Annotated in this window: 45 protein-coding genes and 1 pseudogene (1 of these 46 only partly in view); 17 read left to right on the forward strand and 29 right to left on the reverse strand. The window is 62.8% G+C overall.

What is annotated here, in order from left to right; all coding sequences use genetic code 11:
- The first annotated feature begins 229 nt into the window (after nt 1-229).
- The 7 genes from NCR40_RS02975 (at nt 230) to NCR40_RS03005 (ending at nt 12,563) form a co-directional block, all read left to right on the forward strand.
- Nucleotides 230-1,972: an autotransporter assembly complex protein TamA gene (locus NCR40_RS02975; RefSeq protein WP_502800965.1), complete on the forward strand. Its 1,743-nt coding sequence runs from the start codon at nt 230-232 to the stop codon at nt 1,970-1,972.
- Nucleotides 1,973-1,987: 15 nt separating this feature from the next.
- On the forward strand, nt 1,988-6,175 hold the full coding sequence (locus NCR40_RS02980) for a translocation/assembly module TamB domain-containing protein (protein WP_250508668.1): 4,188 nt from the start codon (nt 1,988-1,990) through the stop codon (nt 6,173-6,175).
- Nucleotides 6,176-6,530: 355 nt separating this feature from the next.
- Nucleotides 6,531-7,079, forward strand: coding sequence for a fimbrial protein (locus NCR40_RS02985; RefSeq protein WP_250508669.1), 549 nt, complete (start codon nt 6,531-6,533; stop codon nt 7,077-7,079).
- A gap of 98 nt (nt 7,080-7,177) precedes the next feature.
- Nucleotides 7,178-7,921 (forward strand): fimbrial biogenesis chaperone, encoded by a 744-nt coding sequence (locus NCR40_RS02990; RefSeq protein WP_250463562.1) that lies wholly within the window; start codon nt 7,178-7,180, stop codon nt 7,919-7,921.
- Nucleotides 7,922-8,137: 216 nt separating this feature from the next.
- Nucleotides 8,138-10,843, forward strand: coding sequence for a fimbria/pilus outer membrane usher protein (locus NCR40_RS02995; RefSeq protein ID WP_250508670.1), 2,706 nt, complete (start codon nt 8,138-8,140; stop codon nt 10,841-10,843).
- A gap of 73 nt (nt 10,844-10,916) precedes the next feature.
- Nucleotides 10,917-11,453, forward strand: coding sequence for a fimbrial protein (locus NCR40_RS03000; RefSeq protein WP_250508671.1), 537 nt, complete (start codon nt 10,917-10,919; stop codon nt 11,451-11,453).
- Nucleotides 11,454-11,492: 39 nt separating this feature from the next.
- Nucleotides 11,493-12,563: a fimbrial protein gene (locus tag NCR40_RS03005; RefSeq protein WP_250508672.1), complete on the forward strand. Its 1,071-nt coding sequence runs from the start codon at nt 11,493-11,495 to the stop codon at nt 12,561-12,563.
- Nucleotides 12,564-12,665: 102 nt separating this feature from the next.
- Here the strand turns inward: NCR40_RS03005 and metG are convergent, their stop codons facing one another.
- Both metG and NCR40_RS03015 read right to left on the reverse strand, forming a co-directional pair.
- Nucleotides 12,666-14,822: a methionine--tRNA ligase gene (gene metG, locus NCR40_RS03010; RefSeq protein ID WP_250463575.1), complete on the reverse strand. Its 2,157-nt coding sequence runs from the start codon at nt 14,820-14,822 to the stop codon at nt 12,666-12,668.
- A gap of 335 nt (nt 14,823-15,157) precedes the next feature.
- Nucleotides 15,158-15,814: a YiaD family glycine zipper/OmpA-like lipoprotein gene (locus NCR40_RS03015; protein WP_244827286.1), complete on the reverse strand. Its 657-nt coding sequence runs from the start codon at nt 15,812-15,814 to the stop codon at nt 15,158-15,160.
- A gap of 267 nt (nt 15,815-16,081) precedes the next feature.
- On the opposite strand from NCR40_RS03015, the gene apbC reads away from it, so the two are divergent.
- The 4 genes from apbC (at nt 16,082) to NCR40_RS03035 (ending at nt 20,984) form a co-directional block, all read left to right on the forward strand.
- Nucleotides 16,082-17,170 carry an iron-sulfur cluster carrier protein ApbC gene (gene apbC / locus NCR40_RS03020; protein ID WP_244827287.1) on the forward strand — a complete coding sequence of 363 codons (1,089 nt, stop codon included), beginning with the start codon at nt 16,082-16,084 and terminating at the stop codon, nt 17,168-17,170.
- 121 nt (nt 17,171-17,291) lie between these two features.
- On the forward strand, nt 17,292-17,831 hold the full coding sequence (locus tag NCR40_RS03025; protein WP_250491930.1) for a superoxide dismutase family protein: 540 nt from the start codon (nt 17,292-17,294) through the stop codon (nt 17,829-17,831).
- A 192-nt stretch (nt 17,832-18,023) separates the two neighbouring features.
- Entirely contained in the window at nt 18,024-18,593 is a 570-nt protein-coding gene (gene dcd / locus NCR40_RS03030; RefSeq protein ID WP_086972352.1) for a dCTP deaminase, read from the forward strand.
- Between the two features lie 105 nt (nt 18,594-18,698).
- Nucleotides 18,699-20,984, forward strand: a complete 2,286-nt coding sequence (locus tag NCR40_RS03035) for an arginine/lysine/ornithine decarboxylase (protein ID WP_244827289.1) — start codon at nt 18,699-18,701, stop codon at nt 20,982-20,984.
- A gap of 28 nt (nt 20,985-21,012) precedes the next feature.
- Here NCR40_RS03035 and NCR40_RS03040 read toward each other — a convergent pair whose 3' ends face one another.
- From NCR40_RS03040 to NCR40_RS03070, 7 genes are all read right to left on the reverse strand, one after another.
- Nucleotides 21,013-21,987, reverse strand: a complete 975-nt coding sequence (locus tag NCR40_RS03040) for a Csu type fimbrial protein (protein ID WP_244827290.1) — start codon at nt 21,985-21,987, stop codon at nt 21,013-21,015.
- Between the two features lies 1 nt (nt 21,988).
- Nucleotides 21,989-24,409, reverse strand: a complete 2,421-nt coding sequence (locus tag NCR40_RS03045) for a fimbria/pilus outer membrane usher protein (RefSeq protein WP_250508673.1) — start codon at nt 24,407-24,409, stop codon at nt 21,989-21,991.
- A gap of 36 nt (nt 24,410-24,445) precedes the next feature.
- A complete protein-coding gene (locus NCR40_RS03050; RefSeq protein ID WP_250508674.1) occupies nt 24,446-25,171 on the reverse strand; it encodes a fimbrial biogenesis chaperone in 726 nt (241 codons plus the stop codon).
- 91 nt (nt 25,172-25,262) lie between these two features.
- Complete coding sequence (locus NCR40_RS03055) at nt 25,263-25,769, reverse strand: Csu type fimbrial protein (RefSeq protein WP_250508675.1); 507 nt, start codon at nt 25,767-25,769, stop codon at nt 25,263-25,265.
- 257 nt (nt 25,770-26,026) lie between these two features.
- Nucleotides 26,027-26,533, reverse strand: coding sequence for a Csu type fimbrial protein (locus tag NCR40_RS03060; protein WP_244827295.1), 507 nt, complete (start codon nt 26,531-26,533; stop codon nt 26,027-26,029).
- A 264-nt stretch (nt 26,534-26,797) separates the two neighbouring features.
- Nucleotides 26,798-27,403, reverse strand: coding sequence for a glutathione transferase GstA (gstA, locus tag NCR40_RS03065; protein ID WP_250508676.1), 606 nt, complete (start codon nt 27,401-27,403; stop codon nt 26,798-26,800).
- An 82-nt stretch (nt 27,404-27,485) separates the two neighbouring features.
- A complete protein-coding gene (locus NCR40_RS03070) occupies nt 27,486-28,415 on the reverse strand; it encodes a bestrophin family protein (protein ID WP_250508677.1) in 930 nt (309 codons plus the stop codon).
- Between the two features lie 594 nt (nt 28,416-29,009).
- Here NCR40_RS03070 and NCR40_RS03075 point away from each other — a divergent pair.
- Nucleotides 29,010-30,485, forward strand: coding sequence for a lytic polysaccharide monooxygenase (locus NCR40_RS03075; RefSeq protein ID WP_250508678.1), 1,476 nt, complete (start codon nt 29,010-29,012; stop codon nt 30,483-30,485).
- Nucleotides 30,486-30,555: 70 nt separating this feature from the next.
- Here NCR40_RS03075 and NCR40_RS03080 read toward each other — a convergent pair whose 3' ends face one another.
- Nucleotides 30,556-31,416, reverse strand: coding sequence for a 2OG-Fe(II) oxygenase (locus NCR40_RS03080; RefSeq protein WP_250508679.1), 861 nt, complete (start codon nt 31,414-31,416; stop codon nt 30,556-30,558).
- Between the two features lie 384 nt (nt 31,417-31,800).
- Between NCR40_RS03080 and NCR40_RS03085 the strand changes: the two genes are divergently transcribed.
- The gene (locus tag NCR40_RS03085; RefSeq protein WP_250508680.1) at nt 31,801-32,574 is read left to right on the forward strand and encodes a lytic transglycosylase domain-containing protein; all 774 of its coding nucleotides are present in this window, start codon (nt 31,801-31,803) and stop codon (nt 32,572-32,574) included.
- 97 nt (nt 32,575-32,671) lie between these two features.
- Here NCR40_RS03085 and NCR40_RS03090 read toward each other — a convergent pair whose 3' ends face one another.
- The 18 genes and pseudogenes from NCR40_RS03090 to NCR40_RS03165 form a co-directional block, all read right to left on the reverse strand.
- Complete coding sequence (locus NCR40_RS03090; RefSeq protein ID WP_502800962.1) at nt 32,672-34,744, reverse strand: glycoside hydrolase family 19 protein; 2,073 nt, start codon at nt 34,742-34,744, stop codon at nt 32,672-32,674.
- An 18-nt stretch (nt 34,745-34,762) separates the two neighbouring features.
- Nucleotides 34,763-35,299 carry a type II secretion system protein gene (locus NCR40_RS03095; RefSeq protein WP_250463611.1) on the reverse strand — a complete coding sequence of 179 codons (537 nt, stop codon included), beginning with the start codon at nt 35,297-35,299 and terminating at the stop codon, nt 34,763-34,765.
- Nucleotides 35,274-35,651 (reverse strand): type II secretion system protein, encoded by a 378-nt coding sequence (locus NCR40_RS03100; RefSeq protein ID WP_244827303.1) that lies wholly within the window; start codon nt 35,649-35,651, stop codon nt 35,274-35,276. Before NCR40_RS03100 ends, NCR40_RS03095 begins: the two co-directional genes overlap by 26 nt.
- Before the next feature lie 5 nt (nt 35,652-35,656).
- Nucleotides 35,657-36,124, reverse strand: a complete 468-nt coding sequence (locus NCR40_RS03105) for a type II secretion system protein (RefSeq protein WP_244827304.1) — start codon at nt 36,122-36,124, stop codon at nt 35,657-35,659.
- Between the two features lie 22 nt (nt 36,125-36,146).
- Nucleotides 36,147-38,075, reverse strand: coding sequence for a secretin GspD/PilQ domain-containing protein (locus tag NCR40_RS03110; protein ID WP_250508682.1), 1,929 nt, complete (start codon nt 38,073-38,075; stop codon nt 36,147-36,149).
- Nucleotides 38,072-38,614, reverse strand: a complete 543-nt coding sequence (locus tag NCR40_RS03115) for a hypothetical protein (RefSeq protein WP_250463615.1) — start codon at nt 38,612-38,614, stop codon at nt 38,072-38,074. Before NCR40_RS03115 ends, NCR40_RS03110 begins: the two co-directional genes overlap by 4 nt.
- A gap of 11 nt (nt 38,615-38,625) precedes the next feature.
- Nucleotides 38,626-39,147, reverse strand: coding sequence for a hypothetical protein (locus tag NCR40_RS03120; protein ID WP_244827307.1), 522 nt, complete (start codon nt 39,145-39,147; stop codon nt 38,626-38,628).
- Nucleotides 39,144-39,725 carry a hypothetical protein gene (locus NCR40_RS03125; protein WP_244827308.1) on the reverse strand — a complete coding sequence of 194 codons (582 nt, stop codon included), beginning with the start codon at nt 39,723-39,725 and terminating at the stop codon, nt 39,144-39,146. The genes NCR40_RS03120 and NCR40_RS03125 overlap by 4 nt, the downstream gene beginning before the upstream one ends.
- Nucleotides 39,722-40,543 (reverse strand): hypothetical protein, encoded by an 822-nt coding sequence (locus tag NCR40_RS03130; RefSeq protein WP_250508683.1) that lies wholly within the window; start codon nt 40,541-40,543, stop codon nt 39,722-39,724. Before NCR40_RS03130 ends, NCR40_RS03125 begins: the two co-directional genes overlap by 4 nt.
- Nucleotides 40,544-40,555: 12 nt before the next feature.
- Nucleotides 40,556-42,220 carry a GspE/PulE family protein gene (locus NCR40_RS03135; protein WP_250508684.1) on the reverse strand — a complete coding sequence of 555 codons (1,665 nt, stop codon included), beginning with the start codon at nt 42,218-42,220 and terminating at the stop codon, nt 40,556-40,558.
- Between the two features lie 3 nt (nt 42,221-42,223).
- On the reverse strand, nt 42,224-43,408 hold the full coding sequence (locus NCR40_RS03140; RefSeq protein ID WP_250508685.1) for a type II secretion system F family protein: 1,185 nt from the start codon (nt 43,406-43,408) through the stop codon (nt 42,224-42,226).
- Nucleotides 43,409-43,425: 17 nt separating this feature from the next.
- A complete protein-coding gene (gspG, locus tag NCR40_RS03145) occupies nt 43,426-43,911 on the reverse strand; it encodes a type II secretion system major pseudopilin GspG (RefSeq protein WP_250508686.1) in 486 nt (161 codons plus the stop codon).
- 73 nt (nt 43,912-43,984) lie between these two features.
- Nucleotides 43,985-45,373: a glycoside hydrolase family 18 protein gene (locus NCR40_RS31260; RefSeq protein ID WP_350029288.1), complete on the reverse strand. Its 1,389-nt coding sequence runs from the start codon at nt 45,371-45,373 to the stop codon at nt 43,985-43,987.
- Nucleotides 45,300-45,569: a hypothetical protein gene (locus tag NCR40_RS31265; protein WP_284507683.1), complete on the reverse strand. Its 270-nt coding sequence runs from the start codon at nt 45,567-45,569 to the stop codon at nt 45,300-45,302. The genes NCR40_RS31260 and NCR40_RS31265 overlap by 74 nt, the downstream gene beginning before the upstream one ends.
- 26 nt (nt 45,570-45,595) lie before the next feature.
- Nucleotides 45,596-46,084 (reverse strand): annotated as a pseudogene (locus NCR40_RS31430) (carbohydrate-binding protein); the annotation flags it as partial.
- A 560-nt stretch (nt 46,085-46,644) separates the two neighbouring features.
- The gene (locus NCR40_RS03155; protein WP_250463634.1) at nt 46,645-47,067 is read right to left on the reverse strand and encodes a hypothetical protein; all 423 of its coding nucleotides are present in this window, start codon (nt 47,065-47,067) and stop codon (nt 46,645-46,647) included.
- 185 nt (nt 47,068-47,252) lie between these two features.
- Nucleotides 47,253-48,659 (reverse strand): argininosuccinate lyase, encoded by a 1,407-nt coding sequence (gene argH / locus NCR40_RS03160; RefSeq protein ID WP_244827315.1) that lies wholly within the window; start codon nt 48,657-48,659, stop codon nt 47,253-47,255.
- 86 nt (nt 48,660-48,745) lie between these two features.
- On the reverse strand, nt 48,746-49,558 hold the full coding sequence (locus NCR40_RS03165) for a helix-turn-helix transcriptional regulator (RefSeq protein ID WP_250508688.1): 813 nt from the start codon (nt 49,556-49,558) through the stop codon (nt 48,746-48,748).
- Between the two features lie 134 nt (nt 49,559-49,692).
- On the opposite strand from NCR40_RS03165, the gene NCR40_RS03170 reads away from it, so the two are divergent.
- Entirely contained in the window at nt 49,693-50,457 is a 765-nt protein-coding gene (locus NCR40_RS03170) for a class I SAM-dependent methyltransferase (RefSeq protein ID WP_250463642.1), read from the forward strand.
- Between the two features lie 104 nt (nt 50,458-50,561).
- Here the strand turns inward: NCR40_RS03170 and ppc are convergent, their stop codons facing one another.
- A complete protein-coding gene (gene ppc, locus NCR40_RS03175; RefSeq protein ID WP_250508689.1) occupies nt 50,562-53,642 on the reverse strand; it encodes a phosphoenolpyruvate carboxylase in 3,081 nt (1,026 codons plus the stop codon).
- A 272-nt stretch (nt 53,643-53,914) separates the two neighbouring features.
- Here ppc and hemC point away from each other — a divergent pair, with 272 nt between their 5' ends.
- The 3 genes in view from hemC to NCR40_RS03190 are tightly spaced (each overlapping or abutting the next) and all read left to right on the forward strand, a layout consistent with a single transcriptional unit that may run on beyond the window.
- On the forward strand, nt 53,915-54,961 hold the full coding sequence (gene hemC / locus NCR40_RS03180) for a hydroxymethylbilane synthase (protein ID WP_250508690.1): 1,047 nt from the start codon (nt 53,915-53,917) through the stop codon (nt 54,959-54,961).
- On the forward strand, nt 54,961-57,030 hold the full coding sequence (gene hemDX / locus NCR40_RS03185) for a fused uroporphyrinogen-III synthase HemD/membrane protein HemX (protein ID WP_250508691.1): 2,070 nt from the start codon (nt 54,961-54,963) through the stop codon (nt 57,028-57,030). Before hemC ends, hemDX begins: the two co-directional genes overlap by 1 nt.
- Nucleotides 57,030-57,671: the 5' portion of a heme biosynthesis protein HemY gene (locus NCR40_RS03190; protein ID WP_244827980.1), read on the forward strand. 552 nt of this gene lie beyond the right edge of the window; the window shows 642 of its 1,194 coding nt (coding positions 1-642); the start codon lies at nt 57,030-57,032; the stop codon falls past the right edge of the window. Before hemDX ends, NCR40_RS03190 begins: the two co-directional genes overlap by 1 nt.

The following is a 57,671-nucleotide window of genomic DNA, read 5'->3' on the forward strand; positions in this document are numbered from 1 at the left end:
CCGCCGTTGCACATCCGTGCTCGGTTCCCATGCGAAGCTGTGGTGAAATAGCGCCTGCGCGCCGTGACCGGCTCATCGCATTGCAGCCGCGCGTTCGAGGTTCATCTTTCAATCTCATTCATCCAGATGCCGGAGGTCACGTTTGGCGGGGCGTTCGTTTGATCCGCTGCGCGCGTTGCGCGCCTGTCCGCCGAAACGGCCGCACATGGCGATGTCCACGTCGCCCGGAATGAAGCGCTTGCCGGCTGCACTGCGCAGCTTCCTGGCATGTGCGCTCCTGGCGGCCGCTTGGCCTGCGTTCGCCAAGTACGACATCGACATCGACGCGCCGCGCAGCGTCAAGAAGTTGCTGAAGGACCATCTCGATCTGTCGCGCTTCGCCAAGCGCGACGACGTCAGCGACGACCAGTTCCAGTTCCTCGTCACCGCCGCGCCGAAGGACGTGCGCGACCTCGTCGCGACCGAAGGCTATTTCACGCCGGTCGTGCGCACCGACGTGACGACCGATGGCGACAAGCGCAAGGTGACCGTCAGCGTCGATCCAGGTCCGCAAACGAAGATCGCCTCCGTGCAACTGCATTTCACGGGCGCGGTGACGACCGAAGACCGCAATCAGGAGAACGCCGCGCGTTTCGCGTTTTCAGTGAACGAAGGCGATCCGTTCTCGCAAGGCGCGTGGGACGACGCCAAGAACGCCGCGTTGCGAGCGCTCCAGTCGCGGCGCTATCTCGGCGCGAAAATCGTGCGCTCGCAGGCGCGCATCAATCCGCGCGCGCACCTCGCCGATCTCTCCGTGACCTTCGACAGCGGTCCGACCTTCACATTCGGCAAGCTCGATATCAGCGGCACGAAGCGCTATCCGGAAAAGATCATCGACAACGTGAACCCGATTCATCCGGGCGAGATCTACGACGTCTCGCGCGTGAACGAACTGCAACGCCAGGTGCAGAACACGCCGTATTACGCGAGCGTGGCCATCGACGCGGACAACGACGTCAACAAGCCGCTCGAAACGCCGGTGCATCTGAAGGTGAGCGAGTATCCGTACAACAGCATCCGCTACGGCGTGGGTTATGCGACCGATACCGGCTTTCACGTGCAGGGCGCCTACAGCTATCTGAATACGTTCAACGCGGCCTATCCGTTCACCATTTCCGGCCGGCTCGATCAGACGCAGCAGTACGGCCGCGTGCAACTCGCGATGCCGCCCGATTCGCGCGGCTGGGTCAACGCGGTGTTCGGCTCCTACACCATCACCGACGTATCGAGCACGAAGATTTATAGCGGACGCGTGGGCGTGCAGCGCTCGCGTTCGACGCAGAACATCGACACGACGTATTCGCTCGCTTTCTACGACGACCGCATCACGCAGAACGAGCCGAATCCGTCGACGGCGCGCGCGCTCGTGCCCGCGTGGACGTGGGTGCGCCGCGATGTCGACGATCCGCTGTTCCCGCGTCGCGGCAACATCATTCGCGCGGAAGCAAGCTTCGCGGTGAAAGGCTTGATGACCGATCAGACCTTTGCGCGTCTCTACACCAACGCGCTGCAGTATCTGCCGATCACGAAGAACGATCTCTTCGTGTTTCGCGCGGAATTCGGCGGCGTGTTCACGAGCGGGCCGTCGAGCGGCGTGCCGGCGTCCCTGCTGTTTCGCGCGGGCGGCGCGAATTCGGTGCGCGGTTATAGCTATCTGAGTATCGGCAACAATGTGGCGGGATCGATCTTGCCGACCAAGTACATGATGACGGGCAGCAGCGAGTATCAGCACTGGTTCACGCACGATTGGGGCGGCGCGGTGTTCTTCGACATCGGCACCGCGACTGACACTTGGAGCGAGCGCGTCTTCCAGCCGGGCGTGGGCGTCGGCGCGCGCTGGCGCAGTCCGGTCGGGCCGGTCAACGTGGACGTGGCCTACGGGCTCAAGAACAAGAGCATCAAGCCGTATCTGACGCTCGGCATTGCGTTCTGAACGGGCGCACGAGCGATGGTGGATATCAAGGGCATGACGGAATCGAGCGCACAAGGAAGCAAGGACGAGCCGCGTTGGGATGAAGCGGGCGGCGTCGTTGCGTCCGATGCTGACGCGGGCGGCGGCAATAACGGCGGCAGCGGCGGTTCCGGCGACGATAAAAAGCCGCGCCACGGCGGCTTCAGGCGTTTCATGCGCTGGTTGGGCGTGCTCGCGCTGGTCATCGTTCTGATCGTCGTGCTTGCCATCGGCACCGTGTTGTTTGTGCTCAACACCGAGCGCGGCACGCGTTACGCGTGGCAGGCGGCGACATCGCTGCTCAAGGGTCAGCTGACCGGCAAGCTCGATGGCGGTGCTATCGCCACCGGCGTGAGTCTGCGCGATGTCCACTGGAAGAGTCCCGACGGCAAGGGCACGGACATAGCGGTCGACAGCGTTTCGGGACGCTGGGCGCTCACGCGCGAGCCGCTGCGCTTTACCATCGATTATCTGCATGTCGGCACCATCGACGCGCGCATCGCGCCTTCGCAAGAAAAGTCGACGAAAACGGAACTGCCGAAGGATTTGCGCCTGCCAATCCAGCTTGCCATCCGCGACCTGAGCGTGGAAAAGCTGCGGTTGCATCAGGGTGCGACGACCACCGAATTCTCGCGCCTGCTCTTTAACGGCGGCAGCGACGGGCAGCATCATCAGGCGACGGTGCAGCGGCTCGACACGCCGTTCGGCGCGGTGACGGCATCCGCGAAACTCGACGGCGGCGCGCGTCCGTTCCCGCTTTCCGGCGATGCCGGCTACACGGGCAAGCTAAACGGCGAAGCGGTGCAGGTGGGCGCGCGATTATCGGGCTCGCTGGAAGACCTCATTGCCGATATCGACGCCAGCGGCATGAAGCTCAACGGCCGCGCGCATGTCGAAGCGCTGCCGTTCGGCGACGTGCCGCTCAAGCTCGCCATCGTCAATGTCGATCACGTCAATCCGCAGGCGTTCAGCCCGGGCGCGCCGTTCGCCGACCTCGCCGTGAGCGCCGAAGTGAAGCCGGTCGAGAACGCGCCGGGCTTCGTGGTGAGCGGGCCGGTGTCGATCGTCAACGCGAAGCCGGGCGCCATCGACAAGAAGCTGCTGCCGCTCATCGACGCGCACGCCAACGTGCGGCTCGATGCCTCCGCGCAAAGCATCACCGATCTAAACGTGCGTCTCGTGAAAGAAGCGACCGTGACGGGTGGCGGCTCGCTCAAGGGCGGCGACGGCAAGTTCGACCTCAAGGTGGCGAAGCTCGACCTCAACGCAATCGAAGCGAGCGTGCGTCCGACCGATTTCTCCGGGCCGATCAGCGTCGTGCTCGCGGGCGATACGCAAACCGTCACCGCCGACCTGAACGATCCGAAAGCGGCGATCCGCGCGCAAGCCAAGGTGAAGCTCGACCCGAAGCAGACCGCGCTCGACGAAGTCAAGCTGACCGTCGGCAAGGGTCGCGTCGAAGCGAACGGTGTGCTCAAGAAAGATACGAATTCGAGCTATGACCTGAAGGCGAAATTCATCGACTTCAATCCGCTTCTGCTCACGCAGCAGTTGCTTCAGCCGAAGCCCGCGCCCGTCAGGAAAGGCACGCAGAAGAAGCCCGCGCCCGCGCGCGTGATCGAGGCGCGCGTGAACGGCACGCTGGCCGCATCCGGCAGACTCGCGCCCGAACTCACCACCAAGGCGACCTTCAAACTCGCCGACAGCATGTACGACAACTTGCCGCTCACCGGCGAAGGCACGGTGCAACTGGCGGGCATGCGGCTCTTGCCAAGCGCGGCCAAGTTGTCTGTCGCGGGCAACGATGTCGATCTGAACGGCAGTTTCGGCGCGCCCGGCGACCGGCTGCGTTTTCGCGTCGATGCGCCGCAACTCGAGCGCCTCGGCTTCGGTCTCGCGGGGACGGTGAAGGCGGACGGCGATCTGACCGGCTCGATTGCGCATCCGAACGTGGCTGCGAATTATCAGGCCGATGGCGTCGTGTTCGGCGCGAACCGCCTCGGTCATGCGGAAGGTCGCGCGGATATTCGCGATGGCTCGAACGGCGCGCTCGTCTTCACGCTGAAAGCGCGCGATGCGAGCACCTCGGGCATCGAAGTCGCCACGCTCGATGCGAACCTCAACGGCACACGCATGCATCACACGCTCGACGTGACCGCGGCCGGCAAGGTTCAGGGGCAGCCGGTGAATCTCGCGCTCGGCGCGAACGGCAAGTTCACCGATGCCGCCGACGGCCCGCATTGGGACGGCACGATCACGAAGCTCACCAACAAGGGCACGCCGTCGGTCAACCTCGAACAGCCGCTGACCGTGAGCTACGGTCCGGCCAGGCTCGTGCTCGGCGCGACGCGGCTCGTCGCGGAAGGCGCGGCGCTCAATCTCAAGTCGTTCGCGCTCGATCACGGCCGCATCCAGTCGGCCGGAACGTTGACGAATCTCTCGGTGCCGCGGCTTCTGGCCGTGCGTCAGGAAATGACAGGCGAGGAGCCGCCGATCCGCACCGACCTCGTCTTCGATGGCGACTGGAACTTCTCGCTCGGCGCCACGGCGACGGGTTATGCGCAGCTCAAGCGCCGCAGCGGCGATGTGACCGTGGAAGGCACCCGTGGCGTCTCGGCGCTCGGCATCAACGACATCTCGGCGCGCGCCGATTTCTCCAACGGCAATACGCTCAACGCGACGCTGCGCGCGCAGGCGACGCGCATCGGCGTGATCGAAGCCAACGCGCACACGCCGCTCGCCAATCGCGACGGCATGCTGACCGTGGTCGACGAAGCGCCGCTCTCCGGCGCGATCAACGCGAATATCCCCGAACTGCGCACCACCGGCGGGCTGCTCGGCCCGAGCTATCTGCTGGGCGGCAAGCTTGCGCTCAAGTTGAGCATCGCGGGGATCGTCGCCAAGCCGAATCTGTCGGGGTCGCTGACGGGCGACAATCTTTCGGCGACGGTCGTCGATCAGGGCGTTCAGTTGAAGGACGGCATCATTCGCATTGCGCTGTCGGAGAATCTGGTGGACTTCCAGCAGGTGGAGTTCCACGGCGCGAGCGGCACGTTGCGCGCGACGGGCAAGGTGCGGCTCGATCAGGCACAGCCGGACCTCACCGCGAGCATCATCGCGGACAAGCTGGAACTGTTCGCCTCGCCCGACCGGCAATTGTCGCTTTCGGGCAGCGCGAGTATCGCGAACGCGGGATTGCAGGGCGGCATGGCGATCAACGGCAAGTTCACCGTCGATCACGCGCTGTTCGACTTGCCGGAATCCGGCGCGCCATCGCTCGGCGACGACGTGGTCATCGAACGTCCCGATGGCACCATCAAGGGCGAAAACACGACGAAGCAGACGGTCGCCGCAACGGAAAAACCGGTTGGACCGTTCACGCCGCGCGCGAATATCGACATCGACCTGGGGCAGCGCTTTCGCTTCAAGGGCGCCGGCGCGGATCTCGGGCTTGCCGGCGTCATCAGCGTGACGAGCGCGCCGAACATGCCGCTGCGCGCGGTCGGCAATGTGCGCGTGACGACGCCGGGTTCGAGTTACACGGCGTTCGGGCGCAAGCTCAACATCGAGAATGGCTTTTTCACGTTCAACGGACCGGTGGCGAACCCCGGCATCAATGTCCTCGCGATGCGGCGCAATCAGGAAGTCGAGGCGGGCGTGCAGGTGACGGGCACGGTGCAGGCTCCCGTGGCCAAACTCATTTCCGAACCGAGCGTGCCTGACAACGAAAAGCTCTCGTGGCTCTTGTTCGGTCATGGCACGGATCAGGGCAATAACGTCGGCCAGCAGAGCGCAATGACGAGCGCACTCGCGTTGCTCGGCAGCACGGGCGGCAAGCGTATTGCGCAGACCTTCGGGCTGGATGAGTTCACCATCGGTTCGAGCGAAGTGGGCCTGACCGATCCGCAAGTGGTGATGATCGCCAAGGCCATCAACGAGCGGCTGGTGATTGGCTACGAGCAGGGTCTGCAATCCGCCAGCAACGCGATCAAGGCGACACTGAGCCTGTCGCGATTCTGGTCGGTGACGGCGTATGGCGGGACGTTCCAGGGCGTCGATCTGTCTTACACACGGCGCTTCAATTCGTGGATGCGGCTCTTTTCGTCGACGACGCCCACGCGGTCGGAGCGGGCGGCGGCTTCGTCGGCCGCGGCGGCATCCGAGGTAGAGTCGACCACGGAGTAGATCGCTTTGAAGACGTAAGGGGACAGGGGCATGCGAGTCGATCGCGTGCCCCTTTTTGCTTTTGCGCCGCGCCCGTAACCAATTTCTTTCTCTGGTCCCGAGACTTGCCTCCGATCTGAGTCGTTCTCAAGGCGCGCAAAAACCCGCAAGAACATTCTCAATATGGATGCGCTACATCAACGAAATGTGTCGGAAACTTGTAGTTTTAAGCGTGTTCCTAATCGTTCGCATGGCCCTAGTCAGCATACTCAGCCTCTCGTCAGGAAGCGAGTATGCATACGCTTGTTCACGACTCGACCTGACGAATTTTCAAATCGGGCTCAGTCACTCAGGTGACGACTAAGGAATACTTATTATGAAGAAGATCATTCTTCCGCTGGTCGCGGTGTCCATGTCTCTGGCAGGCGCTGCCGCGCACGCCGCACCGGCAGGTAACGGTGGCACGCTGACCATCAACGGAGAGCTGACGGCCAACACGTGCACGGTAAGCGGCAATGCCCAGGGCAACAACTTCACCGTGACGCTGCCGGCGCTTGCCGCAGCGGAACTGACGGACGCCGGCTCTTCCGCGGGCGCCACCGGTTTCAACATTGCGCTGTCCAACTGCACGCCGGCTACGGGCAACGTGCACACGTTCTGGGAATACGGCGCGAACACGCTGGCCGACGGCAACCTGAAGAACAACGGCACGGCGACCAACGTCGAAGTCCAGTTGCTGGACTACAACGGCTCGGGGCAAGCCATCGACGTGAGCAAGGCCGACGGCGCGCAGCAGTCGCAAGACGTTGCGATCACGAGCGGCAGCGCAAGCCTGCAATACGCAGCGCAGTACAACTCGCCAATGGGCGCCGCAACCGCGGGCACGGTGACGAGCCAGGTGACCTACTCGATGGTCTATCAGTAAATCGATTCGCGAACGAGGACGCCCTCGCGGCGTCTTCGTTTAACCCTCGCACGGCGCGGGGTCGAGTCATTGCGTCACCGCAAATTTTGTTGAATGTCATGAGTCTCCGAAAAGTCGTTTTTAGCGCAGTGACAGCGGGTGTGCTCGCTCTCGTTGCGATCCTGCCGTTCGCAGCCAATGCGTCCGTCGTCGTCGCGGGCACGCGCGTGGTGTACAACGCCACGGATAGTGAGGTGACGCTTAAGCTGTCCAACGCGGGAAAATCGCCGGCCTTGACGCAGGTGTGGCTCGACAAGGGCGATCCCAAGGTCGATCCGGCTCAGATCGATCTTCCATTTGTGCTCACGCCGCCGTTTGCGCGTATCGATCCGGGCAAGGCGCAGACCGTCCGTATCGCGTATACCGGCGAAGCGCTGCCGAAAGATCGCGAAACCCTGCTCTGGTTCAACGTGCTTGAAGTGCCGCCGAAGCCAACCGAAGCTCAGGCCGGCGCGAACTACGTCCAGCTCGCGTTCCGCTCGCGCTTGAAGTTTTTCTTTCGCCCGCAAGGTCTACCGGGCAGCGCCGACGACGCACCGGGCAAGCTCACATGGCGGCTGTCGTCGCAAGGCGGCAAGTCCGCGCTCGTGGTTTCGAATCCGACGCCTTATCACGTGACGATCATCGACGCTCATGTGGGCGAAGGCGAACATGCCGCCCGATTCGATGAAGGCGGCATGGTGCCACCGGGTGGCGAGCTCACGCTGCCACTGTCCGGTAAGGCGACCGCGAACGGCCAGGTCTCGTTCACGACCTTGAACGACTACGGCGGTCCCACGAAGCACGAGGCAGCGATCCACTAAGACGCGCTGCATGCGGGCTATCTGACCCATTCACGAGCGACGCGAAGGATGTCGATTCCTTCGCCATCGGTCGGCCACACGCCGGGCGCGAATAGCCTGGCGTTCACGTACACCAAGACTTAATCGTCGCGAGGCAGCGAGCCCCGGATGCCGATGTTTCCCATCGGTGGGGAGCGGTGTTGCCCGCGAATCCGGCTCGATATGAATGAACGCTGCATGGAATCGAATTCGAGGTTCGCTCTCTCGCTGAGTCGGACCAGCGTCGCCGTGATGCTCGCCTTCGCCGCGGCGCATGCCAGGGCCGATGCGAACACGCTGGCTCGCATGGACACTTCGTCATCGTCCGGGGTGCGGCCGGATCGGGCTCAGGCCTCGTCCGATGTCAAGGCTGCATCGAGTGGTGCGGTTGCATCGACGGCATCGACGGCATCGACCTCGACGGCATCAGCCGCATCGGCCGCATCGGCCGCGCCCGAGGCCGTGGAGTTCGACCCGGGCTTCCTGCGCTTCGCGGGCGCGGCGGTCATGGACGTCAGCCGCTTCGACAAGGGCAACATCGCACTGGCCGGCAATTACCGCGCCGCACTGTACGTGAACGGTGTGTGGCTCGGCATGACCGCCATTACATTGCGCAATGTCGGCGCGCCGGACCATCGCGCGGTGCCGGTCTTCGATCGCGATCTGCTCGCGCGCGCGGGCGTCGATACCATGCGCCTGCCCGATTCCGCGTTAGCGCAACTCGACGCCGCGAACAGCACGGGCGGCGTGGCGCTGCCGGACCTGATCCCGCAGGCGACGGCCACCTTCGACATGGGCGAACAGCGCCTCGACGTGAGCGTGCCGCAAGCGATGATGAGCCGCAACGCACGCGGCTGGGTCGATCCGAAGCTGTGGGACGAAGGCGTGCCAGCCGCGACCTTGCAGTACAACGCCAACGTGTATCGCTCGGATGGCGGCGGCGTGTCGAACACTCAGGGTTATCTGGGCGTGACGGCGGGTCTCAACTTCGACGCTTGGCGTTTTCGCTACAACGGCAACGTCACGACATCGTCGTTTGGCGGCACGCATGCACAGAGCCTGCAGACGAATGTGCAGCGCTCGCTGATTCCGCTCAAGAGCCAGTTGACGCTCGGCGACTCCTACACCGACGGCTCGATCTTCGATTCGTTCGGCGTGCGCGGCGTGCAGCTCGCAACCGACGACCGCATGTACCCGGAATCGCAGCGCGGCTATGCGCCGATCGTGCGGGGTATCGCCAATACCAACGCGAACGTTCAGGTCAAGCAAAACGGCAATCTCATCTACGAGACGACGGTCGCGCCGGGTCCTTTCGAGATCAACGATCTCTACCCGACCGGCTACGGCGGCGACCTGCAGGTGATCGTCACCGAAGCGGACGGCAGCCAGCACGTTGCATCCGTGCCGTATGCCGCGCCCGTGAATTCGCTGCGCGAGGGGCGCTGGCGCTTGAACGTGGCAGCGGGCCAGTATCGCAATTCGAGCGAATCGGGCCATCCGTATGTCGTGCAGGCTGGTGTGCAGCACGGCGTGAACAACCTGGTCACGCTGTATGGCGGCTCGATCGTCGCCGAAGACTACATTTCGGCGGCGCTCGGCGCGTCGCTCAACACGTCGGTCGGTGCATTCGCCTTCGACGCGACGCAAGCCAATGCGAATCTGCCGAAATCCGGCAGCCGGAGCGGACAGAGCCTTCGCCTTTCGTTCTCGCGCAGCTTCACGCCGACGAACACCGACGTCACGCTCGCGGCGTACCGCTATTCGACGAGCGGCTTCCTCGGGTTCCGCGACGCCATGAACCTGCGCGACCTCGAGTCGAAGGGCACCGCGTTCATGAGCAACGGCATCCAGAAAGGTCGCCTGCAGCTCACGCTCAACCAAAACCTCGACAAGTGGGGCTCCATTTACGCATCGGGCTACACGCAGAACTACTGGAACAAGCATGGCAACGATACCGCGTTCCAGGTCGGCTACAACACGAACGTCGGGCGCGTCGGCGTGGGGGTTTCGGCTTCGCGCGAACTCGACACGTCAACCGCGAACTGGGACAACCGCGTGATGCTCACGCTGAGCGTTCCCCTCGATCTGGGCACGAACATCGCCAATTCGACGACGAGCTTCTCGCACGACTCGCGCGACAACACGAACCAGATTCAGGAAACCTTCACGGGCACGCTCGGCAAGGACTATGAGATGAACTACGGCGTGAGCGCGGGCCACACATCGGGTGATTCCGGCAGCCACAGCGACAGCCTTAGCGCCAATGTCGGCTATTTCTCGCCTGTGGCGCAGTTGCGCGCGAATGTTGGCCGCGCCAACGGATACACGCAGGCAGGCGCGGGTGCGTCCGGTTCCGTGGTCGCATACGGGGGTGGTCTGGTGTTGTCACCGCAAAGCGGCGACACGTTGGCGATTGTCGAGGCGAACGATGCCGCCGGAGCGCGCATTGCCAGTTCGCCCGGCGTGCGGCTGAACGGCGCCGGCCGCGCGGCCGTGGCGGGCATGCAGCCGTATTCGCAGAACGCGGTGGAGATCGACACCAAGGGCTTGCCGATGGGCGTGCAGCTCAAGACCACCGAGCAGCACTTTGCACCAACGGCCGGCGCGGTGTCGGTCGTGAAGTTCGATACCGAAGACCGAGGCCGCGCAATCGTCATGCGCTTGCGTCGTCTGAACGGCGAGCCGGTGCCGTTCGGCGCGGACGTGCTGGATGCGAGCGGCGAATCCGTTGGCGCCGTGACGCAGGGCAGCCGCGCGATGTTGTATAGCAAGGCCGCGAGTGGCGATCTGATCGCCCGTTGGGGCTCGGCGGCCGATCAGAGTTGCAAGGTGCATTACGCGTTGCCCGAAGCCGACGGGAGCCGGGCGGCATCGACTGCCTTCACGGATGCAGCCTGCAACTAAGCCGATATCTCCACGACATGAATCTGCAATCGAAAAAGACCCGCACGAGCGGCGGCAACATGAACACGTTTGAATGACTATGCGCACACTTGGATCACTTCTGGCTAATCTCGCCGTCACCATCGCCGTCACCGCGACCGGTTCGGCATTCGGAGCGGATGCCACGCTCAACTTCACCGGCACCATCGTGCCCCCGTCCTGCACGGTGGACACCGCTTCGGCGAATCAGACGATCAATCTGGGCAGCGCCAATATCCTCGACTTTCCGAGCGTGGGATCGACGATGAATCCCACCGCGTTCAGCCTGAAGCTGACCAACTGCACGCCGGGCACCACGGTATCGATGGCCGTATCGGGCCAGTCCGACACCGTTTCGAGTGTGCTCAAGAACACCGGCACCGCGACGCAGACCGGCGTGCAACTGCTGCAGGCGAGCAGTGCGGGCGGGACCACCGGTACGGTCGTCACGCTTGGCAACACGTCCAATCGCGGCCAAGTGGACGCGACCAACACCATGACCATTCCGATGGTGGCGCAGTTCTATCGTCTTGGAACGATGACAGCGGGCACGGTGACGACCTCGGCGACGGTCAACTTCACCTACAACTGACGCGCGCGTGACTTCGACACCCTTTGACGGAATAGCGATATGAAAGGCATCGGATTTGCCCGGCTGCGACGATATGCTTGGATCATATTGTCGAGCGCGCTGGTTTTGACAGGCGGCATGCAGGACGCATGGGCCGACGCTTGCACGGGCGGAGGTCAGAGTGTGCAGGCCATTTTCCCCGCGACGATTTCGGTGCCGCGCGACTTGCCGGTGGGCGCCATTCTGGCGCCCTGGAGCATCACGTCGATGGTCAACTACGTGTGCACCATGTCGACGACATCCGGTTCCGGCATGTATTCGAAGTTGAATGTCGCATGGCCGAAAAGCAGCGTGACGATTGCGAGCACACCGGGTCCAGGTCTCGCGTCCTATACGGTCTTGCAGACCAATGTGCCCGGAGTTGGCATGGCCATCGCGTTCGACGGCGAGCCGAGTTCGTGTGGCGGCGCGGATTGGCTCGACGAGGTGTCGCCCTCCGTGCGGCCGCCCTACGTGGGCTGGACCTGTACCGCCACTGGTTCCAACCTCAAAAACTATGGGCGTTGGGCAGTTGCGCTCGTGAAGACAGGCGTTGTGAGCGCGGCGGGTGTGCTGGGCGCGCAGACGCTGGCGAGCTCAAGCTCCATGATCAATTTTGTCCCGGACAGCCCGGGCACCACGCCTTTTTATCTGATCGTCCCGGCGGTGACGGTCGTCCCGCTTACCTGCCAGACCCCCGATGTGCCGGTGCCGCTCGGCACCCATTTTCCGGTGGAGATGGCGTCTGTCGGTGCGACTACCGCGGCGGTCCCGTTCAACATCAGCCTCAACAATTGTCCCTCGGGGATGAATGGCGTCCTGTATGAAATCGATCCCACGACCAGTGTGCTTAACAGTTCGCAATCCGTCGTGGCGCTCAATGGCTCGTCGTCGGCCACGGGCGTGGGCGTGCAGCTACTGGATGGCTCCGGCGCGGTGTTTCCGCTGAGCACGACGAAAGCATTCTCCGGCTATAACAGTTCCACGGGTGGCAGCTATGTCATCCCGATGAAGGCGCGTTACTATCGAACCGGTACCGTGACGCCCGGACCGGCGAACACGTCGATGATCCTCACCATGACCTATCAATAGGCATCGCCGGACAGCGCTGCTCAGGTTGCTTGCCACGGACAGACGTCCGAAAAAAACGCCCCTCAAGAGGGGCGTTCCTGTTTCGAGCGTCGCGGTTGTCGTTCAGCGCACCCGCATTCCCGGCGTGGCCCCGCCATGCGGTTCGAGAATATAGAGCCCCGGCTCCTTCTTCTCGTCGGCGGCGGACGCCGCCAGCACCATGCCTTCCGACAGGCCGAACTTCATCTTGCGCGGCGCGAGATTGGCGACCATCACGGTCAGCTTGCCGATCAGATCCTGCGGCTGATAAGCCGAACGAATACCCGAGAACACATTGCGCGTTTTCTCTTCGCCGATATCGAGCGTCAGTTGCAAGAGCTTGTCGGAGCCTTCGACCGTTTTGCAATCGACGATCTTCGCGATACGCAGATCGATTTTCGAGAAGTCGTCGATGGAGATGACGCCTGGCGTCTCTTCGTTCGCTTGCTTCTTGGCGGGCGCCGCGCTCTTAGCCGCACTCGCACTTGTAGCAGCGGCAGAAGCAGCGGCCGCTTCCGGCGCCGCCTGCAACGACTCGCGATTCGCCGCGAGCAAGGCCTCGATCTGCTTCGGGTCGACGCGCGTGGTCAGATGCTTGTACGCGTTCACGGCATTGGCCGACGACAGCGGCATGTCCGCATCCGCCCAGACGAGCGGCGCGATGCCGAGGAACGCCTCGACCGCTTCGATCAGCTTCGGCAACACCGGCTTCAGCGCAAGCGACAACAGGCGGAACGCCTCCAGACTCACGCTGCAAGTCTCGTGCAACGCGACCGAGTTGGCCGGGTCCTTCGCCTGTTCCCAGGGCTTCGCGGTATCGACGTAGCCGTTGACGGTATCGGCGAGATCCATGGTCGTGCGCAGCGCGCGGCCGTATTCGCGCGACTCGTAGAAGCCGGCAATCTGCGGAATCGCGGCGCGCAGTTGCGCAAGCAGCGGATGCTGCATCGCGCTGTCCTGCACGCGGCCGTCGAAGCGCTTCAGAAGAAAGCCCGCCGCGCGGCTCGCGATATTCACGTATTTGCCGACGAGATCGCTGTTCACGCGCGCCTGGAAGTCTTCCAGGTTGAGGTCGATGTCTTCCATCGTGCTGTTCAGCTTGGCCGCGAAGTAGTAGCGCAGCCATTCCGGATTGATGCCGGTATCGATCACGCTTTGCGCCGTGATGAACGTGCCACGCGACTTCGACATCTTCGCGCCGTCGACGGTCAGAAAGCCGTGCGCGAACACGTTCGTCGGCGTGCGATGACCGGAGTATTCGAGCATCGCGGGCCAGAAGAGTGTGTGGAAATACAGAATGTCCTTGCCGATGAAGTGGTACTGCTCGGTCTTCGAACCGGGCTTCACCCATTCATCGAAATCCAGGCCGATACGGTCCGCGAGATTCTTGAAGCTCGCGTAATAGCCGACCGGGGCGTCGACCCAGACGTAGAAGTACTTGCCCGGCGCACCGGGGATTTCAAAGCCGAAGTAGGGCGCGTCGCGCGAGATGTCCCAGTCGGCGAGCTTGGCCTCGCCCTTGTCGCCGAGCCATTCGCGCATCTTGTTCGTGGCTTCGGGCTGCGCGAGTCCGCCGACCCAGCCGCGCAGAAAGTCTTCGCAACGCGGGTCCGACAGGCGGAAGAAATAATGCGTGGAAATCTTGCGGATGGGCGTCGCACCCGACACCACCGAATACGGGTTGATGAGTTCGGTGGGCTGATAAGTCGAGCCGCAAACCTCGCAATTGTCGCCGTACTGGTCCTTCGCGCCGCACTTCGGGCACTGGCCCTTGATGAAGCGGTCCGGCAGGAACATTTCCTTGACCGGATCGTAGGCCTGCTCGATGTCGCGCGCGTCGATCAATCCCGCTTCCTGGAGCGCGGCGTAGATGGTGTTGCAAAGGACGCGGTTTTCCTCGGCATCGGTCGAATAATAGTTGTCGAAGGAAATGCCGAAGCTGTCGAAGTCGCGCTTGTGCTCTTTCCAAACGCGTTCGATCAGCGCTTTCGGCGTGATGCCTTCTTTTTCGGCGCGCAGCATGATGGGCGTGCCGTGGGTATCGTCGGCGCCGACGTAGTAGACCTCGTGGCCATGCATGCGCAGCGTCCGAACCCAGATGTCCGTCTGAATGTATTCGACCATATGGCCGATATGAATCTGACCGTTCGCATACGGCAACGCGGACGTGACGAGGATCTGGCGAGCGCCGTTCTTGACGGCGGGCGCGGCGGTGGCGATGGCTGAAATCGGTGCTGACATAAGGCGCGGCCCGGAGGAAATGCAGAAGTTGATCGAAGAACGCAAAAAAAGCGATTTTCGATTTTAGCAGGGAGGGGAAGGAAGACGGGGAGGCGGGGAGACGGGGAGACTTGGGCGCGGCAGCCGAAAACCATCGCACCAAAAAAAACCGGGGTCCAAAACCGGGCCCCGGAGCAACAACGACAAGAGGAGAATGGCAGGTGGCGGCCTCGCCGCGCGCCTACCGTAAAGACAGACACGCGCCGTGCGCCCAAGTTTCAAATTTTTTTCAGGCGGCTTCGCGCGCTTTGCCACGCTGCGCCGGCATCTGCCGATTCTCCTTATAAATCAGAAATTTATTGCACTTGGCCCGGCTGTGCCGTCGCGCGCAGGTAAATTTCCACGCGACGATTTTGTGCGCGGCCTGCTTCGGTCGAGTTGTCGGCGATCGGCTGGTTCTGTCCCATGCCCTGCGACGAGAGACGCTGACCGGCGACACCATGCGTGGCGATATAGGAAGCCACGCTTTGCGCGCGATTCTGCGACAGCGTCTGGTTGTAAGCCGCCGTGCCGGTGTTATCCGTATGGCCGATCACGTTGGCGATCAACTCCGGATGCTGCTGCAACGTTTGCGTGACGGAGTTCAGAACCGGATCGAACGTCGGCTTGATCGCGTAGCTGTTGGTGTCGAAAGAGATCGAGTTCGGGATGTTGACCTTGAGCGATCCGTCCTGCTGCTCGGTCACCTGCGTGCCGGTGCCCTTCGAGTCGCCGGAAATCTTGTTGCGAATGGCTTGCCAGTTATAGCCGGTCACGCCGCCGACAGCCGCGCCTGCAGCCGCGCCGATTGCCGCGCCCTTGCCGCCGCCGAAAATCGCACCGAGGCCAGCGCCGGTCGCGGCGCCGACGCCCGTGCCGACCGCCGCATTGTTACCCTGCTCCGTCGCGCAGCCCGCGACCAGTGCGCCAGCAACGACGAAAACCGACAAACGGGTCATCAACTTCAACTTCATGTTTGATCTCCTTGAATCAACGAGCGATTCGGCGCGCCGCGCCGACAGTACGTAAGGGTCTTCGGACGTGCGTCCGGACGAACCTCTACAATTATGAGAAATGAGAGCGCGTCAGTCGCCAGTGGCGATGCGTCCCCGGAAACAATTACCGCGCGCAATAGTGCAATGTGCGGGGACGCGGCGCAACGGCTCTAACAATTACTTTCACTTTCCTCAGTTTGTTGCAATGCGCCGTCGCATCAGCACAAACCATTCCATGGAGTTGCAATGAGTATCGACCGCGCGAAGATCGACGCCGCATTAGCCACACTGACCGATCCGAACACCAGCCGCAAGTTCGTCGATACCAAAAGTATCCGCAACGTTTCGCTACAAAACGGCACGGTCTCGGTGAGCGTCGTACTGGGCTATCCGGCGCGTACGCAGTTCGCGGCCACGGCCAAACTGGTCGAGGATGCGTTGCGTGCGGTGCCCGGCGTGGAAGACGTCGTCGTCGATGTGTCCTCGCAAGTCGTCGCGCACGCGGTACAGCGCGGCGTGAAGCTGCTGCCGAACGTCAAGAACATCATCGCGGTGGCGTCGGGCAAGGGCGGCGTCGGCAAGAGCACGACAGCCGCGAACCTCGCGCTCGCGCTGGCGGCGGAAGGCGCCAATGTCGGCATGCTCGACGCGGACATCTACGGCCCGTCCTTGCCGATGATGCTCGGCATCTCCGGCCGGCCGGAGTCGCCCGACAATCAGTCGATGAATCCGCTGATCGGTCATGGCATTCAGGCGAATTCCATCGGCTTTCTGATCGAGCAGGACAACCCGATGGTCTGGCGCGGCCCGATGGTCACCTCCGCGCTCGAACAACTGCTGCGTCAGACCAACTGGAAAGACCTGGATTATCTCGTCGTCGACATGCCGCCGGGCACGGGCGACATTCAGTTGACGCTCTCGCAGAAAGTGCCGGTGACGGGCGCGGTGATCGTCACCACGCCGCAGGACATCGCGCTGCTCGACGCCAAGAAGGGCCTCAAGATGTTCGAGAAGGTCGGCATTCCCATTCTCGGTATCGTCGAGAACATGAGCACGCATATCTGCTCGAATTGCGGGCACGAGGAGCATATCTTCGGTGCGGGCGGCGGCGAGCGCATGGCGAAGGAATACGGCGTCGAGATTCTCGGCCAGTTGCCGCTCGATATCGCGATTCGAGAACGCACCGATGCCGGTCAGCCGACAGTCGTTTCGCAGCCGGAAAGCCGGATTGCCGAGACGTATCGCGCGATTGCGCGGCGCGTGGCGATTGCCATTGCCGATCGTCAGCGCGACATGACGTCGAAGTTTCCGAGCATCGTCGTGCAGAACACTTGATGGTGGCGCGCTTGGACGCGTTTCGCCGAAGCCTTGTGCGGTGCGGCTCGCGGTATCATGTCGCCTGCTATGGGCGGCCGCGCGGATGCACCGGGTGTCGGCGGGCCGCCGAGAGGATCGCATGAGACATAGATTCGACGGAAGGGCGGCGCACGCCGGACTTGCTTCGGCGCTCGTCGCCTGTAGTGTTCTCGTGAGCGGCTGCGGCATCATCTTCCAGAATCACGAGAAACGCGCCGACGCGGTGCTTCAGCCGACGCCTGGCAACGCGGCGCGCGGTACCATCACGCTGATCGAGCGCGCGGACGGCGTTCAGGTGTCGTATAGCCTGATCGACATGCCGCCCGACAGCGATCACGCGCTGCAGGTTCACGAGCGCGGCGACTGCATCGCCATGGACGATCAGGACGCAAGCCCGGTCTTCGCGCTGCCGGCGGAGCGCAAGCGCGCCACCGCGCGTCTCGAAGGCGAACTCGGCAACATTCACGCGGATTCCACCGGATCGGCCACGGGCTTTTTCGTGGCGACGGACGTGTCGCTCGACGGCGTGCGCTCGGTCATCTCGCGCGCTATCGTGCTGCATCGCGAAGCCACCGATCCCTACGCCGCCAGTCCGCACAACGTGGGACCGGCGCTCGCATGCGGCGTCATTCGGCGCTGATCGATGAAGACGCCGCGAGTATCATCCGAATGGTCGATCACGGTCGAGCGTCGCCGATACGACCCGTCGTTCGCGTAAAATACGCGCTTTCCGTTTGGCCGCAGCGCGCGACAAAATCGCTGCCGCCATGCCCCGTTTCACCGCAGGCGTCCGGTCGCATGACCGCGAGCCGCAACGCTGGGTAGCGTCCCTATGAGCATCAAGTCCGACAAGTGGATCCGGCGCATGGCCGAAGAGCACAAGATGATCGAGCCGTTCGTGCGCGATCAAGTGCGCGTGACCGAAGACGGCCGCAAGATCGTGTCGTACGGAACGTCGAGCTACGGCTACGACATCCGCGTGGCCGACGAATTCAAGATCTTCACGAACATCAATTCCACCATCGTCGATCCGAAAAACTTCGACGAGAAATCGTTCGTCGACTTCAAGGGCGATGTCTGCATCATCCCGCCGAATTCCTTCGCGCTTGCCCGCACGGTCGAATATTTCCGTATTCCGCGCTCGTGCCTGACCGTGTGTCTCGGCAAGTCCACCTACGCGCGTTGCGGGATCATCGTGAACGTGACGCCGTTCGAGCCGGAATGGGAAGGCTACGTCACGCTCGAATTCTCGAATACGACACCTTTGCCTGCCAAAATCTACGCGAACGAAGGCGTCGCGCAGGTTCTGTTTTTCGAAAGCGACGAGATTTGCGAGACGTCGTATGCGGATCGCGGCGGCAAGTATCAGGGGCAGCACGGCGTTACCCTGCCGAAAACCTGATTCCTTCGCTTCTCAAAGAACGCACACCGCATACGCTTGTCGAAAGACCGCTGTCGTCGAGCTTCCAGTCTCGGGCAGCGGTCGTTCCATCTGGAGATTCGCACGATGAAGTTCCGCTTTCCCGTCGTCATCATCGACGAAGACTTTCGCTCCGAGAATATCTCGGGTTCCGGCATTCGCGCGCTTGCCGAAGCGATCGAGCGCGAAGGCGCCGAAGTGCTCGGCCTGACGAGCTACGGCGACCTCGCGGCCTTCGCGCAGCAGTCGAGCCGCGCGTCGTGCTTCATTCTGTCGATCGACGACGACGAACTCCTGCCATATGCCGATAACGTCGTCGTGGAAGGCGACACGCCGGAACTGGCTTCGGCTATCGTCGCGTTGCGCGCGTTCATCAACGCCGTGCGCCGCCGCAACGCGGACATCCCGATCTTCCTGTACGGCGAGACGCGCACCTCGCGCCACTTGCCGAACGACATCCTGCGCGAGCTGCACGGCTTCATCCACATGTTCGAGGACACGCCGGAGTTCGTTGCACGGCACGTCATTCGCGAAGCCAAGGTGTATCTGGATTCGCTCGCGCCGCCGTTCTTCAAGGAACTGGTGCAGTACGCCGAAGAAGGTTCGTATTCGTGGCATTGTCCGGGACACTCGGGCGGCGTCGCGTTCCTGAAAAATCCGCTCGGACAGATGTTCCACCAGTTCTTCGGCGAGAACATGTTGCGCGCGGACGTCTGCAATGCCGTCGAGGAACTCGGCCAGTTGCTCGATCACACCGGGCCGGTCGCGGCGTCCGAGCGTAACGCGGCGCGCATCTTCAGCGCGGATCATCTCTTCTTCGTGACCAACGGCACGTCCACCTCGAACAAGATCGTGTGGCACGCGACCGTGGCGCCGGGCGATATCGTGCTCGTGGACCGCAACTGTCACAAGTCGATTCTGCACGCCATCACCATGACGGGCGCGATCCCCGTGTTCCTCACGCCGACGCGCAACCAGTTCGGCATCATCGGACCGATTCCGCGCGACGAGTTCAAGCCCGAAAACATTCGCAAGAAGATCGAGGCGAATCCGTTCGCGCGCGAGGCGCTCGCGAAGAACCCGAAGATCAAGCCGCGCATTCTGACGATCACGCAAAGCACGTATGACGGCGTGATCTACAACGTCGAGATGATCAAGGACCTGCTCGGCGACCTGCTCGATACACTGCACTTCGACGAAGCCTGGCTGCCGCACGCCGAGTTCCATTCGTTCTATCAGGACATGCACGCAATCGGCGCGGGCCGGCCGCGCACCGGCGCGCTCGTGTTCGCCACGCACTCCACGCACAAGCTGCTCGCGGGCATCTCGCAGGCGTCGCAGATTCTCGTGCAGGACAGCGAGAACAGCACCTTCGACCGGCATCGTTTCAACGAGGCGTACCTCATGCATACGTCGACGAGCCCGCAATACGCGATCATCGCGTCATGCGACGTGGCCGCGGCGATGATGGAAGCGCCGGGCGGCACGGCGCTCGTCGAGGAATCGATTGCGGAAGCGCTCGATTTCCGCCGCGCCATGCGCAAGGTCGACGACGAATACGGCGACGACTGGTTCTTCAAGGTCTGGGGCCCGGAGGCGCTGGCCGAAGAGGGTATAGGCGACCGCGAAGACTGGATGCTGAAGCCGAACGACCGCTGGCACGGCTTCGGCGCGCTCGCGGAAAACTTCAACATGCTCGACCCGATCAAGGCGACCATCATCACGCCGGGACTCGACGTGGACGGCAGTTTCGGCGACACGGGCATTCCGGCCGGCATCGTCACGCGCTATCTGGCCGAGCACGGCATTATCGTGGAGAAGACCGGGCTCTACTCGTTCTTCATCATGTTTACCATCGGCATCACGAAGGGCCGCTGGAACTCGATGGTCACCGAACTCCAGCAGTTCAAGGACGACTACGACAACAACCAGCCGCTATGGCGCGTGCTGCCGGAATTCATCGCACAGCATCCATCGTACGAGCGCATCGGCCTGCGCGATCTGTGCGAGCAGATTCACAGTGTTTATCGCGCGAACGACATCGCGCGTCTGACTACCGAGATGTATCTGTCGAGCATGGAGCCGGCCATGAAGCCGTCCGAAGCGTTCGCCAAGCTCGCGCACCGCGAAATCGACCGCGTGCCTATCGACGAACTCGAAGGGCGCGTGACGAGCATTCTGCTCACGCCGTATCCGCCGGGCATTCCGTTGCTGATTCCGGGCGAGCGCTTCAATCGCACGATCGTCGATTACCTGCGTTTCGCGCGCGAATTCAACGAACGCTTTCCGGGCTTCCACACCGACATCCACGGGCTCGTGGGCGAGGTGATCAACGGGCGTATCGAATATTTCGTCGATTGCGTGCGCGACTGAGTTGCGCCCAGCTGCGCGCTGATCGTTGCTAGAAGACGATCAGCGCCATGATGGTGTCGCGATACCTTCCAGGCGGTTTCGATTCCTGCGCCGGGACCTGGCCATAGACCACGAGCGTTTGCGGCTGGCCGGTTCCGGTATTGAAGGCCATCGTCGTGCCATTCGTGCCATCGGCCCAAGGCACCTTGTGCGTCGGGTCGATGTATAGCTGATAGTCGATGGTCTCTGTCCCGCCCTGGCGAGCGAGCTTGCGGTTGGTGGTCGTCGCGCCGGGCGTCATGCCGCGGTCCAGCGCCACCGAAAAGGGCATGCCCGAGACGCACGTCACCCGCAACGAACTCGTCGACTCGATCGGTTGGTCGAGCAGGCTCGCCTCCCGAAAGACGAGGGGCGACGCGTCTATCGTGCAAGTCGGGCCGACCGTCGCCGTAACCGTGAACGGACCGCTCGTATAGGGCGCCGTTGCCGTCTTGCAATCGGGTGGCGTGCCGGTGTATCCCACATAGACGAAGTAGGTGTCCGAGGCGCTGAACGGCATGGTGTACGTGCCGTTCGGTACGGGCTGGTTGGGCGGAATGCGGCCATAGAACGGCTCGTGTTCCCAGACCTTGCCGCCCGGATGAACAGGAAGATCGAGCGTCAGCGGCACGGTGTCGGGCGCCGTGACCGATCCCCACACACCTTGATGGTCCGGATCGACGTAGAGGTTGTAGTTCAACGTTGCGCCGCTTGGGCCAATGAGCGTGCGCGAGTCGGTGTGGCCGATGTTCAGGCACATGCGAACCATCGCCGTCGAATAGCCGCTGCACAGAATGTGAATGCCGCCGACGATATCGGCGGGCTCGGTGTCCGTCACATCGATGGAGCCGAAATCCGTATAGCCCACCGAAAACGTGCAGGTTTGCGAGCGCGCCGCGCCAGAGAGCGCGCAGAGCACGAGAAACACGAGCGCGTATCTGACAGGACGAAACGAGCCGTGCGTGCGGCGAAGCGGTGCGTGCATGTCATTTCTCCTTTTGGCTCTTGCCCTTGTCCGGCTGGCAGGTGATCGGCCCGAGCTGTGGCAGATCTCCGGCCTTCGGCGGGTCGAGCCTGAAACCGGCTGAACAGTCGCCTTTCGCCTCGTGAATCGTCACGTGGTTGTCTGAATCGAGACGGCGGAAAAATGCAACGCCGTCGTAGCCGACGATCGCCGCTTCGCCCGTACTCGTGAGCGTCGCCACGGCGCCGGCGGGCAAGGGCGCGCCCGTGGTATCGACGAAACTCACCGACGCGCCCTGATAGCGCGACATGCCGAAGTGCGCGAGCGCACCGGAGCGCCGCTGCGGCGCGATGTCCAGTTTCGTTCTGTCGATGGATGCGTCTGGCGGCAGCGCGAGCGGGTCGATCGCGAGTTGATTGCGCTGATAGGAAGTCAGATTCGGCACGAGCAGATAGCCCTTCGAGTTCGTCACGCCGACAAAGCGGTTCTCCTGCGTGACAGGAACATTGGGGACGCCATCGGTCGAGACGAGCGCGAACGCGTCGGTGACCGTGCGCGTCGGCAAGATGGCGCCGTCCATGATCGCGATGCCGCCCGCCATGTCCGTGCTGAGCGCCGTCGTGCCGTTGAAGCGCTGCGCGGTCGCCTCGAAATCGCCGAACTTCGAGCGATAAGTCGTTCCGGCGAAGGCATGACGATAATCGGCACCGGCGCCGCCTTGAACCGACCAACCCCAGCCGCCACCGTAGTCGGCGGGACGCGATGCGGTGACGTCGGCGGTCGTGTGTCCACCCGACTGCGCCACCGTCGTGCTGACCGACGTATTGCCGCCGAGCGCGATGGTTATGCCAATCGAACCGCCCCATACTCCGCGCTGCAGAAAGTCGCGATACGTGCTTGCGAAAAGCGACCAGCGGCTGCCGATCTGGGCGTTGTAGGCAAGCGTGACGACGCGCGCGTGTCCCGAGAACGTGTCTTCGGAATCGACGTAGCTCACTGTTGCCGATTGCGACCGCATCAACGCGACCGATACGGTCGCCTGGTAAATATGCTGAAACACCGAGGTGCCGTCGAGGGCCGCGATATCGCGATAGTTGTTGGTCGCGTGCGTGGTCTGCAGCGTCAGCGAAGCCGCAGGACTGATGTACTGGTAGCCAAGACTGAAAAGCGCGCCGGTCGCGCCATTCAGCTTGCTGCCCGCGGCCGCCGCATTGAAGACGCCGAATTGGCCTGCGCGCACGATCGCGCCCGTGCCGGCGTTGCTCAAACCTTGCCCGCCTTCCGCGTGGGCTTGCAGTGTGAGCCAGTCGGTGATGCCATACGCGGCGGTTCCGCTGAAGACGGGCGATGCCTCGTACGACCAGGAGCGCAGCGTGTAATCGTCGCGCAGAAAGCCGAATTCCGCCGAATAGCTCGACAGGCCTTTTGACAGCAGATGCGTGTCGATATAAAGCGGCACGCTCGTCGTGACGCGACGGCCGAGCGCATCGGTCACGACCACTTGCGCCGTGCCCGCGCCTGTCAGACTGGGCGCCTGCGCGATCTGGAACGGACCCGGCGCGACGTTGCCGTTGTACTGGCGCAGACCGTTGATATACAAGTCGACGGCCGAGGGCACCGCGGCCGATCCGCTGAACATCGGCAGGGGAAACGTCACGAGATCCGGGCGCAGGCTGAAATCGCGCTGTATCTGGAAGCCGCCGAATCGCACCGAGCGCGTCCACGCGAGCGAGCCGGAGATGGCGTCGCCGAACGTCATCGTCATGAGTTTGGCCGGATTCGAATAGACCCAGTTCGTGTCCAGCCGCGTGTAGCCGTTGGTTCCTGCGCCGTTGAGGTAAGTGCCGGTGTTGTCGAATACGCCCGCCGGACTGAAGAGCCGCTGTTCGTTCCAGACGCCGAACTGACCGGCCGCCATTTCGCCCAGTTGGCGCGTGTACGTCACGTCGTAGTTGAGCGCGAAGCCGGTGCCGGGCGTTGCCTTCGGTGTAACCGGAAGCCGGTTGCCGAGGCGCTGCGCGATCTGACGCGACCGGTCGACGTCAAGAAGCGCCTGCTGACGCGCGGAGGAATAAGTGGCGCGCACGCCTAGAATCGATGAAACGGCGATCCATCCGTCTGCATCGGCATGTAAGTCGTCGACACGGATGCCCGCATTTTCGAGCGTGGCGCGCTCGGCATAGAGCTGGCCGTGACGCAACTCGAAGTTGGACGGCTCGCCCAGGTTCGTGCCGTTGACGACGATCTCGAGCACGAGCGACTGCGTTTCTTGCGATTGCATGTCGAGCAAGGCCGTGCGCGGCGAGCCCGCGATATTCGGAACCTGGCTGGGCGAGCCGCCGGTGATATCGACTTGAGCAACAGCCGCTTGGGAGATCACGCCCAGTGAAATCAGGAGAGGAACACCGCGCGTCACGAGCCTTGGGCGAGTCGATCCATCCATGACGATGCACGCCGTTCCCGTGGCAACCCCGAACGATCAGGGCGCGGCCGGATTGCTTAACGATCCGTTCATGCTGGCGCCGTTCACCGTGGCGCTGACTTCGCCCGTCTTGCCGTGCATGGCGCTGGCCGCGTCGGGGAGTATCCATGAGCGCACCCGGCCTGGCAGCACGTAGCCGAGCAAACCGCCGGACACGCGCACATCCTTGTCCGATGTCTTGAGTGAAACGGTGCTCAGTTGCGCGTGAATGTCGCCATCGTTTTGCACTCGCAGATACGCCTTGCCGTTTCTTTCGACGACGGACCATTGCAGCTTCGGCGTGCTCGCCTCACCGCGCGGCGAAATGAATAGGGGTACGGAATATCGAAAGCGAAACTGAACCGCCGATTGCTTGTCGCCGCCGTCGGGCGGCAACTCGTCGATAATCAGGCGGTATGCGCGTTCCTGTGCAACGGGTGCGGCGTTGGCGCGAATGACGCGGATGACTTGCTGACCGCCGGCGGGCACTTCGGCGATAGGCGGACTGGCGATCAGATCGCGGGTTGGCGTGAGTTTGTCTTCTTCGTCGGACTGATCCCAGACGAAGGTTCGCACTTGAGCGTGAATCGGTTCATCGCCATCGTTACGTAACGTGACGACCTTGCCGTTTTCCGGGCCAGCGAGCTGGATTGAAACCGGAGATATCTGCAATGACGCGGCGAGCGAGGCAGCGCATTCCAAAAACAGAAAGGCTGCCCATGCTGGTTGTGTAAAGCGTGGCATCGTCGGTCTCCCGAATTACTTCCGACGATGCCAGTGATATAGCTTTATTCGAGCTCTGGCAAGCTTTGCACATGAAGCGAAGCGAGTTGCCTCAGAACACGACCGTGGCGGTAACAGTCGAGCTATAGGTGCCTGCGGCCGGGGTGGTTTGCGACGGTACGCGGCCGTACACGACGAGGCTCTGACTGTCGCCATTACCTATACCCGAAGCCGTGTCGATGCCGGTCTGCTGGCCCCAGAGCTTGGTGCGGGCTGCATCGCGATACAGGTTGAAATTGACCGAGGCGTCGCCGGTGGCGTTGACGAGCTTGCGCTTTGCGATGAGCGAACCGGCTGCCGTGCCGGCATCGAGCGCGACGTTGTAGGGCGTTCCGGAAGTGCAAGTCACGGCGAGGTTGCTGGACTGATCGACGTTGTCGGTAAGCGCGCCGGTGTCGCCGAAATTCAAGGGGTTCGCCGAGATCGAGCAATCGTCTTGAACGTTGAGCGTCACGTCGAACGTCGCGGTCTTGTTGCCGGCGAAGGCGCTGGGCGTGGCGACGGCAACGGTGCTTGCAACGATAGCGATGATGGCGACATTCTTGATCAGGTTACGCATGCTTGAGACTCTCCGGTACGAATTTAAGCGGGAAGCTTTCGATTCGGCGCTGCGTTTTTCTGCATCGCCGCGACATGTATGAATCATAGGGACGGGCGCTTTAAGACTGAATGAGACGAATCTCATTTGAGATAGCGTTGTGCTGCCTTTCCCTTGCTGCATCAGGAGACGCGGATTTATTGGGATGGATTCGCTGCGCCGTCAGATGCAAAAACGGCCTCCCAAAGGAGGCCGTTCCGTCTGCTTATCTACTCGCTTCAGAACACGACCGTAGCGGTGACAGTCGAGCTATAAGTGCCTGCGGCCGGTGTGGTTTGCGATGGTACGCGGCCGTACACGACGAGGCTCTGACTTTTGCCATTACCTACGCCCGCTGTCGTGTCGGTGCCGGTCGTCTGGCCCCAGAGCTGCGTGCGGGCTGCATCGCGATACAGGTTGAAGTCGACCGTCGCGGTGCCGCCGGCATTGGCGAGCTTGCGTGTCGCGACTTGCGAACCGGTTGCCGTGCCGGCATCGAGCGCGACGTTGTAAGGTGTGCCCGTGGTGCAGGTCACGGCGAGGTTGCTGGACTGATCGACGTTGTCGGTAAGCGCGCCGGTGTCGCCGAAGTTCAAGGGGTTCGCCGAGATCGAGCAATCGTCTTGAATGTTGAGCGTCACGTCGAACGTTGCGGTCTTGCTGCCGGCGAAGGCGCTGGGCGTAGCGACGGCAACGGTGCTTGCAACGATAGCGATGATGGCGACATTCTTGATCAGGTTACGCATGCTTGAGACTCTCCAGTACAAATTTAAGCGGGAAGCTTTTGATCGGCGCTGCGTTTTTCTGCATCGCCGCGACATGTATGAATCATAGAGGCGAGCGCTTTAAGACTGAATGAGACGAATCTCAATTGAGATAGCGTTATGCTGCGTTTCCCTTGCTGCATCAAAGGCTGCGGATTTATTAAGATAGAAGCGCTGCGCGGTCAGATATAGAAACGGCCTCCCGAAGGAGGCCGCTGTCTGCTGCGATCAGGCCGCGCGGTGCGCTCAGATCAACCCTTCGGCCTTCAGCGCCGCCTGCACGCCGGCGCGCTCGCCCACGCGCGACCGATACGCCACGAGCACCGGCCACTTGCCGAGATCCAGATCGATGAACTTGGCCCAACCGAGCACCGTGAACAGATAGGCGTCGCCAATGCTGAATTCGTCGCCAAGCAAGTACGGCTTGTCTTCGAGTTGTTGCGCGGTGTAGGCGAGGCGGCGTTCGAGATTGCTCATTGCCGCCGCTCTCCAGTCGCTGCTTGCGGACGGATTGAAGAACGGAGAGAAGTTCTTGTGCAACTCGGTGCCGATGAACGTCAGCCAGCCTTGCAGACGATAACGCGCCATGGCGTCGTTCAGCGGCGCGAGGTGCTTTGCGGGCGCCTGGTCGGCGATGTATTGCATGATCGCGGGACCTTCGGTCAGCACATCGCCATTGTCGAGGACGAGTGCGGGAACATAACCCTTTGCATTGATCTTCGTGAAATCCGCGCCGCTGGCGGTGACTTTCGCCTTCAGATCGACCGCTTCGATATCGAACGGAAGGCCGGATTCAACGAGCGCGATATGCGAGGCCAACGAGCAGGCCCCGGCTTTGTAGAACAGTTTCAAAGCGAATCTCCACAAATAAGGCTCGAAAGATTATGAAGGAGAGCGCTTGCGCCAGGCACGATCGACAATGAAATTAAGTGTCTCAATCCAGTATGTAGAGCCGCGACGAAGAAGAAGCCTTGGGCGCGCGTTCGAAGGCGGGATCGGCCGACATGTCGTGCAGAACGGCTTCGAGCGTATTGCACATTGCGTTCAGGGCGAGGTCGTTTTCTTCGAGGCCGAACGGATCTTCGATCTGTGCGGCGATTGCTTCGAGCGCCATGAACGCATAGGCGACGAGCAGCGCGAACAGTGGCGTGAGCATACCGGCACCATCGACGAGACCGAATGGCAGCAGCACGCAAAACAGATAGATGGTGCGGTGAATCATCACCGAATAGGAGAAGGGCAGAGGTGTGTTCGCGAGCCGTTCGCAGCCGCCGATGACGTCCGACAGCGTGTTGAGGTTACGGTCGATCGCGATGAGCGCGTAGCCGTCGATCGTGCCGTCACGCTGGCGTTGTGCGAGCCATTCGCCGAACCATAGCAGGATGATGCCCGGCTTGAATTGCGCGGTCGAGACGCGAGCGTGCAATTCGGGCGTCAGCCGTGATGCGAGATCGGCGAGCGCATCGGTGCCGCGCAACTGATGCCGCAACGCATGTGCAAAGCCGCCGATTGCCGCGAGGAAGTGCCGCTTTTGTAGAGGATCGAGCGAATCGGGCATCGACAGAATCTGGCGTGCGAGCGAGCGCGCCGTGATGAAGAGCTCGCCCCACAGTTTTCGGCCTTCCCACCAGCGCTCGTAACTGGCGCTGTTACGAAAGCCGAGAAACACGGCCAGCGCGATGCCCACGAGCGCAAACGGCGGCGTGCCCAGGTTCACCGGATAGTTGCGAATGTGATCGTGCATGAACATCGCCGAGATCGACAGCACGAAGATGAGCGCGAGCCTCGGCAGCAGTTGGGGCAGCACGGAGCCGCGCCAGACGAACAGCAACCGGAACCAGTTCAGTTTTGGGCGAATGATCATAAATGACTACCTTGTGCGAAGCGTGGTCGCTGTCGTTGTCGATTGATGCAGAAACAATCAGCATGATAAGCGGGCCGTAGAAAGCGGCAGCGAAACGACACGCGCACTGCGGTGTATGCGCGTCCTGATGGCGAACATCGGCTACGCTGACAACATCCGGGATGTCGGTCCGCGTGTGCTACCGCATATCGTTTGAAGCGTCTAGAATGAAACCCAAACGAAGGGCAAGTAGATTCCGTTTAAGTTAGTAAAGCGAACTATTTCAGATGGCGTAAGCGAAACATGCGTCGAAGCCAGATGCGAAAACAGTCCGTGTGAATCCGCGATACCAGACCCCTCTCCAGTTGCCTGTTTCATTTCTTCTATGCCGGGAGTGCGCACGTATCGATACGCGTGATCTTGCATAGCCGATCGAGGAGAAGCAAACAACAAGCTCGGGCACCAATGCCGTTCGAAATTGAATGAGGCACTGAGTGACTCGACGTTCTGAAAATGAGTCCGCTTGCCGACGTGTTTCGAATCTTTATCGAGGCAATTCGGCTCGTCGTACACAAAGCGGACGCTGGCTATTGAACGAGCGTAGGAGTGTCTCTCATGTTGCGTCACAAGAAGAAGGTTTTGGCAATGCTGGTACCGCTGGCCGTTCCATGCCTTGCGTGGAGTCACGGCACGATGGAAACGCCGATCAGCCGGGTCTACGCCTGCTACAAGGAAGGGCCGGAAAGTCCGACGTCCGCGGCGTGCAAGGCTGCGGTGGCCGTCGCCGGGCCAGCGTTTCTTTATGACTGGGCGGGCGTCAACCAGCTTCCCAATGGCGATCACAAATCGTTCGTACCCGACGGGCATCTGTGCAGCGCCAACAAGTCGAATTATTACGGTCTGGATCTGGGTCGCAACGACTGGCCCACGACGACGATCTCGCCCGACCTGAGCGGCAACTACGAGTTCGTCTGGAACGCGACGGCGCCGCACGTGACGCGCTACTTCCAGATATTCATGTCGGCGGATGGTTACGACTTCAATCAACCGTTGAAATGGTCCGATCTCGACAGCAAGCCGTTCTGCGAGATAACCAGCGTCACGCTCGACAACGGCCGCTACAAGTTGAAATGCAAATTGCCCGCAGGCAAGACAGGCAAACGCATCCTTTATGCGATCTGGCAACGCAACGATAGTGCGGAAGCGTTCTATGCGTGTATGGACGTGGTCATCAACTCGACTAAAACGAGCTGGCGCGAAGTTCGTCCAATCCCGACCACCGCGGTGGATCAGCCGGTCGGCACGAAGATCACCTTGCGGGTATTCGATAACGACGGTCACGATCTCGAATCGCTCAGTTACACGGTGACGCAGCAAACGACCGCCGCGGCCGACTGGGTGTATGCAATGGCCACGAAGATCAACACGGACTCCGGGCGCGTGCATCTCGGTCTCGTGGATAACAACGGGAACATCGTGCCGCAGAAGGTCATGTCGGCGAACCGCATCTACGTCGATAGCGCGCAAGACTACAACTTCGCGATGGACTACACCGGAGCGCCCGCGCCAACGCCTGCTCCGTCGCCGACGCCCACGCCCGCACCGACACCGACTCCCACGCCGGCCCCGACGCCAACGCCCACGCCAACCCCTGCGCCTTCACCGAAGCCGCCATCGCCGGCCCCGGCGCCGACGCCCACGCCAACGCCAACGCCGAGCCCGACGCCAACCCCTGCCCCGTCGCCAAGCGCGGGCGGATCGACCTGCTCGGTTGCCTGGCAAGCCGGCACGCTCTATAAGGCGAAGGAAACGGTATCGGATAGCGGGCACAACTACAGCGCGCGCTGGGAGAACTCCGACCAGCCATCGCGCAACGCGGGTAACGGCAAGTCGTGGCAGGACATGGGGACGTGCTCCGGACAGACCGCGTTGACATGCGCGCCGGCCTGGAGTTCGAGCAAGACTTACTCGACAGCCGGAACGAGTGTCAGCGTGAGCGGCATGAACTATCGCAACAAGTGGTGGAGTTCGGGCGTCGACCCGGCAACCAACTCCGACGGTGCATGGGAAAAAGTAGGAGCGTGCAAGTAGCAGTGCCAGCGTGTCGCGCCGGAGCGATTGTTCCGGCGCACACGCGGCGTGGATCGCTCATTTGAATGCGTCAGGCTTCGGCGCGAAATCTGCCCTGACGAATCCACTTGGTGGCAATCCACTTCTCGCCTTTTTCGACAGGCGTTCCGGCATGCAGCGTGCGCGCGTCGGTTTGACCGAGGTCATTGACATACTCGAAATACAACGCGCTGCCGCGACGCGGATGAATGCGCAAGCCGACGTCCGGAAAGGTGGTATCGCCGCCTCGTTCGACTTCGTTGAGATAAAGGATGACGGTTGCAATACGCTGTCCGCCGCGCAGCATGTGGTGCCGGCTGCCGGCTTGCTCTTCGGGAAAGTAGTCGAAATGCGGACGATATTCGCCACCTATGCCGTAGCGCAGAATATGCAGGTCCTCGCCGTTCTCGATCGGTTGCCGCACGAGTTCGGAGAGCCTGCGATCGATCCTGGTGACGAGTGTATCGGTCGATGCGTTGACGAACGCGCCTTCGCTCTTGCGTTCCTCGATAGTGATCTCGTTGCCCGAGTCGGGATCGACGACCGATGACTGCTGCACCCGCGCGCGGCCGATATCGATCAACCTCGCGCATTCGTCATCGGTCAAGACGTCGGCCAACAGCGCGACTACCGGCGTCTCGCATGTGAATACCTTTAGCGCTTCGCAATCGCTCGCGCTCAGCACGCGACCGTCGGGAAGCATGGGCTTGCCGTATCGATACACGCCGGGCGGATCATCGCCGTCATCCGACGTATCGCCTGCAATGTGACGCGCGATGATGGAGCGCGCGGCGTTCGGATGGAACGCGCTGGCGACCATTGCGTCGATGAGCGATTGATGCGTGCAGCCACGGCGGATATTCTCGTCGAGCCAGTTCTTCCATGTAGCGTCGAAGCGCGGATTCGTGCTCATCGTGACGTCATCAAAAAGCGAGAGTTTCGATTCGTCCCGAGCGGTGCGTGACAAGCCGACGCTCGGTTGAACGCTGGGGAAATCAGCTTTCATGGAAGCACAAATGCTGGCGTAAAACAACGGCATCCTTGGACAATCCGTCATTGAAGATCGTGCTAAAGAAGTGAATCGACCAATGAATCGAAACGCTGACTGCATGGCGGTTTGGTTCGTCGGCTCGGTTCGTCGATTAAGCGTGGCGGAAGGCCCGAAGCACACTATCCTTGTTGAATGTCCGCACGTTCAACTGTAGCGCTCGTCTTGAGAGCCCGCACGCGTCATTCCATATCGACGCTGCTGGCCTGCGCGCTCGTGATGTCGATGAGGCAGGCGAACGCAGCTTCCATGTTGAGATGCGAGGCCGCGGATAATTCCGTCCGCTATGCGAGCGAGAATCTCGACAACGCGAAATGCAGTCGCGTGAATCTGATCTGGCAAGCCGCCTATCCGCCGGTGGCGTCGAGCGTTGCGCCAGCCCGTGCCGCCGCATCGGGCGATCCGGGCGCGCTGGCATCGAGCGTGGCGTTACCGCGTCGTGCAAGTCTTGCAAGGCGCGAAGCCGTCACGCCTGTCTATACCTACGTGGAAGACGGCGTCAGGCATTACCTCACGAAGATGCCGGTGGGCGTGGCGCAAAACGTCGAGGTCATCAAATTGCACTTCATGGAGACGTGCAGCTTGTGCGCGCCCGAAGAAAACATCGGCATCCCCGCCTTGAAGCTCGACTTGCGTTCATATCAACGTGAAATCGATGCGGCTGCTTCGACCTTCGGCGTCGATAGCGCATTGGTTCGTGCCGTGATTCATGCGGAATCGGCGTATCGCACGAACGCGATATCACGCGCGGGCGCACAAGGGCTCATGCAACTCATGCCCGCGACGGCGCTGCGCTTCAACGTCAACGATCCCTTCGATGCCGCGCAGAATATTCGCGGTGGCGTGAGGTATCTGGCGTGGCTGCAAACGCGCTTCAACGGCAACGTCGATCTCATGTTGGCGGCTTATAACAGCGGCGAATCGAGCGTCGACAAATACAACGGCGTGCCGCCCTACAGCGAGACGAAAATCTACGTCTCGCGCGTCAAGGCGTTAACCGAGCGTTACAAGAGCGGCAAATGACGATGGCACGGTCTTCGGAATCGGACGCACGATGCCGTCGTTCGCAGGCCGCGCGTTCAACCAGAACGAACCGTTGAACGCGTGCCCGTGGACGTTGCTATTGCGTGTTGTCTATCACGATCTGCCCGTTGTATTGAACCTTGCCGCGGAAGAAGTAGTCGGTGCAGGCCTTGTAGTCGCCGGGCGTGAGAAGCGAGAACGGCATCTGATAATCGACGAGCTTGCATCCCGTGACGGGCTTGCCGTTGGCCCACGCATAGTCCTTGTCCAGATACGCCTTGATTGCCGCGGCCGAGCCTTCCGTGAAACCGCGCATGTTCGCGCAGCCTAGCGGTTCGTCGGCGGGAATGGTGACGCCGAGTTCGCGCGCGAACTCCTTGTACGCGTTGATGCGATTGGTGACTTGCGAGCGTTCCGCGCCCCCCTGACCGCACTCTATGCCGCCGTTGATGATGTAGATCGTCGCGCCGAAGCCAGGCTTCATGTTGTTGCCGACGTCGACGCTATTAGGCTTCCAGGTGCCGTCGATCGCCCAGGTCATCGGCGGCTTGGGCGTCTGCGGGGTCACGGCGAACCATACCGCCGAGGCGAAGTTCAGCCATGTATCCGCGACGCGGCCGGGGTCGTCGAGCAGCACGTTGGGGTCGCCGTATAGCGCCTGCGAGAACGGGCCGAAGTTGTAGTTCCAGGACAATTGCTTGGCGCCGCGCCCGAAGTAGTCGAGGTACTTGCCTGCCGCGTTCTTCGCGCACGGAAAGAAGATCCAGTTGGTCGCATGCGAGCCCGGCGCGCATTGTTGATACGCACCAACGGCCGAGCCTTCCTCGTAGCCCGACTCGCGAAGGAACCATAAAGCCTGCTGCCAGAACGGGATGGCCGTGTCTTGCGGCATTTTTGCGAGCACGACGTTGTTGTGGTCCGCATAGCCCGAGCGCACTTGCGCCGGCGTGAGCGACGGCCAGTTGGCGCCCGTCTCCTGAACGAAGTGCGCGAAGGACGTGGCGAGCAACTTGCGGCAGATGGCGGCGGCGTCGCGTCCGTCCGTGTAATCGCCGCAGTACGCCGGAAACTTGGCGATACCGCGCAAGAAGCTGACGTAGGAGTATTTGATGTTGCGGACCGGGAAGAGCTGGTCGAACTTCGCTTCGCTTACGATCGACTCGACTCGCTTCACATTCGATGGATTCGCCGCGCGTCCGGGCGTGACGGCATCGACGTCGGTATCGGGCAGCACGCGCAGCGCGTCGCGGATCAAGCCGATCTGGCCGTTGGTCTGATCGACGAGTGTCTTCTCGGTCGCGTTGAACTGGGCGACGGTCGGATAGCCGGTGGGTTCGGGGATGTAGGTGATCTTCGGCTTGTAGGATGCGATTGGAGTCGGCGCTGGTGTTGGCGTCGGCGTTGGCGTTGGCGTTGGCGTTGGCGTTGGTACGGGCGCGGGAGCCGGCGTTGGTGTCGGTACGGGTGTTGGCGTCGGCGCTGGTACAGGCGCGGGCGCCGGCGTCGGAGTTGGTGTGGGCGCGGGCGCGGGCGTAGGCGTTGGCGTTGGCGCGGGCATAGGCGTAGGCGAAGGTGAGCCGCCAGAACACGCACCGAGATCTTCCCACGCACCATAGGCGCCCGATTGCGCCGGGTTGTCTCCCTGGGTCCACCACTTATTTCGATAGTTGCGGCCGTTATAAGTTATGCGCGTACCCGGTGTTGCATAAGCTTGGGTAGCAGACCACGCTGCAAAGCACGATGAAGTTGGCGTTGGCGTTGGCGTTGGCGTTGGCGTTGGCGTTGGCGTTGGCGTTGGCGTTGGCGTTGGCGTTGGCGTTGGGGCGGGTGTTGGTGATGGCTTTGGAGCTGGCGCAGGCACAGGAGCCGGAACTGGCGCAGGAGCAGGAGCAGGAGCCCCCGCCGCCCCCACATCCTTCCAAAGCGTCGGCGTAGTCGCAGGAAACCATCCCGCGCCCGGATATGCCGTATGCGCCTGCTGCGCCTGATAAACGCGACCGCTATAAGTCACCGTGGCGCCAGCCGCATAGGTCGCGCCTTCGCGCCATGCTTCCTGCGCGGACACGATGCCGGCATGCAATAGCAACGCGGCTGGAAGCATCGCCAACTTTCTACGAACGGTCAACATCTCAGCACCTCTTTTGGAACGCGACGGCCAGCAGCTGCACATGCCGGCCCGATATGAAAACTACCTTCGATTCATGCTCATTTCCGGGTAGCTCGTGAACTTCCAGTCCTCGTAGCTCGTCTTCAACGCGAAGCTCGCGTCCTCGTCGGAGAAGCCATCCGTTTTCAGCGGCGTTTGCTTCGATGAGCTGTACACGCCGTACAGCTCGCCGTTGGGGCCGCGCACCGTTTGCCATTCGCCGTTGGTCATCGGGTCGGTGTATGCATCGCGCAGGTATCGGCGCACGAAGGACGCGCGCGAGTCGCGCAACAGGTCATCGAGGCTCTTCGGAAAAGCGCCGCCAGGGTCGGCCTTGACGTACTCACGAATCGCGTTGCGGATCGCATCGCCCTTTTTCAGCAGTTCGAATTCGCGGTTGCGCTGAATCTGCGTGCTCCATACGGTGCCGATCTGCATCAGATAGATGCCGATGAGCGCCACGCACATCAGCGCCCACAACATGCCGAAACCATGCTGCCGCTTGCGCGATGCAAACGCTCGACGCGCTCGATCCGAATGCCGCCCGCGCGCGCTACCAGCTGCCGTAGTCGGTGCCATCCCTGGCCTTGCCTTTTGCGCCGCTGCGCACGTTATAGACGCCGGGCGTGCCGTCGTTGGGCGGCTCGGTCGTCCAGGTCGTGCGGCTTTGCGCGACCGGGTCCATCGGCACCTCACGCAGATAGCGGCGCTCGACCAGTTCGTTGAGCGATTGCGGATAGCGCCCCTGATCGCCGCGAAAGCGGTCGATGGAATCACGCATGGCGGCGAGATTCTCCTGCAGCACGGTTTCCTTGGCTTTCTCCGCCTGCCCGAAGTAGCGCGGCACGACGAGCGTGAGCAAGGTCGCGATGATCGCCAGAACGACCAGCAATTCGATTAGCGTGAAAGCGCGCAGCATTCGTTTGTTCATGACGCTCACCACTTGCGGTAAGGGACGCCGTTGAGGCCGGTTCCTTCCGAAAGCGAGTAGACGTCGTAGACGTCGTTGCCTTCGCTCGGTGAATCGGCGGAACTCGAATAAGCGCGCTTGCCCCAGGTCTGTTCATCCGAACGGCTCGGGCAATCGCACATCGGATCGCGCGGAACACGCCGCAGGAAGAAGATGCGCGCGTGAGTCGGATTGGTCTTGTCGACTTCGCCGTCCACCAGTACGTCGAGCTTGGCGGGATAGCCCGTTTCGCCGAGCGGACGATCGAACTTGCCGGCATCGCCGGCGGCTTTGTAAGCATCGATGGCATCGCGAATACTCCATAGGGCGCGCCGCAATTCGTCTTCGCGGTTGCGTTGCGCGGTCACCTGCACGAGCGGCGCCGCGACCATCGCCAGCACCGCGATGATCGCGAGCGTGATGAGCAACTCGATGATCGTGAAGCCCTTGTCCATGGTCGCGGCTGGTTGCACGTTTCTAGGGTTGGGTCGGCGGCGGCGAGGTCGCGGCGGGTGGCTGTGGCGGCGGCGTGGGTGCGGGCAGCGCCATCACGGGCGGCGGCGCGGAAGGCGTCGGCACGGGCGGAGGCAGGGCAGGCGCGCTGCTCGCGCCGCTTGGCGGAACGCGCACGCTTGCGTTCGGTCCGACCGGGTCGCGCTCCGTCGAAATGCGCGTCTCCGTGCCCGAATCGAAGGACACGACGTTGCCCGCCGGCATGGCCTGATTGCGCACGATGCGCGGCGTCAGCATCAGCACGAGCTCCGTCTGATGCTGGTCGTTCGCGCGCGTGCCGAAGATCCGGTCCAGCAGCGGAATGCGACTCAGGCCTGGCAAACCGGAGCCGGACGCGCGCTCGTTGCGCTGCAGGAGACCCGCGAGCAGCTGCGTTTCGTTGTTGCGCACGCTCATCACCGTTTCGGCCGTGCGAGTTCCGATCTGATAGGCGACCAGTCCCGTCGTCGTCGTGATCGTGTCGGTAACGTTCGACACTTCCATGCGCAACTTCACCTGCACTTCGTCCGAGTTGACGATCACGGGCGCAACTTCCAGCGTGAGGCCCACGTCCTGATAGTTGATGCTCTCGGAGCTGAAGTTGCTGGAGAGCGTCGTCGTGACCACGGGCAGGCGGTCGCCGATCAGCACCTTCGCCTTCTCGCGGTTTCTCACGCGGATGCTCGGGTTCGCAAGCGTCTTGGTCTTGCCCTGGTTCTGCAGCATGTCGATACCGACCGGCCCGATCCTCACGAGCACGTCGCTGCTGTTCAGGTTGCGCAGTTGCTGCAAGGTGAGCGTGCCCGGCGCGCGGGTCGAGGCATCGGAATTGGTCCCGTCCGGCATGAGCGCGAACTCGATACGATTCGGATACGAAATGCCCATCTGCAGCAGATCGGATGACGATACTTCGAGAATCTGCGCGTCGATGACGACTTCCGCGGGCGTCACGTCGAGCGCGCGGATGATCCGCTCCGCGACCTTGATGGTGTCCGGCGCGTCGCGCATGATGATCGCGTTGGTGCGTTCGTCGAGCACGGCATCGCGCGTCTTGACCATCTGCTTGACCGCCGCGAGCACTTGCGCCGCCTGCGAGTTCTGCAGATAGAACGTGCGCACGACGAGGTCCTTGTATTCCGTTTCCTTGTCGGGCCGCTTCGGGTAGATCAGGATCGAGTTGCCGCTCACCACCTTGCTCGCGAGCTGGTTCGCCTGCAGGACCATCGTCATCACTTGCTTGACGGGCGTGTTGCTCGCGAAGATGGTCGTCGGCGCGGCGGCCTGCACTTCGCGGTCGAAGGTGAAGTTCAGTCCGGTAATGTTCGACATCAGCTCGAAGATACTGATAAGCGGCTGATCCCGGAACTGCACCGTGATCGGCTGATTGAGGTCCTTGTTGAGCTTCGGTTCGAGGTCTTGTCCCTTGGGCGCGAGCAGCAGGTCGCGCAGACGGATGGCGCGCGCGTTGTCGGGCTGTTTCGAGAGCACGTCGTTGAGAATCGCCATCGCCTGGTCCGGTTGATCCTGATAGATCGTTTCGGCGTATTGCACGGCGGTGTCGATGGGCGCCTGCTTCTCGATCCACGCAATCATCTCGCGCGGCCCGTCGTCGCCGGGCGCGGCGGCCTGAGCCTTCTTCGCCCACGCGATCGCCTGGGCCGAATCGCCCGCGCGGTACGCAACACTTGCGCGCTGCAAGTACTCCAACGAAACCTTGCGACGCAGGCTCACATACCAGTTGTAGATTTCCAGGTCGTCGGGATACTGCGCGCTCTGCTGCGCGAGCAATTCGAGCTGCGCGTCGGGCGGCATGGTCCCCAGACGGTTCTGCAGATCCTTGCGATGCATCTCGCCCGCGCACGCCGTCAATAGCGGAATCAGGACCCAGACCGTAATGTCTTTGAGCCGGCTCATTTCAGTTCTCCGAGCGACAGCGTTTGTCGGCGCTTCAACGGCAAGTACATGAACCTCACTTCTTTACGGTTGATGTCCTCGATCTTGTAGGCGTTGAGAAGCACATCGCCCTTACGCAGGAAACCCGTTTTCTTGCAGTTGATGCAAAGCGGGAACTCGCGTCCGGTGCCGCTCAGAACGACGTAGAAGATGCCTTGCTGGTCCAGCCACAGCGAACGGACGACGAAAGGCAAGGGCGGCAAGGGCGGCGGTGGCGGCGGCTTGATGGATTCGGGCGGCGGAGGCGGCGGCGGTGGCGGCTGCCAGTTCTGCATGGGGAAGATGTTCACGGCGGCAACGCGGGTATCCGGCGCGGCGTTGGCTTGCGGCGCACTTGCCGGTGCAGGCGCGCTCGCTCGTGAAACTCGCTCCTTCGTGGCCACCGCCGGAGGACGATCCGCCTCGTCGTCGGGCGCCCCGCGAAACCATACGAACAAGATCAAGCCGAGCGTCACGACGAGCAGCCCGCTTATCGGCCACGAGATTCTCAGGGTTCGCATATCGAGCGGCTTCACTTGGCCGCCTCCACGACGAACGAACATTGCAGGCGAATTTCGAGATCGGTCACGCCGATATTCGGCCGCGACAGCGTGAGCCGCTCGCAGCGAATGCCCGGCAAGGTCCGCAACTCGGAGAAGAAAGTACGAAATTGCAGATACTGACTCGAAAACGACGTCTCGACGACAAAGCGGCGGGAGGGCGAATCCTTGTCCTGCGCGGCCATCTGATACGTGATTTGCGGCATCGAGATACCGTTCTTCGCGGCGATCGCGTGCAGGCTGTGCAGGAAAACGAAGTAACGCTGCTCCGGACTCGTCGGCGCCACGGCTTCATCCGGCATGGGCGGCGGCGGTTGTTTCAGCTTCGCGGTGCGCGCATCGAGATCGAGCTCGCGTGCGGCGATGTCGTTGCGAAGCGGCAAGATCTCGACCAGCGCGATGATCGCCGCGCTGCTCAGGAGCAGTAGCGCAAAGAGCCCGAAGGTGCCGAGCCGCCACTGCGCGCGGCGCAGTTCCCAAAGCCAGCGGCTCATCTGGAACCTCCGGCGGAAGACGCGGCCACATCCGGCGCCGACGCGCCCGTTGCCGCCTGCGTCGCGAACGGGCGCCACGTCACCTGAAGCGCGGTTTCCACGGTTTTGACGGGCGGCCCCGGCTTCTCGCTCTGCCGCTTGATCGAGACGCTTTCGGCGGCGGGCTGCGCCTGCAGCCAGTCCGCATAGGAGATCGCTTCCTGCGCCGAGCGCGTCTCGAACTGCATGTTGATGGTGCGCGATGCGGTCACGATATCGAGCGAGAGCATCGCGATATTCGGTTGCCAACCGCCTTCGATCAGACTGCGCGCCGGTTCCGCCGCATAGCGCTGCTGCGCCATCAAGGCGTCCGCGCGGGGATTGCGCGTGCCGCGATGCGCCCGGCCAATGCGCTCGAAGCGTTTCTCCTCCTGCGCGACCGACGCTTCGCGTTCATCGAGCGCGGCGCCTTGCTCCTTGAGCTTGTCGCGATACTGCATCGTCACGAACAGCACGACGACGCCGAGGGCGAGCGCAATCAGCCCGGTCGCCACGCCCGGACGATTGGCCCGATGCAGGTCGATGGCGGGCGCTTTCATGGCGAAGCCTCCCATGGCGCGGCAAGCCATTCGACGAGCGTTGCATCCGCGACCCAGCGATCGGCTGCGCCCGGCCCGATGGCGTAACAGCGCTCGGGCGGCTCGGTGGCGGCGAGCACGAAGGCGTCGCGCAGCACGTCGTCGAGCGGGCCCGCCACCGGCAGCGCGATGAAGCCGCTCCAGCCGCCGCCGCGCCGCAAGCCGATATGCGCGATGGCCGCGCCGCTTGCCGCCTGCTCCAGTTCCACGACGGCGATGTTGCCGTCGCGAATGTGCCGCGCATGCTTTTGCATGGCGAAGGTAAAGCCCGGCTCGATACCGAGCAATTGCAGCCGTCGCGTCTTGCATAAGCGCTCGATGCCCGCGCACAGCGCCTCGGGCATCGCGGCGGCGAGGCGGCCTTGATGCCACGCGCCATCGGTGACGGCGTAGCGCCACGGCTCGGCGCCCGCGCCCGCCTGCGCGGCCTGCATGCGCGCCATCGACACCCATTGCTCCGGCTTGGGATGCGGCCGCCACGGCAACGCGTAATAGCGCACGAACGGCGCGCCGACGACCACGCGCAGGCCGTGCAGCCCAGGTCGCGCGGGCTTCGGCGCGAGCGCCTCGATGGCCTTGAGCGCGGCCGCCGTGTCGCCCGGCGTCGTAAGGGCTTCGGTATTCACGTTGCTCGCGACGCCGGACTCTCGCACCCGTTCGCCATCGACCCATAGCGTCACGCGCGGCATGAAAGCGCCCGCGCGGGCCGGTCCCGTGCGCCTCGAAGGGCGCTTCGCGACGGCGCTCATCGCTCCGACCAGATCCGACCAACGTGACATGTTCCGTCTCCGCTATGCCGGTTCGACGATCGTGACGCGATTGACTTCCGCGAGCGTCGTGCGGCCATCCGCGACCGCGCGCAGGGCGATCTGGCGAATCGGCACGAAACCGCTTCGATTCGCGAGTTGCTTCAGTTCGATCAACGGCCGCCGTTCCACGAAGCACTGCTTGATCGCGTCGTTCATGCGCAGCACTTCCGCAATCGGCTGACGCCCGAGATAGCCCGTCCGGCGGCATGCCTCGCAGCCCGCGCCACGGCGAAAGCGCCAATGCGCGACCTGCTCGCGCGTGAGCGCGGAGGCAAGCAGCGTGGCGTCGTCGGGCACCTCGTCGTCGCGCACGCAATGCGGACAGTTCTTGCGCATGAGCCGTTGCGCGACGGCGCCGAGCAGCGCATCGACGAAGCTGTGCATGTCGACGCCCATGTGAAGGAAGCGATCCAGCACGGAGAACACATTGTTCGCGTGCACCGAGGTCAGGACCAGGTGTCCCGTGAGCGCGGCCTGCACGGCGATGCCAGCGGTTTCGCCGTCGCGGATCTCGCCCACGAGAATCTTGTCGGGATCGTGCCGCAAGATCGAACGCAGGCCGCGCGCGAAGGTGAGTCCTTTCTTGTCGTTGATCGGAATCTGCAGCACGCCCGCGAGTTCGTATTCGACGGGGTCTTCGATCGTGATGATCTTCTCGTCGCCCGTGTTGATTTCGGTGAGCGTGGCGTAGAGTGTGGTCGACTTGCCCGAACCGGTCGGGCCCGTCACGAGCAACAGGCCGTAGGGCTCGCGCGCGATCGAGCGAATCGACGCTACCGTGTCCGGGTCGTGTCCGAGTCCGTCCAGACGCAGCGTCGTGCTGTTCGCATCGCCGCGCTGCTTGTCGAGCACGCGCAGCACCGCGTCCTCGCCGTGAATCGACGGCATGATCGACACACGAAAATCGATCTCGCGCTGATTGATGAACGCTTTGAAGCGGCCGTCTTGCGGAATGCGCCGCTCGCCGATATCGAGCTCCGCCATGACCTTGAGCCGCGAGAGCACTTGCTCCGCGACATCGGTGCCGGGCGCGGACGCCGTTTCCTGCAGCACGCCGTCGATGCGGTATTTGATGACGAGACCCGTCGCGGTGCTCTCGATATGAATGTCCGAGGCGCGCGCCCTGAGCGCGTCGTACAGCGACGAATTCACGAGCCGGATGACGGGATGCACGTCCGCCGAAAGCGTGGCGAGCGTGATCTCCACGCCCGCCGCGGCGGCGTTGCCGGTCTTGCTGTCGACATTGACCTGCGTGAGCGCCTGATGCGCGGACTCGTGCAGCGCGAGATACGCCATGAGCTCGCCCGGCACGCAGAAGGCGAACGCGAATGGCTTCTTAACGCGCTGCATCGCCCAGGCACGCAGCGGCGGATCGAAAGGATCGGCAAGCACGAACCACAGGCGCGCGTTGCTGTCGGCGGCAAGCAGGCAGCGGCGCGACATGGCTTCGCCGAACGGCAGGAGGTCGAAGCGCGGTTCGAGCGTTTCGAGCGCGGTGGCGTCGAAGCCGCGCAGGCCGATGGTCTGCGTGACCTTCTTCAGATAGTCGGCGCCGTCGTGTTCCGCTTCGTCCCAGAACTGCTGCTGCTTCGGGCGCGGGTCGCGCACGGGGTTCGCCTTCGCGGGCGTATCGGTGGTCTGTTCCATGTCTTACCCCACGCTTCCGGCCAACTGAAAAATCGGCATATAGAGCAGAAAGATGATCGTCCCGACGATGCCGCCCACCACCAGCATCAGCACCGGCTCGACCACGCGCATCAGCGTGTCGATCGCGCGGTCGAGTTCCTCGTCGCAGAATTCCGCCGAGCGCGTCACCATGCCGGCCAGCTCGCCGCTCTGCTCGCCGACGCGGATCAGCCGCTCGGCCACCGGCGTCGTGAGATTCGCGGCCGGCAACGCGCCGGACAGCGACTTGCCCGCGCGCACTTCGTCGAGCGCGCGCGCAAGCGCGGACTGCATCAGCGAAGGCAGCAGTTGCGCGGAGAGTTCGAGCGCCGCGACCATCGACATGCCGCCCGCGAGCAACAGGCCGAGCGTCCGGTAAAACCGTGTCAGGGCGAAGAGCCGTTGGTAATCAGCGAGCTTGGGCAGGCGCAGCACCGCGCCGAACAATCTGCCGCGCACCTTCTCGTTGCGCAGCGCCATGATCGCGCCGGCGAGCGCGGCCACGATGCCCGCGAGCAGCACGCCGCCGTGCTCGGCGACGAGGTTGCCCCAGGCGAGCATCATGCGGGCGGAGAAGGGAATGTCTTTCATCGACGCGAACACCTGGCTGAACTTCGGAATCACGTAGAACGCGAGGAACAGGATGATGAACGCGCCCGTGGCGATCACGATGGACGGATACACCATGGCCGACACCACTTTCTTGCGCACCGCCGCGAGCCGCGCGTCGTAGTGGTGATAGCGCTTGAGCGCCTCGGAAAGATGCCCCGTCTGTTCCGCCGATGCCACGGTCGCGACATACAGCGGCGGGAAATGTTCGGTTTGACGCTCGAGCGCCCGCGACAACGGCTCGCCTTCGTAAAGCGCGGTGACGATGCCTTGCAGCACCGTCCGGTTGAGGCCTTCCTTGCTTTTGTCGCGCAACGTCTCGACCGTTTCGACGAGACTCAGGCCCGCTTCCAGAAGCGCGATCAGTTCCTGCGTAAAGAGCGCGCGCTCGAATACGGGCTTGCGCAACGAGAGACCGCGCGACTTCTTTTCCACGGGTGTCGCTTCGATCAGCGACAAACCCATGTCGGCCATGTTCTGCCGAAGTTGCGTTTCGTCCGCTGCATCGAGCTCCAGTTCCTGCTGGCCGCCGTCGGACTCGACCCGCACGCGATATCGCATGACTGCCGCCGAATCCATCATTTGCCGATGATGTCCGCGTCCTCGCCCGAACCGCCGGGCTTGCCGTCGGCGCCGTAGGTCATGAGGTCGTAGTCCTTGCCGTTCTCGCCGGGCGAGCGGTAGACGTACGGCTTGCCCCACGGATCGTTCGGAATGGCGCTGCTCATGTACGGACCTTCCCAGCCCGAGGTGTTGCCGACGTTGCTCATCAACGCCTGAAGCCCGGCGTCGGTGCCGGGAAAGTGGCCAGTGTCCAGACGGTATCGATCGAGCGCGTCTTCGATACCCTTGATCTGCGTCGCCGCTGTCTTGGAGCGCGCCTTGCCGACTTCACCGAAGAGCTTCGGGCCGACATAGCCCGCCAGGAGCGCGATGATGAGCAGCACCACCAGCAACTCGAGCAAGGTAAAGCCGCGCCCGCGCCAGCCGAGGTCGTGCCGGGAGAGTTTCGTTTTCGACACAGCGGCCGTCGAGAACGCGGCATTCGTCAATCGATCCTGCATGGCTGCCCCCGATTCATTGCATTGCGCATCGTCTGCGCCCGGCGTCACGCACCGGGCGCAGTCGCGCGGCCGATCACTTGTTGACTTCGCTCATGACGTTCAGCAGTTCCGCGTTGGCGGCGTCGCCGTCCAGCTCCCAGCCGAAGACACCGCGCAGACTGAACTGCTTCACGTAGGCGTTCTTGACGCGGATCGTCGTGGGCGAGTCGTAGGACCAGAAAGTCGTGCCGTCGAACTTGTACGACTGCTTCGTCACCGGATGCTCGTACACCGTGCCTGCGGCGCTCTTCAGGAGCCGGTAGTCCTGGATGCCGGCCTCGTACTTCCCGGGCGCTGTCTTGGTGGCTTTCTGATAGAGCCCGTCTCCCTTCGGTCCCGGCGTGACGCCGGTCCAGCCGCGCCCATACAACGGAATGCCGAGAACGATCTTCGACGACGGCACTCCCGCTTTCAGCAAGGCCTGGATGGCGGCATCGGTGTAATAGGTGTTGCCGGGAGCGCCTGCCATGTTCGGGCTGGCCGGGTCCGGATACAAATGCGACTGGAAGTCCGTCGGGCCGGTGCTTTCCCATCCGCCGTGATAGTCGTACGTCATCACGTTGATCCAGTCGAGCGGCTTGCTGTAGTCGCCCGGGTTCGTGCTGGCGATCTTGTCGCCACCCGCGCCGATGGCGACCGTGAGCAGATAGCGTTTGCCGTTTTGCGCGCCCATGGCGTCGAGTTGCTTGCGGAATTCCGTCAGGAGAAGCGTGTAGTTCTCCTTGTCCTTGACGTCGTACGTGTTGTAGGGCTGACCGCCGCCACCGGGAAATTCCCAGTCGATGTCGATGCCGTCGAACACGTTCGCTGCGACGCCATCTCCGCCCGCGTTGGAGGCAGCATCGAAGGGCACGTTGCCCTTGATATAGACATCGATGCACGACGAGACGAGCTGCTTGCGCAGCGCATCGGTAGCGCTGGCCTTGCTGAACCACTTCGACCAGGTCCATCCGCCGAGCGAAATGATCATGCGCACGTTGGGGTACTTGTCCTTCAATAGCTTGAGCTGATTGAAGTTACCCTTGAGCGGACCGGACTTGCCCTGACGTGGATCGCCATAGGGCCAGTCCCATGCATCGCTCTTGCCGTTGACCGATTCGTTCGCCGAGAAGCCTTTTTGATAGTCGGCCCAGGCATCGCCGCCGGTGCCTGCGTCCGGGGCGTTCTCGTTGGTCGCACCCGGTTCTGCCTTGTTGATGATGCCGCACTCGTAGCCGCCGTTCTTTTGATAAACGTTGCCGAATGCGTAGTTGATAAACGTGAGCAGCTTCGCCGAGCCCGATGTGTCGACATCCTTGACCTTGTAGTTGCGGTCGTAGATTCCCCATTGCGCGAAGTACGCGCCGACTTCACGCGCGCCGGCGGGAGCGGGCGTTGGTGTTGGCGTAGGTGCCGGCGTAGGAGTCGGGACCGGTGTCGGCACGGGTGCCGGCGTAGGAGTCGGGACCGGTGCTGGTGTTGGAACCGGCGTTGGTGTCGGTGTCGGCGTTGGAGTCGGAACCGGTGTTGGTGTTGGCGTCGGAACCGGCGTTGGTGTTGGTGTTGGTGTTGGTGTTGGCGTCGGCGTCGGCGTTGGAACTGGCGCTGGCGCCGGTGTCGGCGTCGGACTTCCCGAGCATGCGCCTATGTCTTCCCATACGCCGTATTGCCCAGACTGCGTCGGGTTATCGCCTTGGGTCCACCACTTGTTTCTGTAATTGCGTCCATTGGCCGTGACGCGCGTACCCGTCTGTGCATAAACCTGCGATGCCGACCACGCAGCGAAGCAAGCCGAAGGTGTCGGAGTGGGAGAGGGTGTTGGCGTTGGAGTCGGCGTCGGGGTTGGTACGGGAGTTGGCGCAGGAGTCGGAGCGGGTGTCGGCGCAGGCGCAGGCGTGGGCGATGGTGCTGGCGTAGGCGTAGCCGCGCTCACATCGCGCCACAAGGTCGGCGTGCTGGCCGGAGTCCACCCAGCGCCTGGATAAGCCGTATGCGCCTGAAGAGCCTGGTATGTGCGCCCGTTGTAGGTGACGGTCGCGCCCGCCGCGTAGGTCGCACCTTCCTGCCATTCGGCGCCCAACGCATTGATTGAATAAGCGACGAGCGCAGCCAGCGTCAGCGCAGTAGTCTTCGACTTCATGCCAAGGCGATTCATGAGAACGGCCTCCTTACTCGGTTTGTTTGGTTCGTTTCGATCCGCGACTCATTTGCGCTGACTGAACTGTCGTCAAACCCTCTCTTATAGGGCTCGTGCGATCATTGATAATCCAGCGACCAAGGCGAGGCAAGCCGAAAATCGGATATTAGGTTTCCTACGGAAAAATTTTTAAGGGTAGACGGAGCATGTTTTCCTTGACGTTTTTTTCTTGTGAGAATGACGTCGATTCGTTCAAGGAACTCGTTGAGAGAAGCGAAGCAAAAACGAACGATCCAGGCGAAACTGCGAATGCAATCTCGAACCATGACGATGCTTGCGTTACAAAGAAAGCTGCCACCGTTTAGCAGATGCCTTCAGTCGGGAAGACGATGAAGCAGATGCGGTGAAGCCGGAAGAACATCCGAGACCCGTCGTTTTATATTTGTGAATTTAAATCGGGATTGTTGGGCATCTAAAGCGTGTAGGGCAAAACACTCGACCTGCATTGCATCGCTTTCCAATGAATCGAGCGTTGTCTTGCAAGTCGTATCGTGCGCACGATTGGCGCCCCGCGAATATCAAAACTCGACGGTCACGAACTTGACCAGCGGCGTGGTCTCGGAGTTTATCGCCGACGATTGCGGTTCCGCGGCAACGCCGATCGTCTTTCGAGCATCGCCGTAAGCGGCAGTCGCGGCCTGTGCTGTTGCTTGCCTGGAGACGGCGGTGCTTGCATGCAGTTCGCTCATGACGGAAACGCCGTAGGGCGTTTGTTTTCCCGTGCAATCCACCTTGATGGACGTTCGGGCATTCGCACCGGAAAGCATCTCAATCGGATCTGCCGTTTCCGAACCGCTGACGATCGAGCAGGCATTGTGGATGGTCAACGTGACTTCTAGTTGTGAGCTTTTGCGCTCGGCATATGAGGCGGACGTGCCGGAAAGCGCTTCCGCCGCAACGAGCGCAGCCAATGCGGTACTGCGAAAATTGCGCTTGTGCATGATGATTCCCGAAGGCAAAAAAGTGTCTCTCATCATGCTTGCGGGCTACGCCAAGGCGGATAGGTTCGCTCCCATTTCATGCGTGCATTTGAACTATGCAGTGTTTCGCACGGCGTGATAAAAACCGGCGTTCCAAAAAAAATGGACCCACGAATGGGTCCGATTCGAAGCATGGTCCGGCTCGATCAGCCAAGCGCCGCACGCGCCGCCTTGGCGGCCGCACGCACCTGATCCGGCGCGGTGCCGCCCGCATGATCGCGGCTCGCGACCGAACCTTCGAGCGTGAGATATTCGAAGACATCGTCGCCAATCAGATGCGCGACGTTCGGCAGTTCCTGCTTCATTTCATCGAGCGACAAATCGGCGATATCGCATTCGCGATCCACGCAGATGCGCACCGCATGCGCCACGGCTTCGTGTGCGTCGCGAAAGGGCAGGCCACGCTTCACGAGATAGTCCGCGAGATCGGTGGCCGTCGAGAAACCTTGCAGCGCGGCCGCGCGCATAGCCTGCGGCTTGACGGTAATGCCCGCCGCCATTTCCGCGAAAATGCGCAATGTGTCGGCGACCGTATCGACGGTATCGAAAAGCGGCTCCTTGTCTTCCTGATTGTCCTTGTTATAAGCGAGGGGCTGGCCTTTCATCAGCGTGAGCAGCGCCATCAAATGACCGTTCACGCGGCCTGTCTTGCCGCGCGCGAGTTCGGGCACGTCGGGGTTTTTCTTTTGCGGCATGATCGACGAGCCGGTGCAGAAACGATCCGCGAGATCGATGAAACCGACACGCGGACTCATCCACAACACCAGTTCTTCGGAAAAGCGCGAGACGTGCGTCATGACGAGCGCGGCGGCCGCCGTGAATTCGATGGCGAAGTCGCGGTCGGAGACGGCATCGAGCGAATTCGCGCAGATGCCATCGAAGCCGAGCGTCTTCGCCACCGCGTGACGGTCGATCGGATAACTCGTGCCCGCGAGCGCCGCCGCACCCAACGGCAGGCGGTTCACGCGCGTGCGGCAATCGCGCATGCGCTCGGCGTCGCGCGAGAACATTTCGACATAAGCGAGCAGGTGATGCCCGAAGGTCACGGGCTGCGCCACCTGCAAATGCGTGAAGCCCGGCATGATGGTGTCGGCGTGCTTCTCGGCCATGTCGATGAGCGCGCTTCGCAGGTCCTTCAACAGTTCGCCGATACGGTCGATCTCGCCGCGCAGCCACAGGCGGATGTCGGTTGCGACCTGATCGTTGCGCGAGCGGCCGGTGTGCAGGCGCTTGCCGGCGTCGCCGATCAACGCGGTCAGCCGCGCCTCGATGTTCAGGTGCACGTCTTCCAGGTCCAGCTTCCACTCGAACTCGCCGCGCTCGATTTCGCCCTTGATCTGCGCCATGCCGCGCTCGATGGCGGCAAGGTCGTCCGCGCCGATGATCTTCTGCGCCGCAAGCATCGACGCGTGCGCGAGCGAGCCTTGAATGTCGACGAGAGCGAGCCGCTTGTCGAAGAACACCGACGACGTATAGCGTTTGACGAGATCCGACATGGGCTCGGAGAAGCGAGCCGACCAGGCTTCGCCTTTTTTGTGCAGTTGGGACGTCATGGTGATGTGATTGGCGGTTGAGGCGAATGAGGCGGCTAAAGCGGCAAGCCGGAAGTCGAAGATTTTAACATTCGGCGCCTGCTGCCTCAGTCGTTGCCGACGAGGATCACGAGCTTCAGATCTTCGCGATGCGCGGGCTTGAAGGTGATCTGGTTGAACACGAGTCGTCCGCGCGACGGATGATCGAACGCGCGTTCGCCGCCTTCGCGCTCGAACACGTCCTGCGACGCCCAGTAGCGCGCGAAGGCATCGCTGGCGGCGCCGAGCGTGTCGATCAGCGTGCGCGTGGGCGCGTCGTTGAGGTGACGGATGGAATCGGCGCGAAACTCGGCGGCAAGACGGCGCGCGCGCGTGTCCCAATCGACGATCAACGCGCGCGCCACCGGCGAGGTGAACGTGTAGGCGAGCAGGTTGCGGTCGTGTTCGCCATCGAGCCAGCCGACGAACAGTTCCGACGCGTGCGCGTTCCAGCGCAGCGCATTCCACTGGCGGTCCAGCACGTAGGCCGGCGCGCCGATCAGCCCGACGCTCTGCAAGAGCGCGGCGGGCACGTCCTGCGCGGTGGGATCGGGCTCGGCGGGATCGCGTTCCTCGGCCAGTTCGAAGAGATACGCGCGTTCGGCCCGCGACAACTGCAATGCGACGGCGATACGCGCGAGCGCATCCGCCGAGGCGGAAACCGGCCGGCCCTGCTCGATCCACGTGTACCAGGTCGGGCTGACGCCGCACAACGCGGCGACTTCCTCGCGGCGCAGCCCCGGCGTGCGGCGGCGCGGCCCCGGCGGCAAACCGACGGACTGCGGCGAAAGCCGTTCACGATGCGCCCGGATGAATTCGCCGAGCGCGCGTGCGGGGATATCGACAGCTTCGCTGGATTCGGTCTTCGGGGTCATTTTCATGAGGCGTGGCGGGTAATGTCGATACCAGAATAAACAGTCCACTTGTACTGGTACAAGGCGGGCTCTATTGTAGCGGCAGGCCGGGCGGCTCAGGAACCGCCCGGCGTCCCCAAGAACATTCCGGAGTCATACCGATGAAACACCACGACCAGGTAGCCGATGCGTTCGGCAGCACCGCCGCCGCCTATCTCACGAGCCAGGTTCACGCGAGCGGCGCCGATCTGCAAAATCTCGCCGCGACTTTTGCCGCGACGTGCGGCAACGCGACCGTGCTGGACATGGGATGCGGCGCGGGTCACGCGAGCTTCGCGGTGGCGCCGCACGTGCGCGAGGTCGTGGCGTACGACATCGCCCCGCAAATGCTGGCCACGGTCGATGCCGCCGCGAAGGAACGCGGCCTTGCCACGATCCGCACGCAACAGGGCGCCGCCGAGTCGCTGCCATTCGCCGACGCCTCGTTCGACTGGGTGGTGAGCCGCATGAGCGCGCATCACTGGCGCGACGTGCCGCGCGCGCTGGCCGAAGTGCGGCGCGTGCTCAAGCCGGGCGGCCGGCTGAAATTCATCGATATCGCGGGCGCCGACGATCCGCTGTACGACACGCACATTCAGGCAATCGAACTGTTGCGCGATGCATCGCATATCCGCGACTATCGCGCCGACGAGTGGATCGCCATGCTCGATACCGCTGGCTTCGACGCGAACGTGACCGAGCGCTGGCGTATCGGCCTGGAATTCGATTCGTGGGTGACACGCATGAGAACGCCGCCCGAACGCGTGACGGCGATCAAATCGATGTGGGCCGCCGCGCCCGACGAAGTGCGCGAATACTTCAAGGCCGGCGACGACTTCTCGTTCGAGCTGGATGCGTTGATGATCGAAGGCAAGCGGCGCGACTGAGCGCCGCTCGAATGCCGCAAGGGCTACTTAAACAAACGTGCCACGAACATATGGCGTGATTCGTGGCACGTGAAAGATGCAATGCCCGTTGCGGGGCGCATCGATCAACCCGTATTACGCAGGCCCGCCGCAATCCCGTTGATCGTCAAATGAATTCCGCGCCGCAGCCGCACGTTCTGATCGCCCGCGCGATGCCGCTTGAGCAGTTCCACCTGCAAGTGATTGAGCGGATCGAGATACGGAAAACGGTTCTTGATCGAGCGCGCGAGCAGCGGATTGTCAGCGAGGCGCTCGCCCTTGCCGGTGATTTCCGCGAGCACGTTGCCGGTCCGCTCGTGCTCCGCGACGATGCGATCGAACACGCGCTTCCTGAGCTTCTTGTCCGCGACGAGCTGCGCATAACGCGACGCCACCGCGAGATCGGTCTTCGCAAGCACCATGTCCATGTTCGAAAGCAGATTCGTGAAGAACGGCCACGTCTTGTGCATCTTGCGCAAGGTGCCGAGGCGCTTCGCGCGTTCCGCGTCCGAGTCGGCCGAATCGAGATAAGCCGTCACCGCGCTGCCGAAGCCGAACCAGCCCGTCAGCAGCAGGCGGCATTGGCCCCACGAAAAGCCCCACGGAATGGCGCGCAAATCTTCGATCTTGCGTTGCTTCGGGTCCTGCAGCTTGCGCGATGCCGGCCGGCTGCCGATGTTCAGTTCGGCGATCTCGGCGATCGGCGTCGAGGCGAAGAAGTAATCGGTGAAGCCGGGAGTTTCGTACACGAGCGCGCGGTACGCGGCCATCGCGGAATCGGAGAGCGTTTGCATCGTCGCTTCGAATAGCGGCAATTGCGCGGGCGCGTTCTCGTGCGGCAGAAGCGATGCCTCGAGCGTCGCCGCCACCACCGTTTCCAGATTGCGCCGCCCGATTTCCGGATTGCCGAACTTACTCGAAATGACTTCGCCTTGCTCGGTGAGACGGATTTGCCCATCGACCGTGCCGGGCGGCTGCGACAGAATCGCCTGATAGGTCGGGCCGCCGCCGCGTCCCACGGTGCCTCCCCGGCCGTGGAAGAGACGCAAGGTCGTGCCGCGTTGCTTGAACAGCGCGACGAGCGCCAGTTCCGCGCGATACAGCTCCCAGTTGGACGTCAAGAAGCCGCCGTCCTTGTTGCTGTCCGAATAGCCGAGCATGACTTCCTGCTCGTTGCCCTGATTTTCGATGAGCGCGTCGATGCCCGGCAGCTTGAAGAACTCGCCCATGATGACCGGCGCATTGCGCAAGTCGGCGATGGTCTCGAAGAGCGGAATCACCATCACGCCATCGCGCGCGGGATTGTCCTTGCTGCCGAGGCAACCGTGCAGCACGCCGGTTTCCTTCTGCAGCAACATGACTTCGAGCAAGTCGCTCACGGTCTCCGTGTGCGAGATGATGTAGTTGCGCACCGCGCGCTTGCCGAACTTCTCGCGCGTCACGCGTGCGCCTTCGAGCACGCCGAGTTCGCTCTTCGCGAGATCGGAGTAATCGGCATAAGGAAGACGCAGCGGACGCGGCTGCGCAAGTTCCCTGAGCAACACGGCGCGCTTGTCTTCCTCGGAAAGCGCCGCATAGTCCGCTTCGACGCCCGCGCGCGAAAGCAACTCCGCGATCACCGCTTCGTGGATATCCGAGCTCTGCCGCAAGTCGATGCTCGCCAGGTGAAAGCCGAACACTTCCGAAGCGCGCGTGAGCGGCGCGAGCCGCAGCAGCGCAAGCGAGCCGCCATGATGTTGCGCGAGCGAATCGATCAGCACATGAAGATCGCGCGTGAATTCCGAGCTATCGCCATAAGGCGTCGCGCGAATTGGCGCCGCGCCGCGTCCCGCGCTGCGCACCGCGACCACGCCTTCACCCAGCCGCACGCGCGCGCTCGCCGCGATCCGCGTATAGATGCCGATCAGCGCGCGCCTATATGGTTCGTCCGTGCGATGCGGCGACTGGTCCGGCGAGGTATCCGCGAGCGCCTGCAAGGCTTCGCTCGATCCGGCGAGCAGATTCGACACGGACAACTCCGCGCCGAGCTTGTGCACCTGTTCCAGATAGTGTTCGAAGATGACCGTTGCTTGCCGCGTGATGGCGTTTTCCAGCGTGGCGGCGGTGACGTTCGGATTGCCGTCGCGGTCGCCGCCAATCCAGCTTCCCATCTGGAAGAACGGCGGCAGCCGCGCGGGCAGGCCGTGTTCAGCGAGCGCTTCCTCGATATCGGCGTAAAGCGCGGGAATTTCCTCCAGGAAAGTCGCGCGATAGTACGAAAGCGCGTTCTCGATTTCATCGGCGACCGAAAGGCGCGACTCGCGCAACATGCGCGTTTGCCAGAGCGAGGTCACGCGCGCCCGCAGGACGGCTTCGTTGTGCGCGCGTTCGCGCGCTGTCAGTTCTTGATCGCGTTCGGCAAGCAGGCGCGCGATGTCGTGTTGCGCATCGAGAATGCTCTTTCGCGACACTTCCGTCGGATGCGCGGTGAGCACGGGCACGATGAGCGCGGCATCGAAGAACTTTTCCAGCACCTTGCGCGTCTTGCTGACGTTGGACTGCTCGCGCATGCGCTCGATGGCGTAGGCGATGGTGCCCGGCTGCGAAGTCGAACCGGCGAGCGCGTGAATCCGCCGCCGCCGATTGTGATGCCGGTCTTCCGCGATATTCGCCAGATGCGAGAAATAGCTGAAGGCGCGCACCACGCTGACCGTCTGTTCCGGCGATAAAGCACGCAGACGCTTTTCCAGTGCTTGCGACGCTTCGTTGTCGTCCTCGCGGCGAAATTTGACGGCGGTCTGACGAATGGCTTCGACGAGTTCGAAGACGGCGTCGCCTTCCTGTTCGCGCAGCACGTCGCCGAGCAGGCGGCCAAGATAGCGGATGTCTTCGAAGAGCGGACGGTCCTTGTCGTCGCGCGTGCGACTGGTCGGCTTCGGCCGTTCGGCGCCATTGATGGCCGTTTTGACGCTCGCCTTCTTGGGAACCGGCGCGGCCTTTGGAGCCACGCTCGCCTTCGATGCCTTCACGGCGGTGGCCGTTTTCGTCGTGCGAATGATTGGCGTCGCTGACGTTGGCATCGCTGACGACGAGGCGCCGGTTGCATGGGCCGCGCTCGATGCGTCGGCGGAAGAGTCAGGCGATAGAGCGTTGCGGCGCGCGGGGCGGGCCGATCCGGAAGTCGTCACGTCGGGTTCTCCTCAGAAGCTGCGCAGTCAGGGTAACGCGACGAAATCACCGACGAAACGAGTTCTGCACAGCCGCGCGAGGTGCGGCGCGAAGCTGCCGCAACCGCGCCGCAGCCGCTTTGCCTTCCGCTACCGGAACGCGTGCTGAACGCTTCGAAAGGCGCGCGGACTAAGGCTCTGGCGCGCCGCGTGTCTTCAGGTCGACCCTGGCCTGCGTGCTACCATTGTTAGCTAATGTCTATTTATCCATCCCGTCATTCGATCGAGCTTCAATGAATTCCGAGACGCATTCAACGACACCGCCCGCGAGCCTCACAATCGTTTCGCGGGAAAGCCGGCTGGCGATGTGGCAAGCCGAGCACGTGCAGTGTGCGCTGCACAAATTATATCCATCTTGCGACGTCAAAATTCTCGGAATGACGACGCGCGGCGATCAGATTCTCGATCGCACGTTATCGAAGGTCGGCGGCAAGGGTTTGTTCGTCAAGGAACTGGAAGCCGCGCTCGCCGACGGCCGCGCCGATCTCGCGGTTCATTCGCTCAAAGACGTGCCGATGCAACTCCCCGAAGGCTTCGCACTCAGCGCGATTCTCGAACGTGAAGATCCGCGCGATGCGTTCGTCTCTTCGCACTTCGATTCGCTCGCTGCCTTGCCGGCGGGCAGCGTGGTCGGAACCTCGAGCCTGCGCCGCGAAGCCATGATCCGCGCGCGCTATCCGCATCTCGAAGTGCGGCCGCTGCGCGGCAATCTCGACACGCGCCTTGGCAAGCTGGATCGCGGCGAATACGCGGCCATCATTCTCGCGGCGGCCGGTCTGATACGGCTTGGTCTCGAAGGACGCATCCGCGCGTATCTGGATGAAACCGACAGTCTGCCGGCGGCGGGGCAGGGTGCGCTCGGCATCGAGATTCGTGCGGATCGCGCCGATCTCGTCGCGTGGCTCGCGCCCTTGCATCACGAAGCGACCGCGCTTGCCGTCGAAGCGGAGCGCGCCGTGTCGCGTGCGCTTGGTGGCAGCTGTGAAGTGCCGTTGGCCGCTTACGCGCATTGGGAGAACGATTCGCTGTACTTGCGCGGCGCGGTCTCGACGCCGGATGGCACGCGCGTCTTGAACGCGGAAGAACGCATCGCCACGCCCGATCTTGCCGCCGCGCTCGAACTGGGTTTGCGCGTATCGGCGGATCTCGAAGCGCAGGGCGCCATGGGGATAGTCAACGCGCTGACCACCATCAGCCACCCGGACGGGCCGAACCGAAGCCCCGGCAACGACGCGGCCAATCCCGACCTGATCCCGCCTTCGACGGCGGGCAAGCACTGATGGCGAGCGAGCGTTGCGCCACCATCGTCGTCACGCGGCCTGCGGGACAATCGGCTGCGCTCATCGCGCTTCTCGCCGATGCCGGTTTCGAGACGCTCGAGTTTCCGCTCATCGACATCGCGCCCGTCGCCGACGACGCTCCTTTGCGCGCGGCCCTCGACGAACTCTACGGGCCGCAACGTTACGCGCTCGTGGTTTTCGTCTCGCCGAATGCGATCGATCATGCGTTCAGCCGTCTTTTCGCGCCGTGGCCTGTGGACGTGCCGGTGGCCGTCGTGGGTCCGGGCAGCGTCGCTGCGCTGGCGCGGCAAGGCGTGAGCGCGCCGGCGTATCGCGTGATCAGTCCGTCGGCGGAAGAAGCCGATCCGCGTTTCGATTCCGAAGCGCTCTACACGGCAATCGAAGCCACGCTCGGCGAGAACGGTCTGGAAGGCAAGCGCGTGCTGATCGTGCGTGGCGATGGCGGGCGCGAGTGGCTCGCCGAGCGCCTCACCGAAGCGGGCGCGCAAGTGGAGAAGGTGGCGGCGTATCGCCGCGTGCTGCCCGAACCGTCCATGCACAAGTGGGAGCGCATCCACACGCTGCTCGCGGGCAATCCGCACGCGTGGCTGCTGACGAGTTCCGAAGGCGTGCGCAATCTCGACGAACTCGCGCGCGAACATCTCACCGCCGACGAGATCACGCGGCTGCGGCACGCGCAGGTGATCTGCCCGCATCCGCGTATCGAGCAGGCCGCGCGGCAAGCGGGTTTTGATAGGATGACGGTGTCCGGCGCCGGCGACGAGCGCATCGTGCAGGCAGTCGATGCGCTTTACCCGCGCAAATCGGCTGGAATTCAGGCTGAACCTCACACCAATCAAGCACGTGAAACGCACGCGAAGCCCGCACCGGCGGATGCATCGCCGGACACGCAACCGGCCGCCGCGCCGGCCCACCAAACGGCTCAATCACGCATGACTGATTCGAACGATTCCAACAAAGCTTCACCTCAGCCCAACGTGCCACCGCCTCCGCCCAATACGCCTTTCACGCCCTACGAGCAGCAGAAGCGGCGCGGCGGCGCGGGCACGGTGTTGTTGTGGTTCGTCATCGTTATCCTCGCGATTGCTGCGGGCGCGGGCGGCTATGCGCTCAACCGCAAGTTCGAACGCAATAACCAGGCGCTCGCCCAGCGCGTCGAAGAAGCCAACGCGCAAGACGCGCAACTGCGCGCCAAGGCCGACGAAGCCGCGAGTTCGACCGCCGCGCTCAATACGCAAGTCATTCAGTTGCAGGGCAAGCTCAATGACGCCGAGGCGCACAGCCAGGCGTTGCAGCAGCAGTATCAGGACCTCGCGAGCAATCGCGACGACTGGACGGTTGCCGAAGTCGAGCAGATTCTGTCGAGCGCAAGCCAGCAATTGCAATTGACCGGCAACGTGCAACTCGCGCTCTTCGCGCTGCAAAGCGCCGACACGCGGTTGGCCGCCACGAACGGTCCGCAGGTCGTGGCGATCCGCAAGGCCGTCGCGCAGGACATGGACAAGCTCAAGGCCACGCCGACCACCGACCTCACGGGTCTCGCGATCAAGCTAGATACGGCGATCGACCGCATCGACAGCTTGCCGCTGTCCGGCGAAGCGCCGATCGATCCGGCGCGCGCTCGCGCGTCAGAACCGGGTGACAGCGCGTCGATTGCTGCGGCGACCGGCGTGCCGCGCTGGAAGGTGCTGTGGTATCAGATCACGAGCGGTATCGGGCAACAGTTGTCGAGTCTCGTGTCGGTGCGGCGTATCGACAATGCGGACGCCATGCTCACGTCGCCGGATCAGGGTTACTTCGTGCGCCAGAACGTGAAGCTGCGTCTGTTGTCCGCGCGTCTTTCGCTGCTTTCGCGCAGTGAGCCTACGCTGAAGTCCGACCTGAAAGCCGCCGATGCCGCGCTTGCCCGCTACTTCGATCCCTCGTCGAAAGCGGTTCAGGCCGTGCGCGATCTCGTGAAGCAGGTCGATCAGGCGTCGATGGCCGTCGCCGTGCCGAACCTGGACGCGAGCCTCGCCGCCGTGCACCAGTTCAAGCGAGGCGGATGATGACGATTCGTGGACTCATCTGGATTGCGCTGTTGTTCGTCGTTGCGGCGATCATCGCGACGGTCGGCGGCTTCAATGGCGGGCAGATTCTGCTCGTGCTGCCGCCATATCGCATCGACATGTCGCTCAATCTGTTTGTCGTGGCGCTGGTCGTGCTGTTTCTCGCGCTCTATGCGCTGATCCGCGCGATCCGTGGCGTGTGGAAGATGCCGTCGCGCGTGGCGGCGTATCGCACGCGCAGCAAGCTTGCGAAGGCGAACGCGTCCTTGCGCGATGCGATCGGCCATCTGTACGCGGGCCGCTTCTCGAAGGCCGAGAAAGCCGCGCGCGATGCGTTGAGTGTCGAGGACAACAAGGGCGCGGCGGGCTTGATCGGCGCGAACGCGGCGCATCGGCTGCACGAATACGCGCGTCGCGACGAATGGCTCGCGCAAGTCGGCGGCGCGGACTGGCAGGACGCGCGCCTGATGGCCACCGCCGACATGCGCGCCGATGGCCGCGACGCGGACGGCGCGCTCGTCGCGCTGACCGAGATCCAGGCGCAGGGCGGGCGGCGCATCCATGCGCAGCAGATCGCGTTGCGCGCCCAGCAGCAGTTGAAGAACTGGGGCGAAGTGCTGAAGCTCGTGCGCATGCTGGAA

Origin of the sequence: Caballeronia sp. GACF4 (assembly GCF_023631025.1) — a bacterium.
In the GTDB taxonomy this organism is placed as follows: Bacteria; Pseudomonadota; Gammaproteobacteria; order Burkholderiales; family Burkholderiaceae; genus Caballeronia.

Coding starts and splice junctions, on each gene's coding strand:
- NCR40_RS02990 (WP_250463562.1), top strand. CDS start 7,178: ATGAGTCTCCGAAAAGTCGTTTTTAGCGCAGTGACAGCGGGTGTGCTC.
- NCR40_RS03035 (WP_244827289.1), top strand. CDS start 18,699: ATGAAGTTCCGCTTTCCCGTCGTCATCATCGACGAAGACTTTCGCTCC.
- NCR40_RS02975 (WP_502800965.1), top strand. CDS start 230: ATGAAGCGCTTGCCGGCTGCACTGCGCAGCTTCCTGGCATGTGCGCTC.
- NCR40_RS03140 (WP_250508685.1), bottom strand. CDS start 43,408: ATGCGATATCGCGTGCGGGTCGAGTCCGACGGCGGCCAGCAGGAACTG.
- NCR40_RS03110 (WP_250508682.1), bottom strand. CDS start 38,075: ATGAGCCGGCTCAAAGACATTACGGTCTGGGTCCTGATTCCGCTATTG.
- NCR40_RS31265 (WP_284507683.1), bottom strand. CDS start 45,569: ATGCTCGGGAAGTCCGACGCCGACACCGGCGCCAGCGCCAGTTCCAAC.
- NCR40_RS03135 (WP_250508684.1), bottom strand. CDS start 42,220: ATGGAACAGACCACCGATACGCCCGCGAAGGCGAACCCCGTGCGCGAC.
- NCR40_RS03025 (WP_250491930.1), top strand. CDS start 17,292: ATGAGACATAGATTCGACGGAAGGGCGGCGCACGCCGGACTTGCTTCG.
- hemDX (WP_250508691.1), top strand. CDS start 54,961: ATGGCGAGCGAGCGTTGCGCCACCATCGTCGTCACGCGGCCTGCGGGA.
- NCR40_RS03165 (WP_250508688.1), bottom strand. CDS start 49,558: ATGAAAATGACCCCGAAGACCGAATCCAGCGAAGCTGTCGATATCCCC.
- NCR40_RS03070 (WP_250508677.1), bottom strand. CDS start 28,415: ATGATCATTCGCCCAAAACTGAACTGGTTCCGGTTGCTGTTCGTCTGG.
- NCR40_RS03125 (WP_244827308.1), bottom strand. CDS start 39,725: ATGAAAGCGCCCGCCATCGACCTGCATCGGGCCAATCGTCCGGGCGTG.
- NCR40_RS03080 (WP_250508679.1), bottom strand. CDS start 31,416: ATGAGCACGAATCCGCGCTTCGACGCTACATGGAAGAACTGGCTCGAC.
- NCR40_RS03085 (WP_250508680.1), top strand. CDS start 31,801: ATGTTGAGATGCGAGGCCGCGGATAATTCCGTCCGCTATGCGAGCGAG.
- apbC (WP_244827287.1), top strand. CDS start 16,082: ATGAGTATCGACCGCGCGAAGATCGACGCCGCATTAGCCACACTGACC.
- NCR40_RS03130 (WP_250508683.1), bottom strand. CDS start 40,543: ATGTCACGTTGGTCGGATCTGGTCGGAGCGATGAGCGCCGTCGCGAAG.
- NCR40_RS03105 (WP_244827304.1), bottom strand. CDS start 36,124: ATGGACAAGGGCTTCACGATCATCGAGTTGCTCATCACGCTCGCGATC.
- NCR40_RS03005 (WP_250508672.1), top strand. CDS start 11,493: ATGAAAGGCATCGGATTTGCCCGGCTGCGACGATATGCTTGGATCATA.
- NCR40_RS03040 (WP_244827290.1), bottom strand. CDS start 21,987: ATGCACGCACCGCTTCGCCGCACGCACGGCTCGTTTCGTCCTGTCAGA.
- NCR40_RS02985 (WP_250508669.1), top strand. CDS start 6,531: ATGAAGAAGATCATTCTTCCGCTGGTCGCGGTGTCCATGTCTCTGGCA.
- NCR40_RS03155 (WP_250463634.1), bottom strand. CDS start 47,067: ATGCACAAGCGCAATTTTCGCAGTACCGCATTGGCTGCGCTCGTTGCG.
- NCR40_RS03055 (WP_250508675.1), bottom strand. CDS start 25,769: ATGCGTAACCTGATCAAGAATGTCGCCATCATCGCTATCGTTGCAAGC.
- NCR40_RS03100 (WP_244827303.1), bottom strand. CDS start 35,651: ATGAACAAACGAATGCTGCGCGCTTTCACGCTAATCGAATTGCTGGTC.
- NCR40_RS03075 (WP_250508678.1), top strand. CDS start 29,010: ATGTTGCGTCACAAGAAGAAGGTTTTGGCAATGCTGGTACCGCTGGCC.
- NCR40_RS03120 (WP_244827307.1), bottom strand. CDS start 39,147: ATGAGCCGCTGGCTTTGGGAACTGCGCCGCGCGCAGTGGCGGCTCGGC.
- NCR40_RS03090 (WP_502800962.1), bottom strand. CDS start 34,744: ATGTGCAGCTGCTGGCCGTCGCGTTCCAAAAGAGGTGCTGAGATGTTG.
- argH (WP_244827315.1), bottom strand. CDS start 48,659: ATGACGTCCCAACTGCACAAAAAAGGCGAAGCCTGGTCGGCTCGCTTC.
- NCR40_RS03170 (WP_250463642.1), top strand. CDS start 49,693: ATGAAACACCACGACCAGGTAGCCGATGCGTTCGGCAGCACCGCCGCC.
- NCR40_RS02995 (WP_250508670.1), top strand. CDS start 8,138: ATGGAATCGAATTCGAGGTTCGCTCTCTCGCTGAGTCGGACCAGCGTC.
- NCR40_RS02980 (WP_250508668.1), top strand. CDS start 1,988: ATGGTGGATATCAAGGGCATGACGGAATCGAGCGCACAAGGAAGCAAG.
- dcd (WP_086972352.1), top strand. CDS start 18,024: ATGAGCATCAAGTCCGACAAGTGGATCCGGCGCATGGCCGAAGAGCAC.
- NCR40_RS03060 (WP_244827295.1), bottom strand. CDS start 26,533: ATGCGTAACCTGATCAAGAATGTCGCCATCATCGCTATCGTTGCAAGC.
- NCR40_RS03115 (WP_250463615.1), bottom strand. CDS start 38,614: ATGCGAACCCTGAGAATCTCGTGGCCGATAAGCGGGCTGCTCGTCGTG.
- NCR40_RS03095 (WP_250463611.1), bottom strand. CDS start 35,299: ATGGCACCGACTACGGCAGCTGGTAGCGCGCGCGGGCGGCATTCGGAT.
- NCR40_RS03050 (WP_250508674.1), bottom strand. CDS start 25,171: ATGCCACGCTTTACACAACCAGCATGGGCAGCCTTTCTGTTTTTGGAA.
- metG (WP_250463575.1), bottom strand. CDS start 14,822: ATGTCAGCACCGATTTCAGCCATCGCCACCGCCGCGCCCGCCGTCAAG.
- gspG (WP_250508686.1), bottom strand. CDS start 43,911: ATGCAGGATCGATTGACGAATGCCGCGTTCTCGACGGCCGCTGTGTCG.
- NCR40_RS03015 (WP_244827286.1), bottom strand. CDS start 15,814: ATGAAGTTGAAGTTGATGACCCGTTTGTCGGTTTTCGTCGTTGCTGGC.
- NCR40_RS03045 (WP_250508673.1), bottom strand. CDS start 24,409: ATGGATGGATCGACTCGCCCAAGGCTCGTGACGCGCGGTGTTCCTCTC.
- NCR40_RS03000 (WP_250508671.1), top strand. CDS start 10,917: ATGACTATGCGCACACTTGGATCACTTCTGGCTAATCTCGCCGTCACC.
- hemC (WP_250508690.1), top strand. CDS start 53,915: ATGAATTCCGAGACGCATTCAACGACACCGCCCGCGAGCCTCACAATC.